This window comes from Shewanella sp. SP1S1-7, from assembly GCF_031932105.1.
Taxonomy (GTDB): Bacteria; Pseudomonadota; Gammaproteobacteria; order Enterobacterales; family Shewanellaceae; genus Shewanella; species Shewanella baltica.
This window is the reverse complement of record NZ_JAUOEU010000008.1, coordinates 1-57,671: the sequence shown is the minus strand read 5'-3', so window position 1 is coordinate 57,671 and position 57,671 is coordinate 1. Positions and strand designations below refer to the sequence as shown.

The 57,671-nt window shown below is 47.6% G+C and carries 52 protein-coding genes and 1 pseudogene (1 of these 53 running past the window's edge); 21 read left to right on the top strand and 32 right to left on the bottom strand.

The genetic code is table 11. The features are described from left to right. Nucleotides 1-1,614, top strand: partial view of a glycerophosphodiester phosphodiesterase gene (locus Q4Q49_RS08710; protein WP_259529361.1) — the 3' portion only. The gene continues 210 nt to the left of window position 1, outside the view; the window shows 1,614 of its 1,824 coding nt (coding positions 211-1,824); the start codon falls outside the window, past its left edge; its stop codon occupies nucleotides 1,612-1,614. A gap of 12 nt (nucleotides 1,615-1,626) precedes the next feature. Here the strand turns inward: Q4Q49_RS08710 and Q4Q49_RS08705 are convergent. Further along, nucleotides 1,627-1,836 (bottom strand): annotated as a pseudogene (locus Q4Q49_RS08705) (hypothetical protein); the annotation flags it as partial. Nucleotides 1,837-2,129: 293 nt separating this feature from the next. After that, nucleotides 2,130-3,143, bottom strand: coding sequence for a DUF3137 domain-containing protein (locus tag Q4Q49_RS08700; RefSeq protein WP_311999152.1), 1,014 nt, complete (start codon nucleotides 3,141-3,143; stop codon nucleotides 2,130-2,132). A 353-nt stretch (nucleotides 3,144-3,496) separates the two neighbouring features. On the opposite strand from Q4Q49_RS08700, the gene Q4Q49_RS08695 reads away from it, so the two are divergent. Beyond that, the gene (locus tag Q4Q49_RS08695) at nucleotides 3,497-5,695 is read left to right on the top strand and encodes a TonB-dependent receptor domain-containing protein (protein WP_081248400.1); all 2,199 of its coding nucleotides are present in this window, start codon (nucleotides 3,497-3,499) and stop codon (nucleotides 5,693-5,695) included. Nucleotides 5,696-5,799: 104 nt separating this feature from the next. Here Q4Q49_RS08695 and Q4Q49_RS08690 read toward each other — a convergent pair whose 3' ends face one another. Both Q4Q49_RS08690 and Q4Q49_RS08685 read right to left on the bottom strand, forming a co-directional pair. Then, complete coding sequence (locus Q4Q49_RS08690; protein WP_311999151.1) at nucleotides 5,800-6,228, bottom strand: hypothetical protein; 429 nt, start codon at nucleotides 6,226-6,228, stop codon at nucleotides 5,800-5,802. A gap of 210 nt (nucleotides 6,229-6,438) precedes the next feature. Continuing rightward, nucleotides 6,439-7,596, bottom strand: a complete 1,158-nt coding sequence (locus Q4Q49_RS08685) for an alpha/beta hydrolase-fold protein (RefSeq protein ID WP_311999150.1) — start codon at nucleotides 7,594-7,596, stop codon at nucleotides 6,439-6,441. A 242-nt stretch (nucleotides 7,597-7,838) separates the two neighbouring features. Here Q4Q49_RS08685 and mtnC point away from each other — a divergent pair, with 242 nt between their 5' ends. Next, nucleotides 7,839-8,519, top strand: coding sequence for an acireductone synthase (gene mtnC, locus Q4Q49_RS08680; protein WP_311990951.1), 681 nt, complete (start codon nucleotides 7,839-7,841; stop codon nucleotides 8,517-8,519). A 95-nt stretch (nucleotides 8,520-8,614) separates the two neighbouring features. Here the strand turns inward: mtnC and Q4Q49_RS08675 are convergent, their stop codons facing one another. From Q4Q49_RS08675 to Q4Q49_RS08660, 4 genes are all read right to left on the bottom strand, one after another. Then, nucleotides 8,615-9,697 carry a hypothetical protein gene (locus tag Q4Q49_RS08675; RefSeq protein WP_311999149.1) on the bottom strand — a complete coding sequence of 361 codons (1,083 nt, stop codon included), beginning with the start codon at nucleotides 9,695-9,697 and terminating at the stop codon, nucleotides 8,615-8,617. A 292-nt stretch (nucleotides 9,698-9,989) separates the two neighbouring features. Continuing rightward, on the bottom strand, nucleotides 9,990-10,376 hold the full coding sequence (locus tag Q4Q49_RS08670; protein WP_311989365.1) for a carboxymuconolactone decarboxylase family protein: 387 nt from the start codon (nucleotides 10,374-10,376) through the stop codon (nucleotides 9,990-9,992). Between the two features lie 195 nt (nucleotides 10,377-10,571). Beyond that, nucleotides 10,572-10,928: a MerR family transcriptional regulator gene (locus Q4Q49_RS08665; RefSeq protein ID WP_311999148.1), complete on the bottom strand. Its 357-nt coding sequence runs from the start codon at nucleotides 10,926-10,928 to the stop codon at nucleotides 10,572-10,574. A 3-nt stretch (nucleotides 10,929-10,931) separates the two neighbouring features. Continuing rightward, nucleotides 10,932-11,327, bottom strand: coding sequence for a GFA family protein (locus Q4Q49_RS08660; protein WP_311999147.1), 396 nt, complete (start codon nucleotides 11,325-11,327; stop codon nucleotides 10,932-10,934). Nucleotides 11,328-11,483: 156 nt separating this feature from the next. On the opposite strand from Q4Q49_RS08660, the gene Q4Q49_RS08655 reads away from it, so the two are divergent. The 3 genes from Q4Q49_RS08655 (at nucleotide 11,484) to Q4Q49_RS08645 (ending at nucleotide 12,979) form a co-directional block, all read left to right on the top strand. After that, on the top strand, nucleotides 11,484-11,912 hold the full coding sequence (locus tag Q4Q49_RS08655; protein WP_012586384.1) for a thioesterase family protein: 429 nt from the start codon (nucleotides 11,484-11,486) through the stop codon (nucleotides 11,910-11,912). A 62-nt stretch (nucleotides 11,913-11,974) separates the two neighbouring features. Beyond that, nucleotides 11,975-12,241 carry a GNAT family N-acetyltransferase gene (locus Q4Q49_RS08650; protein WP_115335933.1) on the top strand — a complete coding sequence of 89 codons (267 nt, stop codon included), beginning with the start codon at nucleotides 11,975-11,977 and terminating at the stop codon, nucleotides 12,239-12,241. Between the two features lie 45 nt (nucleotides 12,242-12,286). Next, nucleotides 12,287-12,979, top strand: a complete 693-nt coding sequence (locus Q4Q49_RS08645) for a hypothetical protein (protein WP_311990948.1) — start codon at nucleotides 12,287-12,289, stop codon at nucleotides 12,977-12,979. A 66-nt stretch (nucleotides 12,980-13,045) separates the two neighbouring features. Here the strand turns inward: Q4Q49_RS08645 and Q4Q49_RS08640 are convergent, their stop codons facing one another. The 7 genes from Q4Q49_RS08640 to Q4Q49_RS08610 form a co-directional block, all read right to left on the bottom strand. Next, nucleotides 13,046-13,594: an HPP family protein gene (locus tag Q4Q49_RS08640; protein WP_006083741.1), complete on the bottom strand. Its 549-nt coding sequence runs from the start codon at nucleotides 13,592-13,594 to the stop codon at nucleotides 13,046-13,048. A gap of 123 nt (nucleotides 13,595-13,717) precedes the next feature. Then, nucleotides 13,718-14,128: a thioesterase family protein gene (locus Q4Q49_RS08635; RefSeq protein WP_311990947.1), complete on the bottom strand. Its 411-nt coding sequence runs from the start codon at nucleotides 14,126-14,128 to the stop codon at nucleotides 13,718-13,720. 128 nt (nucleotides 14,129-14,256) lie between these two features. Beyond that, entirely contained in the window at nucleotides 14,257-16,743 is a 2,487-nt protein-coding gene (locus Q4Q49_RS08630) for a hypothetical protein (RefSeq protein WP_311999146.1), read from the bottom strand. Between the two features lie 141 nt (nucleotides 16,744-16,884). After that, nucleotides 16,885-18,690: a long-chain fatty acid--CoA ligase gene (locus Q4Q49_RS08625; protein ID WP_311999145.1), complete on the bottom strand. Its 1,806-nt coding sequence runs from the start codon at nucleotides 18,688-18,690 to the stop codon at nucleotides 16,885-16,887. Nucleotides 18,691-18,818: 128 nt separating this feature from the next. Continuing rightward, nucleotides 18,819-20,129 carry an ABC transporter permease gene (locus Q4Q49_RS08620; RefSeq protein WP_311999144.1) on the bottom strand — a complete coding sequence of 437 codons (1,311 nt, stop codon included), beginning with the start codon at nucleotides 20,127-20,129 and terminating at the stop codon, nucleotides 18,819-18,821. Continuing rightward, nucleotides 20,126-20,989 (bottom strand): ABC transporter ATP-binding protein, encoded by an 864-nt coding sequence (locus tag Q4Q49_RS08615; protein WP_259544576.1) that lies wholly within the window; start codon nucleotides 20,987-20,989, stop codon nucleotides 20,126-20,128. The genes Q4Q49_RS08620 and Q4Q49_RS08615 overlap by 4 nt, the downstream gene beginning before the upstream one ends. 52 nt (nucleotides 20,990-21,041) lie before the next feature. Next, a complete protein-coding gene (locus Q4Q49_RS08610) occupies nucleotides 21,042-21,413 on the bottom strand; it encodes a GntR family transcriptional regulator (protein ID WP_259544577.1) in 372 nt (123 codons plus the stop codon). Between the two features lie 93 nt (nucleotides 21,414-21,506). On the opposite strand from Q4Q49_RS08610, the gene Q4Q49_RS08605 reads away from it, so the two are divergent. From Q4Q49_RS08605 to Q4Q49_RS08590, 4 genes are all read left to right on the top strand, one after another. Beyond that, on the top strand, nucleotides 21,507-23,165 hold the full coding sequence (locus Q4Q49_RS08605) for an alpha/beta hydrolase (protein ID WP_311999143.1): 1,659 nt from the start codon (nucleotides 21,507-21,509) through the stop codon (nucleotides 23,163-23,165). Between the two features lie 3 nt (nucleotides 23,166-23,168). Beyond that, nucleotides 23,169-23,903: an ATP-binding cassette domain-containing protein gene (locus Q4Q49_RS08600; protein WP_311999142.1), complete on the top strand. Its 735-nt coding sequence runs from the start codon at nucleotides 23,169-23,171 to the stop codon at nucleotides 23,901-23,903. A 94-nt stretch (nucleotides 23,904-23,997) separates the two neighbouring features. After that, complete coding sequence (locus Q4Q49_RS08595; RefSeq protein WP_311999141.1) at nucleotides 23,998-25,137, top strand: ABC transporter permease; 1,140 nt, start codon at nucleotides 23,998-24,000, stop codon at nucleotides 25,135-25,137. Nucleotides 25,138-25,244: 107 nt separating this feature from the next. Next, on the top strand, nucleotides 25,245-25,493 hold the full coding sequence (locus Q4Q49_RS08590) for a hypothetical protein (protein WP_311999140.1): 249 nt from the start codon (nucleotides 25,245-25,247) through the stop codon (nucleotides 25,491-25,493). A gap of 72 nt (nucleotides 25,494-25,565) precedes the next feature. Here Q4Q49_RS08590 and mog read toward each other — a convergent pair whose 3' ends face one another. The 4 genes from mog to Q4Q49_RS08570 all read right to left on the bottom strand — a co-directional run bounded on the left by mog (nucleotide 25,566) and on the right by Q4Q49_RS08570 (nucleotide 31,328). Next, the gene (gene mog, locus Q4Q49_RS08585; RefSeq protein WP_311999139.1) at nucleotides 25,566-26,099 is read right to left on the bottom strand and encodes a molybdopterin adenylyltransferase; all 534 of its coding nucleotides are present in this window, start codon (nucleotides 26,097-26,099) and stop codon (nucleotides 25,566-25,568) included. Between the two features lie 254 nt (nucleotides 26,100-26,353). After that, entirely contained in the window at nucleotides 26,354-27,313 is a 960-nt protein-coding gene (locus Q4Q49_RS08580) for a carbohydrate kinase (RefSeq protein ID WP_311999138.1), read from the bottom strand. 119 nt (nucleotides 27,314-27,432) lie between these two features. Continuing rightward, a complete protein-coding gene (locus Q4Q49_RS08575) occupies nucleotides 27,433-29,829 on the bottom strand; it encodes a TonB-dependent receptor domain-containing protein (RefSeq protein WP_311999137.1) in 2,397 nt (798 codons plus the stop codon). 278 nt (nucleotides 29,830-30,107) lie between these two features. Next, nucleotides 30,108-31,328: a sugar MFS transporter gene (locus Q4Q49_RS08570; protein ID WP_126490868.1), complete on the bottom strand. Its 1,221-nt coding sequence runs from the start codon at nucleotides 31,326-31,328 to the stop codon at nucleotides 30,108-30,110. A 260-nt stretch (nucleotides 31,329-31,588) separates the two neighbouring features. Between Q4Q49_RS08570 and gtfA the strand changes: the two genes are divergently transcribed. Then, on the top strand, nucleotides 31,589-33,067 hold the full coding sequence (gene gtfA / locus Q4Q49_RS08565; RefSeq protein ID WP_311999136.1) for a sucrose phosphorylase: 1,479 nt from the start codon (nucleotides 31,589-31,591) through the stop codon (nucleotides 33,065-33,067). Nucleotides 33,068-33,181: 114 nt separating this feature from the next. Here gtfA and Q4Q49_RS08560 read toward each other — a convergent pair whose 3' ends face one another. The 7 genes from Q4Q49_RS08560 to Q4Q49_RS08530 all read right to left on the bottom strand — a co-directional run bounded on the left by Q4Q49_RS08560 (nucleotide 33,182) and on the right by Q4Q49_RS08530 (nucleotide 41,134). After that, entirely contained in the window at nucleotides 33,182-34,210 is a 1,029-nt protein-coding gene (locus Q4Q49_RS08560; RefSeq protein WP_311999135.1) for a LacI family DNA-binding transcriptional regulator, read from the bottom strand. A 92-nt stretch (nucleotides 34,211-34,302) separates the two neighbouring features. Continuing rightward, nucleotides 34,303-35,766, bottom strand: a complete 1,464-nt coding sequence (locus Q4Q49_RS08555; RefSeq protein WP_311999134.1) for an MFS transporter — start codon at nucleotides 35,764-35,766, stop codon at nucleotides 34,303-34,305. Between the two features lie 59 nt (nucleotides 35,767-35,825). Further along, nucleotides 35,826-36,290, bottom strand: coding sequence for an NlpC/P60 family protein (locus Q4Q49_RS08550; RefSeq protein ID WP_006083761.1), 465 nt, complete (start codon nucleotides 36,288-36,290; stop codon nucleotides 35,826-35,828). Nucleotides 36,291-36,426: 136 nt separating this feature from the next. Then, nucleotides 36,427-37,164: a sulfite exporter TauE/SafE family protein gene (locus Q4Q49_RS08545; protein ID WP_311899379.1), complete on the bottom strand. Its 738-nt coding sequence runs from the start codon at nucleotides 37,162-37,164 to the stop codon at nucleotides 36,427-36,429. Between the two features lie 219 nt (nucleotides 37,165-37,383). Beyond that, nucleotides 37,384-38,628, bottom strand: coding sequence for an MFS transporter (locus tag Q4Q49_RS08540; protein ID WP_311999133.1), 1,245 nt, complete (start codon nucleotides 38,626-38,628; stop codon nucleotides 37,384-37,386). 107 nt (nucleotides 38,629-38,735) lie between these two features. Next, the gene (locus tag Q4Q49_RS08535; RefSeq protein WP_011982017.1) at nucleotides 38,736-39,467 is read right to left on the bottom strand and encodes a LytTR family DNA-binding domain-containing protein; all 732 of its coding nucleotides are present in this window, start codon (nucleotides 39,465-39,467) and stop codon (nucleotides 38,736-38,738) included. Beyond that, nucleotides 39,461-41,134: a sensor histidine kinase gene (locus Q4Q49_RS08530; RefSeq protein WP_311999132.1), complete on the bottom strand. Its 1,674-nt coding sequence runs from the start codon at nucleotides 41,132-41,134 to the stop codon at nucleotides 39,461-39,463. Before Q4Q49_RS08530 ends, Q4Q49_RS08535 begins: the two co-directional genes overlap by 7 nt. 526 nt (nucleotides 41,135-41,660) lie before the next feature. On the opposite strand from Q4Q49_RS08530, the gene Q4Q49_RS08525 reads away from it, so the two are divergent. The 6 genes from Q4Q49_RS08525 to Q4Q49_RS08500 all read left to right on the top strand — a co-directional run bounded on the left by Q4Q49_RS08525 (nucleotide 41,661) and on the right by Q4Q49_RS08500 (nucleotide 47,889). After that, nucleotides 41,661-42,584: a pirin family protein gene (locus Q4Q49_RS08525; RefSeq protein WP_268650044.1), complete on the top strand. Its 924-nt coding sequence runs from the start codon at nucleotides 41,661-41,663 to the stop codon at nucleotides 42,582-42,584. Nucleotides 42,585-42,854: 270 nt separating this feature from the next. Then, nucleotides 42,855-43,901: an ATP-binding protein gene (locus tag Q4Q49_RS08520; RefSeq protein ID WP_311999131.1), complete on the top strand. Its 1,047-nt coding sequence runs from the start codon at nucleotides 42,855-42,857 to the stop codon at nucleotides 43,899-43,901. Next, nucleotides 43,902-44,591 carry a response regulator transcription factor gene (locus tag Q4Q49_RS08515; protein ID WP_311999130.1) on the top strand — a complete coding sequence of 230 codons (690 nt, stop codon included), beginning with the start codon at nucleotides 43,902-43,904 and terminating at the stop codon, nucleotides 44,589-44,591. Nucleotides 44,592-44,635: 44 nt separating this feature from the next. After that, nucleotides 44,636-45,334: a TrkA family potassium uptake protein gene (locus Q4Q49_RS08510; protein WP_311999129.1), complete on the top strand. Its 699-nt coding sequence runs from the start codon at nucleotides 44,636-44,638 to the stop codon at nucleotides 45,332-45,334. Nucleotide 45,335: 1 nt separating this feature from the next. Beyond that, entirely contained in the window at nucleotides 45,336-46,697 is a 1,362-nt protein-coding gene (locus tag Q4Q49_RS08505; RefSeq protein WP_311999128.1) for a TrkH family potassium uptake protein, read from the top strand. A 265-nt stretch (nucleotides 46,698-46,962) separates the two neighbouring features. Then, complete coding sequence (locus Q4Q49_RS08500) at nucleotides 46,963-47,889, top strand: Abi family protein (protein ID WP_311999127.1); 927 nt, start codon at nucleotides 46,963-46,965, stop codon at nucleotides 47,887-47,889. Between the two features lie 35 nt (nucleotides 47,890-47,924). On the opposite strand, the gene Q4Q49_RS08495 is transcribed toward Q4Q49_RS08500, so the two are convergent. The 4 genes from Q4Q49_RS08495 to Q4Q49_RS08480 all read right to left on the bottom strand — a co-directional run bounded on the left by Q4Q49_RS08495 (nucleotide 47,925) and on the right by Q4Q49_RS08480 (nucleotide 51,697). Further along, entirely contained in the window at nucleotides 47,925-49,109 is a 1,185-nt protein-coding gene (locus Q4Q49_RS08495; RefSeq protein WP_311999126.1) for an NAD(P)/FAD-dependent oxidoreductase, read from the bottom strand. Between the two features lie 351 nt (nucleotides 49,110-49,460). Beyond that, nucleotides 49,461-50,477, bottom strand: a complete 1,017-nt coding sequence (gene gpsA, locus Q4Q49_RS08490; RefSeq protein WP_311999125.1) for an NAD(P)H-dependent glycerol-3-phosphate dehydrogenase — start codon at nucleotides 50,475-50,477, stop codon at nucleotides 49,461-49,463. A 4-nt stretch (nucleotides 50,478-50,481) separates the two neighbouring features. After that, complete coding sequence (gene secB, locus Q4Q49_RS08485) at nucleotides 50,482-50,967, bottom strand: protein-export chaperone SecB (RefSeq protein ID WP_006083777.1); 486 nt, start codon at nucleotides 50,965-50,967, stop codon at nucleotides 50,482-50,484. Nucleotides 50,968-51,262: 295 nt separating this feature from the next. Then, nucleotides 51,263-51,697 carry a rhodanese-like domain-containing protein gene (locus tag Q4Q49_RS08480; protein WP_106651729.1) on the bottom strand — a complete coding sequence of 145 codons (435 nt, stop codon included), beginning with the start codon at nucleotides 51,695-51,697 and terminating at the stop codon, nucleotides 51,263-51,265. Between the two features lie 267 nt (nucleotides 51,698-51,964). Here Q4Q49_RS08480 and gpmM point away from each other — a divergent pair, with 267 nt between their 5' ends. Genes gpmM through Q4Q49_RS08460 form a run of 4 tightly spaced genes read left to right on the top strand, consistent with a single transcriptional unit; the run spans nucleotide 51,965 to nucleotide 56,659 of the window. After that, complete coding sequence (gpmM, locus tag Q4Q49_RS08475; protein WP_311999124.1) at nucleotides 51,965-53,509, top strand: 2,3-bisphosphoglycerate-independent phosphoglycerate mutase; 1,545 nt, start codon at nucleotides 51,965-51,967, stop codon at nucleotides 53,507-53,509. 10 nt (nucleotides 53,510-53,519) lie between these two features. Continuing rightward, entirely contained in the window at nucleotides 53,520-54,653 is a 1,134-nt protein-coding gene (locus Q4Q49_RS08470) for a murein hydrolase activator EnvC (protein WP_107403116.1), read from the top strand. 32 nt (nucleotides 54,654-54,685) lie between these two features. After that, nucleotides 54,686-55,891 (top strand): S41 family peptidase, encoded by a 1,206-nt coding sequence (locus Q4Q49_RS08465; RefSeq protein WP_011848272.1) that lies wholly within the window; start codon nucleotides 54,686-54,688, stop codon nucleotides 55,889-55,891. 12 nt (nucleotides 55,892-55,903) lie between these two features. Next, complete coding sequence (locus tag Q4Q49_RS08460; protein ID WP_311999123.1) at nucleotides 55,904-56,659, top strand: divergent polysaccharide deacetylase family protein; 756 nt, start codon at nucleotides 55,904-55,906, stop codon at nucleotides 56,657-56,659. Here the strand turns inward: Q4Q49_RS08460 and Q4Q49_RS08455 are convergent. Continuing rightward, a complete protein-coding gene (locus tag Q4Q49_RS08455) occupies nucleotides 56,634-57,089 on the bottom strand; it encodes an Rrf2 family transcriptional regulator (protein WP_006083784.1) in 456 nt (151 codons plus the stop codon). The two genes, Q4Q49_RS08460 and Q4Q49_RS08455, sit on opposite strands and share 26 nt — an antisense overlap. Nucleotides 57,090-57,111: 22 nt before the next feature. Then, nucleotides 57,112-57,366 (bottom strand): YkgJ family cysteine cluster protein, encoded by a 255-nt coding sequence (locus Q4Q49_RS08450; RefSeq protein WP_006083785.1) that lies wholly within the window; start codon nucleotides 57,364-57,366, stop codon nucleotides 57,112-57,114. Nucleotides 57,367-57,671: the final 305 nt, after the last annotated feature.

Below are 57,671 nucleotides of genomic sequence, written 5' to 3'. Positions count from 1 at the left end.
TATGGCTTGCTATTTATGATCATTACCCTATTCAGCAGCTTTACCGTGTTTTTTACCCAGCGCGCTGGGGTCACGATTCTCGCCGCATCAGGGTTATACGATATTCCCATTGGCCCAGTGCGGGCACTGATTTTCGCCACGGCGCGCTTACCCGTATTCATTCGCCTTGGTTGCATATATGCGGCTTGCTTACTGCTGCTCAGCGTACCTTTTATGGGATTAGGGTATCTCATTTTCAGCGTGTTTCTACAGGGACACGACATCAATTACTACCTGTATTTCAAGCCAGTAGAATGGTATTTAGCCTTATCGAGCATGGCCTTCTTAGCATTACTCTATTTACTTATTAGCTTATATCTGTGGGCCAAAGCGGCCTTTTCCCTGACGATAATTGTCAGTGAAACAACCGATGCATTAACGGCACTCAAACGCAGTTGGCAGTTAAGCGCGGGCAATGAACGCGCGATTATGTGGCACGCGGCGGGATGGTGGTTAAGGATAGGGGCTTTGCTGTACCCCTTAATGCTGTTGATCTCATGGGGGGCCGATAGCTTACTCGACCGGGTTTCACTGACACTTTCGGCAGAATTAGCCATGTTGGCCCTCGTCTCTGCACTGATTTTTATGCTGAGTGCAACCTGGTCCTTACTCGGCATGTTTGGCGAAGCCTTTATCATCTTGTTGTTATACCGCCAACTGGGAGAGAAACCTGCAGGGTTAGAACGCCTTGGACGAGAGACAGTAAAAAAGACTTCAGAGCTGTCGATTTACACTCTAAGTGGCGTCTTGGTTACGACTTTTTTAATCATGCTGGGATTTGGAGTGTACGCCCTAAGCAGTGAGCCACAAAGGGATGAAATCCTCATTTCAGCCCACCGAGCGGGGGCCGCTAGGGCACCAGAAAATACCCTTGCGGCTTTGCGTTTAGCGATTGCAGAAAAGGCCGATTATGCTGAAATAGATGTGCAAACCGCCGCTGACGGCACCTTAATGGTGCTGCACGATGCGGATTTAATGCGTATCGCGGGCGATCCACGGCGAGTAGCCAATCTCAGCGCCAGTGAAATACAACAACTCGATGCGGGTCGCTGGCACAGTGCCGCCTTTGCAGGTGAATCCGTGCCGACACTACTACAAATGCTCAATGAGGCGCGCAATAAGATAGGTTTGAATATTGAGCTTAAATATAATCAAGCCGATCCCACCTTAGCGCAGGCTGTTGTTGCCCTACTGCAACAACAGAAAATGACACAACAAGTAGTGATTACCTCGCTCGAAGCAAGAGCCATTGAAGAAGTGCAACGACTAGACCCTTCAATCCAAACAGGGTTGATTGTCACCCAATCTATCGGCGACCCGATTAAGTCGAATGCGCAATTCCTAGCGATAAATCAGTCGATTACCAATGAGAAGTTTATCGCCAGAGCGCATAAGGGCGGCAAGCAAGTGCATGTATGGACAGTGAACAATCCACGGCAAATGCTACGCATGTTAGCACTGGGAGCCGATGTACTGATCACCGACTATCCACAGGAAGCGGTGGAAATACGAGAACAATGGCTATCACTGTCACCCGTTGAGCAGACGGCACTGCGCCTACGTTATGTACTGTAAATGCCGCAACGATTAGCTGGGCATAGCCTCAAGGCGCTTAGCTCTTCGCTGCAGTAACCAGAAGATGACTAATACTCCAAAGGAAGCGGCGAAGGTAGTCAGCGTCAGCGCAAAACCTTTGAATGACAATAGGTTTAAGCTAACACCATCTAACGCCAGCACAGCTAAACCCAGTGGCATTTGGATGGACACAGCGGTGAACCAATCGAAGGGGAGTTTCGGGATTCATTGTTATGGTGTCTCAAGCCTGTAGAAAGCTTCGACAGGCTATATTGAAGATTGTGATTGATATGATTCAAGCGAAGGAAAAGCTCGGCTAGCATAGACCCAACCCATTAGCGATCAACAGCGTGTTCAGTAGCTTGAGTACCTGCTTCCATGCCTATGCAGTTTGACTCACCGCTCACAGTAGGCGCTGAACATATCTACCGCAGCAAAGTTGTACTGACGCTAAATAGCCCTAGAACACTAGGGCCAATAGATACCATGCACTTATTCGTTAATAACCTAACGCACTAGAGCCCAGTATGCTTATCAAGCTTTAAAGTATTGATTATTGAGAAGGTGTAACCTAACTCGGTAAACATTTGCTCGATATTACGCTTAAAATCGATGGGGCGATCTAAATCGAGTTGATTAATAAAGAAGTGGTGTTTTGTCGGTATCTTAATCAGCAACTGTTTTTGATAGAAACAGGCTTCAACTTCGGCATTTAACTCGCGGCTCAAAGCCAACAGATTTTCCATCATCAAGGGATTGAGTAAGTAGCGCGCCTCGACTTGGTCGCTACTATAAACCTCAAAGCGCCGCTCGAACCTTACGTCCTCAAGCTTGACGCGCGACAGCTTAGTCTTAAAACCCTCAAGGCGATTTTTTAAACTGCCCTTATCAGTGACTAACAGCGTAGTACTATTGAATCTCTTAGGAATATTGCAAACCAGCAGCACACCATTGAAGATGGTCTCCCGCTGAACCGAGCCATTATCGTTCGCTTTAGTGTTGTAAGCATCGACCTCATAAAACTGAAACGGCACCTTGTTATAGGTTCCCTTAAGGCAATTTTGCGCATACTGCTTATCGGTTTTAGGCAGCAGCCCCAACTCAATAAAGGTCGAAAAATCGACCTTAGGCGCCCTCGTTAGCGCAAAGTCATCGCCAAAATACTTAAGGCTAATGGGATAGAGTTTTTCAAAGGCGGCATTATAGAGTTCATCGCTTTCCTTACCCGAGGCAATGACCGCTAACGCTATCACGGGAGCGGGCAGGAACGCGACAATCATCAAAGGCACAAAATAATCCATAGGCACCAGCATAAACTGGACCCCGAGCAGCCCGGCGAATGCACCCAAAATCACCGTGATGCATATGTAGTAGATTGGGGTGGTGAACTTGGCATTTTCACGCCGCCTTTGGTTCACGCCTTCACGCTTTGCTTCAAACGGACCGCATTTAGGGGCGACTTTTTGTTTGTAATACTTCTGAAAGGCAATACGGTGATCTTCGGGAATATCAAATTCAATCGAACTCATTGGCTCCTACTCTTACGATTCAAATCCATTTAGGCCAATGATTTTACATAATTTAGTGACCGAAAAACAGTTAAGCAGCCTGTTGGAAACAGTTACTAGTAATAAACAATAAGTAATACCAATCACATTAAATCTCTAATTTAGTTCAGAGCCTCACAGGCATTTCAATCCTAAAATCCAGCGTCCATTTTCAACTCGGCAATCCCTCATCTTATAAAATATAAAACCATCCATACAAAACACATTTACTTTGTTTGAACAATGTAAATTAAATGAGAATCGTTTGCATTTATGCGTTACAAGCTTAGAATCTCTGCGATTTTTAAAGCCTCTCTATAAAAGGACTTAGTTGTATGAAAGCTCATCCATATTCTCCTCTCTATTATGCTTTACTTCCCTTTTTATCCTTCCACGCAGTTGCAGAAGATATCCATAAGAAGACAGAAGAAGCCACTAAACTAGAGGTCATACAAGTTATTGGAACTAAACTCGATTTAAAACAAAAAGCACTTGAAATTCCTAGGTCTATTACTGTTATTACTGATAAATATATCGAAGATACCCAAGCGTCCGAGCTGACCGATGTATTAATGCAAACCCCAAGCATCAGTGTAAATAATAACGATAGGCCTCTTATGGGGGATATCAGTATTCGCGGTTTTGGAAATGAAAGGATTAACCTCCAAGTTGACGGGGTAAATTACAAACAGTATAGCGATGGAAGCAATACTAATGGTTATATTAGCCCGCTCGATTTAGACCCCAGTGTCGTTAAAGCAGTAGAAGTCACTCGTGGAGCCGACGGCATATCAGCGGGAAGCGGTGCTATAGGGGGACAAATTAAAGTTGTCACTAAAAATGCGTGGGATTATACCGCTGGAAACGCGGGGGCAGGCGTGTTAGTAAGAGCTGGTATGGGTGATGTCGACTCCATGCGGCGCGGTGGAATGACCGCTTACTATGCGACTGAAGATTTAGGTATCGCATTGCATGCCAATAGACGTACCTTTGGCGATGTCGAAGTTAATCCAAGGGATGATGAAGACTCACTTAGAGGTCAAACTGAAATATTAAAAAATGATGGCAAAAATGATGACCTGCGCTTAAAACTCAATTTGGAAACTCCAATAGGCCGTTTCGACTCGGATACCTTTTACACTAATTCCAAAATAGCAGAACTCCCCTTTGGTAATAACACTAATTGGATTGATCAACCCTTAAACGAAAGTGAAACGGGTAAGCGTTTAAGCCAGTCATTGGCCTATCACCTCGATAGCCACTCCCCTTGGATCAATCTGCAAGCACAAGTCTATTATCAAGACTACCAAAGAGTTCGCGAACAGCAAGGCAAGATCATACTCAACCCAACTGAATATCCATTCGATAAAAAAGATACTTTCGAGGATAAGAGCTTCGGCCTTAACTTGAGTAATGGCATAAGTCATGAAGTTAACCATTGGCGTGGTGAAGTTACTCTTTTTACCAATCTCGATTACAGCCAATTTCAAGACGAAGAATTTAATCGACTCACGAATACCAATGGCACTTACTATGGTAAAAGCCAAGGAGAAACCTTCGCTTTTGGCCTAAGACATGAATCTGATTACAGCACTTGGCTGAGCACAGAAGCAGGATTTCGCTTTGACTCCTATCAGAATGAATCCGATAACTACCCACAATTTGGTGAGAATAGGGATAATGCATGGTCAGCTAATGCAGGCTTAACCATTCGACCGACAGACTGGTTACGCCTCTATAGTCGCTATAGTGAAAGCTTTCGTGGGCCAAATTTAAGGGAGCTATACAAGAAAGATGAATGGATTTGTCATAGACCAAGCAAACAATGCTACAGCGAACCACAACCAGACTTAGAGGCCGAAAATAGCCGTAACTATGAAGTTGGATTTGGCTTAGTATTCAACGAACTTGCTTATGCTGATCGGCTCTTATTCAAACTAAACTGGTTTGATACCCAAGTCGAAAATTATATCGACACGGCACCTTATATGTACAAAATTGTTGATGGCCAAAAAGAACCTGCCTCCCCAACAGAAGCCACACACAGAGATTATTCCAGTAAAAATATTGGCATGCTCTATTCAAGCGGTATCGAAGCAGAATTGACCTATCAATATAATAATATTGATATGTTTGCTAATTACAGCAAAGTGAAAATGGATGTCGAGGGCATGCCCAACTTCTACCTAGGCACCATTGAAGATATTCGCCAGCCCTACAACCGCGCCCCCCAAGATAAAATCAATCTAGGGATTAGCTTGCAGCTGATATCACAACTGAGACTGTCATGGACATCGAGTTTTGCTATGGATATGACCCGTCTTCCCGAAGCACAACTCAAAAGAGGGATGGATGCAGAAGGCTATCAACTTCACAGTGTATACCTAACTTATCAAGCGCCTTGGTTAGCGAGCCTAGAACTCAGGGCAGGTATTGAGAATCTTATGGATGAGAATTACTCAGTTTGGCCTGATGATGAGGAAAAAACCTTACCTGGACGTAACTACAAACTGGCACTCAGTTATGAATTCTAGAAAATGCATCAACGAACACTATCTTCTGACTAAATTGTAAATTCACAAAATCAAGGCCATTGAAAACAACTTTAATGGCCTTATTTTTTGGTCTTCTCAATTTTTTAGCTCAACCTCGCCTCGGAGCGCTTAGCTCTGCGTTGGAGCAACCAAAAGAGGCTTAGCACCCCAAATGAAGCGGCTAAGGTGGTCAACGCTAGAGCAAAACCTTTGAATGATAATAGGTTTAAGCTAAAACCATCTAACGCCAGCACAGCTAAACCCAGTGGCATTTGGATAAACACAGCGGTGAACCAATCGAAGGGAAGTTTAGGAAAAATCCTGTGGTAAGCGTAAAGCACTAAACCTGCTAGCAATATCAGCAAACTCGCATCGTGAGCCCCTAACAGCAGGTACTCCACACTGTTCGGCGTAATCTTGGGCACTGCACTTAACATATCCAGCATATAACCCGCGCTAGCAACTAATGAGAAACTGATAAAACTCAATAACGCTAATAAGATACCAAAACCAAATGCGGGTAAATATTTCATTTATCTCTCTCTATTCGCAGCTGAAAATACGCAGTCTCATCTCCCAAAAAACCACTGCATAGAAACCACAGGATAGAAAAGGGACTGTAACTACAATAACAGCCAAAATTTCCCTTAGCTATTAAGACCATAGTCTTATGGCTAGCACAAACCCGTGCGCGATATACGGTGAGCAAACAGGTAAAACGCAAGCGCCAAATGTTAATTCACTTATTTATCCGCCTGATATTCAGCTAACTGTTTACGGTATTTGTCTTGGAAGAATGGATGGTCCGTTAACTCAAGCGCTTGCTTTTCATACTTAATCGCTTCAGTTCGCTGACCTTGGCTCGCATAGACACTTGCCAATGCATGGCTGGCCTCGAATGCTGTTGGGATCGCCTTTAAGGTTTGCAGATAAATGTCGATAGCTTTGGCAGGATCAGTCGTCTCGAAGGAACTTGCCAACGCGATAAGCGAATCGATAGCGGGCACATCAAAACCATATTTGTCGTTCGACAGGGTTTTATAATGCGCCAAAATAGCGGCTACGCCTTGACGTGATATGGTCGAGTCAGGCTTAAGCACTTGGTGTACATCGTTAAAAATAGCTTCAATACCATAAGCCGTCGCCAAAATAGGTTGCGTCATATAGTAAGTGCCATCGAAGCGCTTGATGCGGTAGTCGAGAGAATCCGTGGCGTTCGCTTTGATGATGGCTTCAAGCTTGGCAAAGTCAGCTAACTGATTTTGTTCGAAATCACTGTCGCTAGTGCTCATAAAAAGGAATCTTGGCTTCCCTTTCATCCCTGCGAACTTCTTTGCAGCATCTGCCATTACAAAAGCGTAGTTATCATCCAGTACCGGACTTGCGGCGATGTAAGCATTAAATAAGCTTGGGCGATTCAAAAGCGTGTAGAGGCTAAAAGTGGCATTGCCAGTGAAGCCATTAAGGATCCGAAAACCATTTGTGCGATATTGTTTGTCGATGGCGAGCAGTAGATCTTGTTCCATAAAATCCAAAAACTGCTGATTTTCTTGCTGCTTAATGGCTAAAGTTTTTAACTCACCTAAGCCTGCATGATCATCTGGCGCCGTCACGATAATGGTTTCCAGCCAAGGCCAGCCACCGTTATGACTCATCCAGTCTTCCATTCCAGCGAGATAGCCATGGCTACGAGGATGTAAATCCACCAGCACCACATAGCGTTTATCCGCTTTCGATTGGTAACTCGCTGGTAATGTCACCTTAAAGTCAGCGGGCTCAGTTAACAGGCTCGAACTGACCTTTAACATCTGTGGTTGAGCGGGAAAGGTATTATCGGCATTTGCTGACACACTGAAGAATGCAAAGCAGTAAATCACCAGCAGAATTAATAGCGTACGCATAAATTTCATTCCTTGAAAATCAACTATATAAGTATCAGTCGAAGTTAACACCCGTATTCTTGAAAGTAAATCCGATATCACGGCCTAACCCTTTCGCCAAACACATACCCAATATTAGCCATTCCCATTTTGGTTGTGATGGCGGTGGTAAGACTCGCGAAATAGACTAGCCAATTTCACCAATAACGCTTAGGATCGGAGTTGCATTTTTAAGCCAACATATTGTGGAGTATCAAAACATTATGGGTATCAGAGCCATAGTCGTAGACACAGCAGGCACCACGACAGACCTAAACTTTATCCAAGATGTACTATTCCCCTATTCTGTCAAAGCCTTGCCAGACTTTTTAGAACAGAACCAACACAATGTATTGGTTGAAAACTGTATTTGTGACACTAAAGATATCGCCCTAGAGCCAGATGCGGACTTAGCACGCGTGACTGAAATTTTGCAGCAGTGGGTCAGCGAAGATCGTAAAGCAACACCGCTCAAAACCCTGCAAGGCTTGATCTGGAAGCAAGGCTACGGCCATGGCGAATTTAAGGGCCATATCTTCCCTGACTTTATTGAAGCAGTGAAACGCTTTAGCGCACAAAATCTGCGTATTTATAGCTTTTCATCGGGTTCGGTCGATGCGCAAAAACTGTTGTTCAGCCACAGTGACGGCGGTGATTTAACCGAGATGTTTAACGGTCATTTTGATACCCGTACCGGCAACAAATTAGATAAACAGGCTTACTGCAATATCCTCAACACTATCAGCTTAAGCCCTAAGCAAGTGCTGTTTGTGTCTGATGTGATTGAAGAATTAAAGGCTGCTGAAGCTGCAGGCATGATGACCTGCCAAATGGTACGCGATAGCAAACAGCGCACTGGTGAGTTCCGTAAAATCAGCAGCTTCGATGAGCTGCTGATTGAATAACGTGATTGTTGAAGAACGCAATAGTCGACTAACTCAGCCAAGCTGATTTAGCCAAAAATGAAAGCGACCTTATGGTCGCTTTTTTATGGGGCAGCTTATTTGCCCTTTTCCGTCAGTGGAAACGCGGCCGAGATACACTTTTTCACCTCAAAACGATAACCATAATCCGCTTTCTTATCCGGCGTTATCTGCAAAATCTCATAGTCATTTAACTCGATCACATTCGACTCGGCTGGCTTTTCACAACGCGAACGGCTATTGGCTTCAAGCGCAAAGGCAAACGTCGCTAACCATTGCCGCACGAGATACTGATATTGCGCCCGCACCGACGCATAGGTTTGCTTGCGTTCCGCTTCTTCGCGCTCATCGGCGGTTTGTTTATCAGCCGGTTTGTCGGCTTCAAGCTCGGGCTTAATCTTAGCTAACTCAGCAATCGGTGCCGTCAGCACATCGGTCGTATGCGGCATAAGCCCTAATGCTGGCTCGACGGGATTATGTTCAGAGGCTTCTTGGGTTGTTGTAATAAAGTCCGCAAACGAGGTTTGAAGACGGGTTTCTAAATCAATCAGTAAGCTCAAGTGATATAAAACCACAGTCGCTAGCACGATGCGGATCATAAAGGTCGTTTTACGAAATGAAGTATGCGAGGTAAGCCGTAACGATTTGACACCTAAAGGTTTAAGCAAAAAAATTAAGACTAAATAGATGGGTATAATCAACTGCAATGCCAGCAGCACAATTGCGCTCACCATTAAAAACCAAGCTGGCATATAGAGTAAAATCGCTAAGTTATGGGTGTAATCCAGATGACTTGCCGACACCCCGACCACTTCGTTAACTATAGCGCCAGACCAACCTAAGGCAAAGTTGGCAATAATAGCGTAAAACAGCAACAACACAGCCTTGCCTGCCAAACTGTGCCAGACCCGCTCGAACACGGGCCAAAACTCGATGGCCATAGCAATAACCGCAATCACGGCGACCACACCCATCAAGTCAGTACTAAAGGCCAATATCAAGGCAATAAGATACAGCTTTTGCGCAAAGGATAACTTAGCAAACCCTTGGCTTAGGTAGCGCCACAACTTGCTCAACCCTAGCTGGAGCTCGCTAGGCAAAGGCTTGATGACTTGCCGTAAGTGCTGGCGGGTAGATTCAGTGTAACGACCTAAATTCATTATAATTTTAAATTCCGGTTGCGATTAAGACACGCTTGAGTTGCCGATGTAAGCTGCAAAATCTATGGCGACACTCGCGTCACCTATGCCAGTGTAGCGACTAACTTTGGCAATTCACTAGCAAAATTTGCCGAGTCCTCCCTTACGGCGAAATGAATCTCCCACGAGATTCTATGTCGATGATGCGGAGCAGACATATCGTTTAAAGGGATTTAGAAGTAATAGCTATGAGTAAATCAAAGCGACCTTAAGAACACCCCATAAGGTGTTATGAACCTAACTCAGAATAGATTCAAACGACACTTAACTCCCGCTCGGCAAAGACAGCTTTCGCGACAAACATGCCATTCAGTGCTGCGGGGAAGCCAGCATAAACCGACATTTGCAGTATCACTTCGACGATTTCCTGCGGCGTACAACCGACATTCAACGCGCCGTTGATATGGACGTTAAGCTGCGGCTGGCAATGCCCTAATGCTGTGAGCGCGGCGACAGTGACTAACTCCCGCGTCTTAAGATCGAGTCCTTCACGCTGATAAATATCCCCAAAAGGATATTCGATAATGTACTTGCCCAAGTCGGGGCAAATATTTGCCAGACTGTTGATCACTTTCTCGCCCGCCTCGCCGTCGATTTCTGTCAGCTTAGCTAAGCCCTGCATATACCTTTGATTACCCATTTTTAACTCCTGTTGGATTGGACCACAGAAGTCAGCTTACGCCTTAGAGTTAACTCTAAGTCAACGGCTGATTGATGAATAGCATAGGCAGCCCTTTGATTGAAGTAAAAAGACAACAGAGGCAGATATAAGTTAATACTATTAATAAATTATGACCTAAAAACACAACTTAGCGACTCAGCCGAATCTCTAAGCTTAATCACTGAAATGCGTTTGGTAATAACGGATTTTTTGCTCAAGGGCGATCAGATGCGCCTGCTCTTGGCGAATACGATCGGCCAATTGTGCGGCATGCTGCTCAAGCAATTGCTGCCGCTCGCCTGCGGTTGTATCGCCTTGAGCACGCAGCTCGGCATAGGTCAAAATCTGCTTTAGCGGCATGCCCGTTTCTTTTAAGCGATTGATAAACTCAATCCATTGCGCCTCTTTTTCCGCATAGTCGCGGTGCCCGCTCGCATTTCGCACCACAGACTGCAGCAGGCCAATTTTCTCGTAAAATCTGAGCGTATGCGCCGACAATCCAGTAAGTGCAGCAAACTGACCTATGTTCATAATCTAACGATCCGCAGGATGGTTAACACCATCATTCGTGGGCACATTTTCCAGATCGAATGGATTGACCCCTTCGAGGCAACCAATGTTGTAACCATATTCATGGGGATTGGAACGCCGCTGGTGATGGGTGTAAATGCCGCAGTTGGAGCAGAAGTAATGCTTCGCGGTTTTGGTATTAAATTCATAGCATTTCAGTACATCATCACCCTTGAGGATCTTAATCCCCGCCAGCGGAACCGAGCCGACAATCGCGCCCTTACGGCGGCAGATAGAACAATCGCAGCGGCGAGGATTTTCAATGCCATTAGGCAGCGATAATTGCAACACCACAGCGCCACAGTGACAAGACGCTTGGTGTTCAGCTTGAATATGGGTGTTTCCGACTCGTTTAATCATGCACTGCTCCTTGCTTCGCTTAATGTTATCGCTAAATGCCTATAACGCCATGGCTTGTCGCTTGTTCTTTATGCTGCTAGTCTGACCATCTTAAACGAGCGTTTCAACTCGCATTTTTAGATCGGCAATTCAATGCCAAACACACTGGAAAACACAATGGAAAAGTTTCTCGCACAGCACCCTATAGTGACCGAAATCCCTGTGGCTTGGGGCGAAATGGATGCGTTGCAACACGTCAACAACGTCGTCTATTTCCGTTATTTTGAGACAGCACGTATCGACTTTTTCAATCGCCTATTCCCGCTAGATACCCTGTATAAATCAGGTATTGGCCCGGTGATCAGCGAAAATCAGGCCCGCTATAAACGCCCAGTGACCTTCCCCGATACTCTATTAGTGAGTGTCAGCATTAGCGATATTCACAGCGATAGATTTACCATGCATTATCAGGCTTTTAGTAAACAGCAGCAGGCAGTAACCACCTTAGGTACTTCAGTCGCGGTGATGTTTAACTTTAAAACCGGCAAAAAGGCCGACTTACCGGCAGAACTGCTGGCGATTCTCAAACAGCACGAAGTCGCTTAAGCTAACCAAATCGATAGCTAAATTGCCAGCACACTTTAAGCCACTCCTTGAGGGAAGAATGTATGTCAGATAACGAAAATATTGAGATAGCTATTGAACATCAACAGGATAGACAGCGTTTTATTATCCCTGTCGATGGCTATGAAGCCGTGTTGGAATACCAATTATCAGGCAAGGATATCGATTTTAGCCGCACCTTTGTCCCCAACGAACTGCGCGGTAAAGGACTTGCCGAACGCTTAGTTCGCCACGGGCTTAAATGGGCAAAAAGCCAAGACTTGGCTATCCAAGCCAGCTGCTGGTATGTGCAGAAGTTTTTGAAAAATTAGACTTAAAACATAAGCAAACACATCGCAGCAAAGGAGTGCCGCTAAATGACAGTCGCCCTATGTCGTAAAAGTTTACTGCTTGTAAGCTTACTTATCTTGTCCGCCTGCCAACAACGCCAAGCCATTCTTATTACCCAAGGTATTGAACCCTTTAAGGTAAAAGCCATTGAAACCGCCTTGATCCAATCTGGCTGGCAAGTAAATCAGAGTACCATCGCCATTCCGGCAGAATTCCCTAATACGGCCATTGCCACCAATCCCGCTTATCGCGATTCCCAAGCCATCACTGAGATAGAAAATATCCTCAAAGGCCAAGGTTTTGCCGAACCGACAGAGTATAAATTTGCCGAAGGTAAGCACTTTTTCAGTATGAATAATATCGGTATTTACTTACGTAACAGTGAACAGGCTTTGCAACCTTTACCACCAGACTTTATCAGAACAGATCATTGTACTGCGGGTGATGCAACCCTGAATCTTTCGCCTCAAGGCCAAGCCATGCTCGAATACGAGAGGCCCATTAATGATAATTTTGAATTAGAACAACACACAGGAACTTGGCAATTCGATGGTGCGCAACTCAGTGTCACATTAGACCGAGCCCAGCAGGTGTTTAAGTTAACCCACGAGCAAAGGCCTATTTGGCGTGGTCTCAGCCCTGCGGATATCTACACGCCAATCCAAGATTCTGATTTTAAAGTGCTTAACTGCACCTTTTTGCTTATCTATCTTGAGTAGGTCCTTAAGCCGCATCCGAGCTTAAACCTTTATTTTTACATTTAAAAACACTTGTACTGTACAGAGCTAAATCCAATACACAGGGTAATGGCGCTTGGGATCGGTGGAGAGGTTATTGACTACCAGCGCGACCAGTAAGAGTAATACTGAGCCGAGAAATACTGGCATTAGCGCGTAGAGAAAGCCGAGTTGATGTACGTTCTCACCGCCTATCACGGCAATCAGTGCCGTTGCACCGCCCGGTGGATGCAGAGTGCGAGTCAGGTACATGAATGCGATAGACAGGGATACTGCTAAGGCGCTGGCTAGCACCACATAATCGCCACACACTTGGTACACTGCGACCCCAATTAAGGCCGATAACACACTGCCGCCAATCAAGTTACGCGGCTGAGAAAACTCTGCCAGCGGTGCGCCGTACACCAGTACAGCTGAAGCGCCGAATGAACCAATCACAAACATAGTACCGACGAGGTTTTCGCTCATATAATTTGCGAGACTCGCGACCAAGTAAATGCCACAGAAAGCTCCAACCCATGACCACACAATCTTTTTAAGTGGCTGTCTTGGTGGGCAAATGTCCTTCGAGCGCATGCGGGTAAAATAGAATCTCATGGTTAATCCGAACCGATAAAAATGAGGCGATACAGATAAGTGATCTGCATCACAGTTAACGGGTCGACAAATTAACGCTTCAGCAGCGCAATTGCAATTGCGCTGACCGAGAGACGGAAAAGATTAAGCACTTTCACCATTCAGGTTGGCGAGCATTTCGCGGATATCTTCAGGAATAGGGCGACTCTTTTCGCAGCTGTAGTCGTAATGCACCAGCGTAGTTTTCACCTCAGCGGTTTTATTGCCGACTTGCCAGCAGGTTTGCGTCAGCTCGAAACTGCTATTGCCGATACGGCTGACATAGGTTTTCACCGTAACGCTCTTGCCGTAATAAGTCGGCGCGATAAAGGCCACGGTAAAGCCGGCCACGATAAGATTCCACTGATGTAAATCCAACTCTGGATTAAAAATCTCGAAGATTGGTGTGCGCGCGGCTTCGCACCATACGGGGATCACTGTGTTATTGATATGGCCTAGGCCATCGGTTTCTGTGAATCTTGGGTGGATTTCGAGGCTGTATTCGGTAACTGACATTCGGGCTTCCTTTTTATTGTTATTCTATAAACTGATGAATTTAATGCTTATCGCGATTAAGCTACCCGCACCAAATTCATCCTTTATCCCAAGCCTACCAGACCCTAAAGGCTAAACAAACCTAGACCTTAGAATTGGCAACTGGCAGTTTCTGCCGTTTGCTTGCCATTGGCATCATACTTTTTCATGCATCCTGCCTTACCCATATCATAAATTTTTTCATATTCTAACTTGCCACTATTGTAGGACTTAAACACGCCATGGCTTTTTGGGTTTTCTAAGTGATAAATAGTGCGACCTTTGACCATTTTAGAATGAGCAGCAAACCCTGGGTCTTCCTGATAGATCACCCCCTTGATATAACGCTTATGGACCACATGCTGTTCATCAATGCGCAGCATTTCTTGCGCGATTTGGCCATTAGAGTCGTAACAGACTTTATCCACGGCATAATTGCTATCTAACTCTTCAATACAATTCACGGCACCGTTATCAAAATATTCCCGCTGTATACCACAGCGCGCAATGGCGTTATCCCAGTAGTAAGGTTCACCGTTCCAGGTTTCGCCTTCTTGCTGGCAGTAGTTCCAAAAATGCTTTAACTGGCCATTCGGATAGAAGCTGTAATGGGGGCCAGAGAGACGGTTATTCACCAGCTGACCATATTGAGAGAGTGAGTATCCACCATCTGTGGAATAACTGATACTTGGGCCGTATTCCTTACCCGCTTTAAAGGCCTTCATATACTTTAAACGGCCGTTGGAATCGAACTGATATTCTTTATCAACTGACCCATTAGTGTAATAAGTTAATTCGGATAGTAGACCGCCGCGATACACTCGCTGCTCACCATCTTTAATTGAGCTAGTCTCAGCATTTTTTGAGTTTAACACGCCCTCACAATCGCCTGTGTAAGGCTCTTTTCGCATCATGCATTCATCCTGCGAGGGTTTAAGCTTAACGGCTGCATTAAACTTATACTGACTCAACTCATTGAGATCGCCGTTAGGCTCGAGCCACATTTGTGGGCCATCTAACTCGCCATAACGATAGTTAGCAACATTGCTGACAGCATTTGGGCCTGAATACCATAAGCTTTCACCGTGGAGTCGGCCCTGATCATAATGTTTAAGGGCAAACATAAAATTATCTTTGTTGAATAACTTTGCCTCACCTTGACGTAGGCCATTCTCATAGCTGACTTCAGTCTTGTAGAGATAGGTAACAGATTGCTTAGTGGTAAAAGCATCGTTAGCATCTGGCGTTCGGATATACACCCAAGAGCCTGAACGTTTACCATCGAGGTAGCTGCCTTCACCCGTTTGAAAGCGATAATCCCCTTGGGTGACCTTTTCCACCCAAGCGCCTTGTTTTACGCCCTTTTGGTATTGGCCTTTGCTGCCATCGGACTCAAGCCACTCACCATCTTTTACGCCATTGAGATAAATGCCCTTTTCGGACAACTTCTTCGCGCCTTCGGTGCTCGAATCGTAATCTGGGGTATAGATTTCACTCGGGCCATCGGGCACGCCCTTGTTATAGTGGATAAAGCCGTAGTTATCGGCGTCATCCATCATGGACTGCAACACCCATTTACCCTGCTTTTGGCCGTCGAGGTACTCGCCTTCCCAATAGGTTTCACGGCTGTCGGCTTCAATCCACTTACCCACTTGCTTACCCAGCTTATAGTCACCGGCATACATCACACTGCCATTACGGGCATCGTAGGCGGCAAAGTGACCATCAAGCTCACCTTGCACATAATGAGCTTCACTGGCAACACCTGCCCAAGTACTACCCATGCTCATAAATTCATAAAAAGCGCCGGTACGCGGAATTTTGTCGCTGCCATTTTTAAGCCAATCGATGTCATCGGCCTCGTAACCAATAGCCACCAGCATAAAGCCGCCATCTTCTTCGACATAGGCACTGCGATCAAAAGTCGCGACTAGACTGTATTTTCGTTCACGCCCCTCGGCATCTTTATCGGTGCGAGTCACGGGATAACGCAGCTTGTATTCCACTGCGGTTTTCACATCCGTCGACGTACCTTCAGAGTTTCGATAACCGATTAAGGTTGGTTTGAGCTTAGATGACCCATCAAGAATCGCTTTGATGTCAGGATCTTGGACACCCTCAGCCTCATAGGTCATACGGTATTGCTGTGGCGGAATTTGGCTTAGCACTTTACGGACGCCGCCCACGGTAAATGTGGTAATGGTCGGTGCCACTGCATCGAGCACAACTTGTAGGCGCGGTAGTTTAGTCAGCTCTTCCCCATCAAAACCATAGCCGCGCAGGTGCTGACCATCGGCATCCTTGAGCATGACGATCACTTCTTTGGTGCCACCCTTATCGAAGTCATAGTAAAACACCGCCACAATTTCAGCGCGGCCGTAATCGTCAATGCGCACGCCTGGCGCATCGCCGTAGAGCATTTCGCTCCATACGTGCTGGTCTTTTTGGTAGAAATCGAGCCATTGGCCGTTAGGAAGATCCACGGGACCGTGAACCACTTTGTCGAAATCCGCCGCCACCGCAGCAGGAATGACCGCAAAAGAAGAAAGTAACACAGCACCGACAGCGGCGCATAAATGACGAATCGAAAGTTCCATTTAACTATCCTTTACACCGACACCTTGCGCCTCGTGCGCACCAGTAAACGGGGCGAATTTTAAGCTAAGTTAGGCGCTTCAGGGAAGTAGCAGAAACAAAAAAGGCCGCAATAGCGGCCTTTAGCAACAATGACTTAACAATCAGTTGTTATACATAGCATTTATTTCATGGGCATATTTATGGTAAATCATTTTGCGGCGCAACTTGAGCGTTGGGGTAATTAAACCCGCTTCCATCGAAAACGCTTCAGGCAACAGAGTGAACTTTTTAATCTGTTCAAATCCCGCCAGCTCATGCTGCAACTGCTTTAAGCGCTGCTCAAAATGTTCAACCACATGACTATGGCGCAGCAATTCTAAAGGCGACTCATACTTCAGCCCTTTGTCCTTCGCCCACGCTTCCAGTGACTCAAACGCTGGCACAATTAAGGCGGTCACATAGTTACGCGCATCGGCAATAATCGCCACTTGCTCGATAAAAGGACAACAGCCCACAGCGCCCTCAACCCGTTGCGGCGCAATATATTTGCCGTTAGAGGTTTTCATTAACTCTTTGATACGGTCGGTAATAAATAAGTTACCTTTCGCATCGAAACGCCCTGCATCACCGGTTTTTAACCAACCATCTTCAAATGCAGCAGCGGTATCTTCAGGACGATTGTAATAACCACGCATCACAGTCGCGCCACGAACTAAAATCTCATCGTCCTTACCCAGCTTAATTTCGATTTCAGGTAGGACTTTACCGTTTGATCCGGCAACACGATTGTCCAAGGTGTTACAGGTCACAGTGGCGTTTGTTTCGGTCATGCCGTACCCACAAAGTACAGGAATATTAATCGCATGGAAGAAGCTACCGACATTCACATCTAACGCCGCGCCACCGCAGGGCATAAACTTCAAACGCCCGCCAAGCACGGCTTGCAGCTTGCTATACACAAGTTTGTGGGCCAAACGCCATTGCAGCGATAACCATAATCCGCCCTTAGCACGACCTTGGCCGACTTCGAACTGACGCCCGCCAACGCGCATAGCCCAAGCAAACAGCCTCTTACGGCCATCGGCTGACTTGGCGACTTTATCTTGTACGGCACTGTACACTTTTTCGAGGAAACGCGGCACCACACACAAGGTATGTGGACGTACGGCGCTAATCGCCTCTTTCACTCTTTGGGTATTTTGCAGATAAACGTTATGACCGCCACGGCACAAAACGTAGAAACTCCAACTGCGCTCAAATACATGACTTAATGGCAAAAATGCTAAAGACACATCGCCAGCTTTAAAAGGCAAAATATGATCGTGTTGACGTATAGTCGAGGCCATATTGCGGTAATCCAGCATCACGCCTTTAGGATCGCCCGTGGTGCCAGAGGTATAAATTAAGGTCAGTAAATCATCGAGATTAGCCGCCTGTAAACGCTGGTTAAGCTCAACTTCTTGTGTCATCGCTTTCGCATCGCCCGCTAGCAGGGCATCTAAATGCCAATGCTGGAAAGCTTTGTCGGCTGCGAGTGCCACGCTGGCATCAAAAACAATCACATGCTCTAGGCTTGGGCATAAGGTTTGAAGCTCGCAGGCCATAGCATATTGCTTAGCATCGTCGACAAACATAACCTTCGCCGCGGCATCGTTAACGATAAAGCTCGCCTGCTCGACGGTACTGGTGGGGTAAATCGGCACCACAACGGCGCGACTTTTAAGTGTACCGACATCGGCACAGGTCCACTGTGGGCAGTTTTGCGCCAAAATAACGCAACGGTCTTGCACTTGTACGCCAAGTTCGATCAACACTTGTGCAATTTTACTGCTAATTTGGTCAAAGGCCTGCCAACTCACCTGATGCCAAGGAGCGGCCATTTCAAAACCTTCCAGCGCTATCGCGTCTTTTAAAGACTCGCTCTGCTGCTGTAATAGTCGAATAACATGATATTGATCGAGAGACATAAGAGACTCACCTTTTAGCTTACAAGTGTACCGCTTTTGCGCCATTCTACCTGAAGGCCAGCCAAAAACTAAGAGTTTTTGCTCTAATCTTGTGCAAGCTAAGTCCCAATATCGCAATCTATATCCGTTTAGCCGCTAATGACATCTCCCTTCCAGAGGGTTTTCTTGCCCCAAATCAGTACTATGCTGCCAAGTATCATTAAGAGCATATCCCAGATAATCCAATCGCCTAGATTGCCGCCATCGCGTAACGATGCAAGGCTGATGGACACCCACAGGGAATGCCCCGCGACAACCATCATAGTGAGCGTGACATGCAACACTCGGCGACACATACAGCCAAAACCTAAGGTCAAAGCGCAGGCCCAGTAAGTGCTGAGCACCAGATGACCTACTAACTGCATATTCAGATCATCACTGAGCCAACCCAGCAGCAGACTACACGCCAGCATAATGCCGACGACCACATTCAGTAGTCGTTGCTGGCCACGGCAAAAAGCCGCTATGAGTCCTTTTCGACCATCAAATCCTGGCATCAGCAATAAGGTTTCTGTCGAGCGCGAACGTTGCACTCGGCTCCAGTGCACCAGCGAACACATAATCACGCTGAACTGTGCCAACAGCAGTAACACGGGGAAATTCTGATGGAATTGATGCGATAACACCCCAAGCACTAGGCAGACTGCCGGTATAAGCAGCAATAAAATCGTCAGCATAGGGCCGATAAAAAAATTAGTGGGATGAAGATAACGCTCAAAGCGGCTCAAAATGCGCATCGATTGCAAATTTGGCAGCCAGAACCAGCCCATTTCGAGGCCATTGAGGTACACGGTTCTCGCCTCAGCACGCCAAGGTAAAGCACGGCAGGTACGGACAATAAGCGCACCTAATACCACCAGTGCAATCGCACTTAACCATAGAGAAATATAACCTGTAATCAAGGAGATAAACGGCACTAAAACAAACAATAAAAAGGAAGCGTAAAACCACTGAGTGCTGAGTAAACACAGGTAAATAAAGGCAAAACTCATCACCAAGGCCAACACTAAGGTGGGTAGGCTAGACGTTGAACCCAGAGCTAAACAAAACAATACGCTTATGCCAAATACGCTGGTTAACACCGCTGCACTTTGGATATAAATATGGCGGCGATAATGGGGAATTAAATGGGCACACTCGCTCGCCATCAAACGTATGAGTTGCCACGCCACCGCCGCCGAGCTTGAAACGATTCCCATAGAAAACAACAATTCAGCACTGTCGCTTTTGCCCTGCAACGCTGTAATGCAACCTAAGACCATTCCCAATAAGCCAGTACCCAAAAAGCTCAAACTGCCGACATCAAAGCACCAAAGACGCAACATGCCTTTAAAAGGATTCATCAACCGCGCGCCTTTCATTTTAGCTGTCGGCGTGATGTTTAGTTCTGGCGCACTCATCTGTGTAGCCCCATAAAAAGCTGTTCCAGATTAAGGGCTTCGTTCTTTAACACGCCTGATATTGGCGCGCTGTGCTCGCCTAAATCCACCAGCACAGAATCACCGACACGGCTGAGCACAGTGACCGACTCAGGCAAAACTGTTGCCGGCGCGAGTGTGAGTAAACGCACTTGTTCCCGTAGAGCATCGATTTCTTTAAACAGCACTAATTCGCCACGTTTAATCAGCGCCACATGGCTGGCAACCCGCTCGATATCAGAGGTGATATGGGATGAAAACAGTACAGCTGAACCCGATTCGAGGGCGAGATCGAACAAATCGACCATAAATTTGCGCCGCACAATCGGGTCGAGACTGGCAACCGGCTCATCGAGGATCAATAGCTCAGGACGATAAGCCATCGCCATAATCAAGGCTAGCGATTGTCTTTGCCCCACAGATAAACGTTGCACCTGTTGGGTCACATCTAACTCGAACCGTACTAGCCAATCTTGTTCTAATTGCCTGTCCCAATTGGGATAAAAGCTGCGGTGTAAATCGAGGGCGCGTTCAATGGTAAACCCTTCATAACCAAAAGGTTGCTGCGGCACATAACCTAAGCGCTCCTTTGCTTTTGAGGTTAAGTTTTCGGGCGTTTCGCCTAAGGTAACAATACTGCCTGAATCCGGCGTGAGCACGCCTAAGGCACAGCGGATTAGGGTCGATTTACCCGCCCCATTTTGCCCTAATAGCCCAACCACCATGCCCGCCGACAAGGTTAACGATAAATCCTTAAGCGCCCACTTTTCACCTGCGCCTTTACCGCGAAAGACTTTATTCACTTGGCTAAATTCAAGTATTGGTGTGCACGCTTGGTCCATCGAATTTCATCCTTTTTTATTCTATTTATCGATAATAGACAGTAGGTTAACGCTAGTCTTGCCAGCGTTCATTTATCAATTGCATTAACTCAGACAGGCTGACGCCTAACTGTTTAGCCTGCGATAACAAAGCATCGAGCTGGGGTTCGAGCATGCTAGCCCCCGATGCCATAGTCTCAGTGCGCAGCGCGACTTTTGTCGCTTGGCCGCGGCGGCGTTCGAGCCACCCTTGATCGACAAGCTGCTGAATCGCACGGGAGACAGTCATAGGATTCACTGCAAGATGCTCGGCAATCTGGCGCACAGAGGGCAAGACATCATCCACTTGCAGTTGACCGCCCACAATTAAACGCACGACCTGTTCGTGTAATTGCTTGTAAATTGGTTCGCCACTGCTGGGGTTGACATTTAAAAGTTCTAACATTAGCCTTTACACACTGTATTAATACATTGATACACCGATACACTGGTATTTAAATTAACACACTCGTCCTGAAATGCAAAAAGGAAAGCGCGCATGATAGATAGCATGACACACAGGAAGTTAAGCCAAACCACTCAACGCCCTTCGCCCACTCGGCAACTGCATGGTACGGCTAATACCACGCTTGCCACATGGCGCACGCATATTTTAGGCTCGCGCATATTAAGCATAAGCGCACTTATGCTGGCGATGGCGAGTACGGCGACATGGGCGAGTGATGTAAAAAGCCAACAGACACAAGCGGCTGATATCGCGAGTAACATAGCGAATAACACCGACACTTGTTATGTAGAAGGTGTATCCGATCGCCTAAACTGCGGTTTTGTGACTGTGCCTGAAAACCCCAACAAACCCGATGGCAAGCAGATCCAAGTGCATTACGTGGTCTTGCCTGCGGTGAAAAACGTCAACCATGAAGAAGCCTTACTCGCCATTGCTGGCGGCCCAGGACAATCGGCCATAGACAATGCCGCGGGTTTTGATGCCATGCTGAGCAAAGTCCGCCAACAGCGGGATATCTTGCTGATCGACCAAAGGGGCACAGGCCGCTCGAATCTGCTGACCTGTGATGAAGGCGCGCAATCTCCACTGTCATTCGATGATGACAATGCCGACACTTTAGCCGAAACCCAAAAATGCTTAGCCAAAATCGATGCCGACGTCACCCAATACGGTAGCCTCAATGCGATTAAAGACTTCGAAGCCGTGCGCCAGCATTTGGGCTACAAAAAATTGCATGTTTACGGTATATCCTACGGCACGCGTATGGCGCAGCTTTACATGCGTTTATACCCTGCACACTTAGCCACAGTGACCTTAGACGGCATAGTGCCGATGCAACAAAGCGTGTTAGAAATCGGCGCATCGATTGATCGGGGTTTTGATTTACTCTTTAAAGATTGCCAAGAAACCGCAGCTTGCCATGCCCAGTTCCCTGAGCTGAAAGCCGAATTCGACCAAGTCGCGGCCTCACTCGCCAAAGCGCCTGTGATGGAAAACGTCTACGACCCTGTCACGGGTGAAAAGACCATGTTGACTATGACGCGCGGTAAGTTCTACGGCTCCATCCGCATGGCGCTGTATCAAGCCAATGTGCGCGCCTTAGTGCCCCATGCGATTCATCAAGCCGCGAAACACAACTTCCAACCCATACTCGGTTTGTATTCCCTCACTATCGACAATGCTGGCATGGCGATGGGTATGCACGCATCCGTGGTCTGTGGCGAAGATATGCACCGTATTACGCCCGCCATGCGCGAGCAGGCTCAGCATTCCTTTATGGGCAAAACTATGCTCGAAGGCTTAGAAGCCACGTGTGAAGTATGGAAAGTCCCCGCGGTCGATGACAGCTTTAGCGAGCCCATCAGCAGCGATATTCCGACCTTGTTGTTATCCGGCGAAATCGACCCCGCGACACCACCGAGTTGGGGCGAGCTAGCGATGGAAAAACTCACCAATGCCAAGCACTTTGTCGCCCCCTATGCGACCCACGGCGTGGCCTATCAATCCTGCGCGAATAACCTGATCGCCGATCTCGTTCGCTCGGGTTCCGTTAAGGATCTCGACGGCGAATGTTTAAAGAAAGATGTGCGCCGCAGCTTTTATTTAAATGCCAGCTCGGTAGAACCGCTTGATGCAAACATCAAAAAAACCACCGCAGATGATAACGCCAGCACTGGGGCCAAGGAGTAAGCCATGATCAAAGTATCCAATCTTTCAAAACGCATCGGTGACGTGCAGGCGCTCAATGACTTAAGCTTCGTCGCACAAAACGGCCAAATCACAGGATTACTCGGCCCCAACGGCGCGGGTAAAACTACCTGTTTACGCACGATTTTTGGCTTGCTGAAACCCGATAACGGCAAAGCAGAAATCGAAGGCATAGATGTCGCCATCGACCCTATCGGCGCTAAGCAGCAACTCGGATTATTCCCCGACCCTTTTGGTCTCTACGAACGCTTAACACCACGGGAATACATTCGTTATTTTGCCGAGCTAAGCGGCTTATCCTCTAAGGATGCCAAGGAGGCCACCAACCAAGTGATTGCGAAATTACGTCTAGAAGACATTAGCGATCGCCGCTGCAAAGGCTTCTCCCAAGGACAAAGGATGAAAACCGCCCTCGCACAGGCCATAGTCCACAGCCCGAGCAATATTATCCTCGACGAACCAACCCGTGGACTCGATGTGATGAGCACTCGCCTGCTGCGTGACATTCTTATCGACCTTAAGAATCAAGGGCATTGCGTGTTGTTCTCTAGCCATGTGATGCAAGAAGTCGCCGCACTGTGTGACCAAGTGATCGTCATGGCCCAGGGCAGAGTCGTCGCCATTGGTAGCCCCACTGAACTGTGCACCCAAACGGGCAAAGACACACTCGAAGAAGCCTTTATTCAACTGATCGGCACAGATGAAGGGATAGCGGCATGATGACTCAGCAAAGATTACGCCCGCTGGTTTTAACCTTTAAGAGCTTGATATGTAAAGACGTGGCATTTAAGAACATGGTTAAAGGAATGACAGCATGAATAAAATAATGGCTATGGTTCGTAAAGAACTCATCGACGCCGCCCGCGATAAGCGCTCTGTGATGGCGGGGCTTTATTACGCCATCGGCACGCCGCTGATCATGTGCGGCCTGTTTATGGTGTTAATTGGTCAGCTGACGAGTCCAGACGATCTAAAAATCACTATTACCAATCCCGATAATGCACCGGATTTAGTGCGTTTTTTGTCGAATAAAGGCATTAGCAGCGGTGAAGTGAAGGACAGTGAGCTTAAAGCCATAGAGCTTATCATCAGCCCCGAATATGCCGCGCAGATGAATCAAGGCAAAGGCGCCGAGATCACTATTGTTGCCGATAATTCCGATGAAAAACTGCAAAACTCAATTCGAAGACTCGAGAAGCAACTGCAGTCCTACAGCACAGAAATGGGCAGCCTACGGTTGATTGCCCGCGGTATAGATCCCCGCGTGATGCAGCCACTGAAGGTCAGTGTCCACGACCAAGCGACCACAGATTCGAAGGGCGGGATGATCTTAGGTATCGCGATTTTCACTATGATTTACTCGGTATTTATCTCGGGCATGAACCTCGCCATAGATACCAGCGCGGGTGAACGCGAACGTAACTCGCTGGCTCTGTTACTTAGTCATCCACTGACGACGCGCCAATTAGTGCTGTCGAAAATCATCGCTGTGAGTCTGTTCGCTTTGCTCGGTTTAGTGCTGATTTTGCTGGTGTCTAAAATCGCTTACACCTTTGTGCCTTGGCAAGAACTCGGTTTTAGCGTCAACATCACCACGGAATTTATGGCGCTGATGTTAGTGGTCGGCATCCCAGTCGCGTTAATGGCCGCTTGCCTGCAACTGTTTGTGTCTTTCATGGCGAAAACCTTTAAGGAAGCCCAGTCCTATCTGACTATGGTGCTGTTTGTGCCCTTAGCCTTGTCGATGGCCGCCAGCTACAACATAGCGCCAGACATGCTGCAGTGGCTGCCAGTCTCGGGTCAGCAACAGGCATTAATGGACTTTATCAAAGGTAAAGACTTGCCCATGTTGCAGTTACTGGTTTCGACCTTAGGCACACTCGCCATTGCGGTATTGCTGGCGTTTGGCATGGAAAGGTCGCTCAAGAGTGAAAAAGTGATCTTCGGTTTGTAGGATGCTTCGATTGATAAACTTGGGGCAATAAACTTTAACCGACAAACTTGGGAACGATAACCCTGTCGTTCCCAAGTTGAAAACCTCAATAGCTACGGGAGTTTGTTATGGAAAACGAATATGTCTTAATGGTGATTATGGTCACCTTCATCATAGGAATCAGTGCCACTGAGATGTTTAAGCACTATCTAAAGGCGCGCCAATCTGGAGTCGGCGCCGCAGACGATAGCCACCTTAAGGATAAAGTGACTCAACTCAGCCTACAAAACCAAGCGCTAATCGAGCGAGTGCAAGTGCTTGAAAAAATCGTGACAGAGCCAGAGTACGAGCTAAAGCAGCAGATTAATCAGTTATGAGCCCTAAACGAACAAAACAATAAAGCCATTGAATTTCAGTGGCTTTATTGTTTTTACAAGCTAGATAGAAGCTTACTTAGCCTTAGGCCTGAATGGTTTGATAACCGACTCATTGCACTCTAAATACGGGCCTTCCATCAAATCGATACAGTAAGGAATAGCGGGGAACACGGCATCTAAACATTCGCGAATAGATTTTGGCTTGCCGGGCAAGTTCACAATCAAAGAATCGCCCCGTAACCCTGCGGTTTGGCGCGATAAAATGGCGGTAGGAACAAACTTTAAAGACTCAGCACGCATCAACTCGCCAAAGCCTGGCATCATGCGATCGCAGACGACTTCGGTGGCTTCTGGGGTGACATCGCGTTTCGCAGGTCCAGTGCCGCCCGTGGTGACAATCAAGCAGCAATCCTGCTCGTCGGCCATTTTGATCAAGGTCGCTTCAATCACATCCTGCTCATCGGGGATCACTTGATAAATCGGCTCCCACTCGCTGGTGAGGTAGTCGTTGAGCGTGTCGATAATCGCCTTGCCTGAGATATCTTCATAAATCCCCGCGCTGGCGCGATCGCTTACCGTCACAATACCGATTTTTGCTTTGCTCATAGGAAATCCCCAGTGATGTTGAAATGAAACATGCCGAAATAAAAAATATCGACATCAAGCATGGAAGAAGCCGCTACAGCTTCGACCTTAAGTCGCAGCTAAAATAGCATAAATGCTCAGGAAAAGGGGCGACTAAAACGTGATGGGGTTCGCGCTCTGCCATTGAAAAATGGCGAGCGGAAAATCTAAAAGACAAAAAATCCAAGGCAAACTCAACAAGCCCACCTTGGATGTTATCGTTAATGCAGTCAGCTTTAGCTCACCTGCGAAAGTGTGGGCAAAGAAGGAAACGCGCCCTTTTGCCCGCAGGTAATCGCGCCGCAGCGAGTGGCAAATACCACCGCCGCCTCTAAGTGTTCTTTGCTTTCGAGCCTCTGTTTCAAGGTTAAATTGCCTAAATCGTATTGCAGATCTAAACCTAAGGCGAACAGAAAACCTGAGATAAAACTGTCACCCGCGGCCGTGGTATCGACGGCAGAGATTCTGGGGACGGGAACGCTAAACCTTTGCTGCGCTGTGATGCATTGCACTGGGTTGGCGCCATCGGTGACCAAAATCACCTCAACCCCTTGGGCGAGGCAGAACTGCAGATAATCTTCAAAGCTCTTATCCCGCGCCAGCGCTAAATAGTCCGCTTCTTCGCGGCTCATTTTCAGCACTTGGGTGTAACGGAAACACTGCTCAACCCGCTCGGCCAGTAAAGACGTATCCTGCCACAGGGATAAACGCAGGTTCACATCGAAACTCACTAAAGTCGCGAATGCATTGGCACAACGCGCGCCATAAAGGCTAGTGTTAAAGATGGCGGTTTCAGTAAAGGTATTCGAGCAAAGGTGAAAGATATCAATCCCCTGCCATGGGATATTGTCAAAATGCTGATTGCTGTAGCGCATATCGGCAGTGCCAGTGCGGTTAAACTCAAAGGTGCGCTCACCCTGCTCATCTAAATTCACCAACACAGTCGCGGTAGCGGCGCCCGGTACTTCGGCCAAATAATCGGTCGCCACACCCTGCTCCGCTAAGGCTTGCTTTAACATGACGCCGTAATGGTCGGCGCTGATGCCGCCAGCAAAGTAACTCTGACCGCCGAGTTTCGCGTAACCCACGGCCACATTGGCGGGCGCGCCACCGGCAATCGGCTGGTGATGTTTGCCCGTGGCATCGGTCGGCAGCAAGTCTACTAACACCTCACCGAAACTGAGTAATACCGTCATTTTCACTCCAACTTTGTATTCTATATTCTGCATTTTGTAGCAGGCAAAAAGCCCACTTTCATGGGCTGTTTTGGGCTTAGCATTTTTTCTGTAAAAACAGTTGCTGTAGCAAGATCCGCTTAGAACTCGTATTTAAGCGTCGCACTCGTGGTGCGGCCATTAATGGTACGGGCACGGATGATATTGTTATCAGGGATTGAGCCTTCTTCCGCTTCAGTAATACCCGTGACATTAAACAAGTTGTTGACGTTTAAAGACACACTCATGGCTTCGGTCAGATTGTAAGTCGCAAAGGCATTTACTTGGTTGTAGCCATCGAAACTTAAGTCATTATTATCTTGAGCATAAGAATCCGTAGTGCCGATTAAGTTAACGCCCACTGAACCTTGGTCAAAGTTGTAACGGCCCATCAAGGAGTAGATAAAATCAGCCTGTCTTCTTGGGGTGTTACCCACCACTTCTGGCGTCAATGCATCTTTAGCAATCTCAGCATCGGTCCAGGTCAGGTTGCCTCTAAAGTCGAAGTCACCGATGAAATAGGCCGACTCGATTTCGATACCTTTGGCTTTGTACTTACGGTCGAAGAAACGTTGGCTGGTAGCTTCAAAGTTTTGCTCTTCGGTTTCAGAGTAGAACGCTGTCGCAAACACAGACAAATCATCGTAACGGTACTTAACACCTAACTCATATTGGTCAACGATATCAACCGCATCTTCCTTCGCCACTGAACCATCGGCGCGCACCTTACCAAATAACAGACGGTCAGCATTGGCGCGGCCACCGTGGCTCAAGCGTGCAAAAGCAGCTAAGTCACTGGCAAACTGATAGTTAGCACCTAATGAGTACGAGGTGTAGCTCCAATCGTAATTTACTGGCTGAGGATTCGCATTATCAATAGAAGACACGCTCTGCTCAGGGATTGAAATCACCCCATCTAGATTCATATCCACTTGCGACTGCACGCTACCGGCGTAGTTACCGCTGGCATCACCACTGTCATAACGCACACTGGCATCGAGCGACAAGTCACCAAAACTCGAGGCTAACGCGAGATAAGGCGCTTTAATGGTGTAGTCGGTATCGTAATTACGTTGGCAACAATTTCCCCAGTAAGGTACGCCATAACCATAGAGGCCATTGTCAGAATACGCAGTACCATCGGCGGCAACCACATCTAATAGCGCGGCATTATCGCCTTTTACTTCCATCAGATATGAGTTCCACATCCAACTCATGCTGATGTTTTGGGTGGCGTTGTAATAACCTAAGGTCACGCTGGTGTCGTCGAAGCTTTTGGTTAATTTAAAATCGTTTACGATTGAGCCAAAATCATTCATCTGCACATCAAAGGTATTGATCCGCATGGCTAAACCGTCCATTTGACTACCAGCATTAGGGCCATTGGCGTAAATCAACTTAGCGCCAGTGCCTGCAATACTGGTGGCTATGTCGCTGCCGTTGGCCACTTCGGCTGGGAATGGCGCGATGAAGTTACCGCTCACGTCGGAGAAACGGAAACGGTTTTCCACCTGCCAATCGTTACCTAAATCGAATGAGGCTTCTAAGCCGACAGAATTAACCACAGGATTCATGCCATCGCGCATATCGCCACGGCGACGTTCGCCATCGGCACCTAAGCTCAAGGTTGATTGGAAATACGCAGATTGAATCGCATCGGATTTCGCATCAAAACCTGGGATTGAACTACCATCCGAGTACATAGGCATAGGTAAATAGCCTATGCTTTTATCATCTAAATGTTTGAAATACAGGCGAACATAACCCTTATCGAATTCTTTGGTTAAGTTAGCTTTGATCTGGCCGCCTTTGTTAGCGTTATAGCCAGCGTCGCGTGGACCTTCGCCCGTGCGCACAAAACCGCCCACATGGAAACGCAGGCTGTCGTTGATGCTAGTGCCGTATTCAAAGTCGGTACGGAAAGTGTCGTAATCTAGCCCAAGAGTGGTAGCCACACTGCCCGAATCCGAGGTGCCCGTTTTACTGATCACGTTGATAATGCCGCCGGGCGCATTACTGGCGGCAGTCGATGCCGAGCCGCCACGGATAGATTCAATGGTTTGCACTGTTGAATCTAAGCGTAAAAAGATGTCTGCGTTACCAAAGGCGATATCGCCAAACTGTAGGATTGGCAATCCATCTTCTTGAATTTGTAGGAACTTAGCACCACCAGACGCCACAGGTAAACCACGCACGGCAATGTTAGCGTTACCTTCGCCACCAGTAGACTCCACCTTCATCCCCGGAATAATACGAAATGCCTCGGCCGATGAACGTGGCGAGCTCACTTCCAGCTCAGCCAGTGACACGCTGCTGACTGACACACTCGAGTCCATAACACGAGTGCCGCGGGCAACCCCAGTCACGGTAATTCTTTCTAAACCTAACGCGTCTTTCTTGGCTTCTTCCTGTTGTGGTGCTTCGGCTGCCCAAAGGTGAGAACTCACCAACACGGCCAATGTACTTAACAAGAATTTCTGTGATGTGCTTTTTATCATTTTTATGTCCCCACCCATATTTGAGATGCAGCCCTATCTCCCCATGGCTGCATCTACCGAATTGTGATTAATCGAAGAACCATCTTAGTGATTGCTCAAGGCCATATCGAACTTAACCTCGAATCAACTTAATCGATTAAGTTAACAAGTTAGCAACTTGGCAACAAAAAGCAAGTGCGTTTTTTGCACAGTTTTGGTTCGCACTCTAGGTGTACTAGGTCAAAGTATTGATTAATTGAAGAAATGTGACAGAAAAATATTTTCTGTCACAACCCAAATTAGTGCGCTTCAGCCGTTAACAAATGACGGGCAGGATCTTTAACGAGATTAAATCCGCTCAGGAGGCATAACAAAATGGCAAAACCAGTGGCGAGGTAGAAGCCATATTTAACATGGCCGAAGATATCGCCCACTAACCCCATCAACAAGGGACCAACGGCGGCGGACACGGCAGTAAAAAACAGAATCACCCCAGCCACAGAGCCATGCTGATCCACAGGGAAACAGCTAATCCCCTTAGAATTAAGCGTGGGATACATCATGGACATAAACAGCCCGGACAAGGGCAACAAGATAACAGCTGCCTCAATGCCGTAGATCATAGACCCAAGATAACAAGCACTTATCGCGAAGCTAAACCAAAACATCACTTGCTGCCACGGGAAGCGATCGAGCACCCAGCCACCTAAAAAGCGGCCACCCGCACGCAGGGTAAAAAAGATCGTCAAGGCATAGGCGGCCAAGGTGGTGTAATCGCCTTGATAGCTTTGCAGCAAGGTCGGCATCCACACATAAATCGCCACTTCGGTGGCAACATATAAACCTATCGCGAGTGAAAACCCTAATGCATAAGGGTTTTTCATCATCTTAAAAGTGCTGGCAAGGTTAATGGCATCCGTCGAAGAACGTTTGATTTGCGGATAATCCGCCCGATAAGCTAACCAACACAGCACTAAACAGAAGCAACCCGCCCCAAAATACAGATACTTCCAAGAGACGCCGCTTATCAGTAAATAACTAACAATGGCTGGCCCTATCATGGCACCAACACCAAAGTAGCCCTCTACCGTATTCATAGTGCTCGAATGCTGTTTTGAGGAAGTCGAGATATCGCCAATAAGCCCGAGTGCGCCGGTTTTAAAGACGCCAATCGCCGTGCCGACAAAGGCGAGTAGGAACAGGAAATAGTAAAACGATTCCCCCAGCGCGAACATGAAGCAGGCGAGCGCAAATAACAATAACCCCAATAAAATGGTTAACTTACGCCCTATCTTATCCGCCAAGAAGCCTAAAAACAGTCCACTCATCGCGATAAAAATCATCGGCATATAGTGGAAAGCACTGGCCTGCGACATGGACAAACCAAACTGAGATATCAGCTCTGGAATAATGACGCCCACGGCATCTGAGGTCATAGCGAACATGAAAAACATTAAATATGTGAGCACCCGAATACGGGTATGATTGCGGTTATCGCAACCTTTTGAATCACTTACCATACCATTTCACCTTATCGTTATTATACCTACTCGCTCTCAGCAGCTCAGTAACAGCATGCTGAAAGGGTTTCGGCTTTTGTGTACAGCAGTGAGCCAGCCTCCCCCAAAACTTGAGACTAACTCAAAAATCCAACAAACCACTTGAATAATGTTTCATATTGGTTAAATATACAACTTAATCGATTAAGTTTAGTTGTGCAATCAATTAAAGATTGCCATAAACCTTCACTCTAAAAAGACAACTCAAGCGTGGGCAAAGTATGAAAAACCAAGTGCAGCTGATCACCTATGTCGACAGAATTACCAATGCAGGGCTCAAGGAGCTCAAAGCGCTGCTCGATGACGAGTTGCAAGGTCTATTCGGCGGCGTACATCTTTTGCCTTTCTATTTCCCCATTGACGGCAGCGATGCGGGCTTCGATCCGATAGACCATGTGCAAGTCGATTCACGCTTAGGCAATTGGGATGACGTTAAACGCATTGGTGATGACTACGACATCATGGCCGACCTTATCGTTAACCACATGTCCGCCGAATCGCCAGAATTTAAAGACGTACTCAAGCACGGCAAGCAATCGGCTTACTGGGATTTGTTTTTAACCAAAGACAAGGTATTTCCTGAGGGGTTAAGCGAGCAAGATCAAGCCGCTATCTATCGTCCGCGTCCGGGCAGTTGTTTTAGCACTTACACCTTAGCCGATGGCTCGACCGAAGAGTTTTGGACCACCTTTACCCGCAATCAAATCGATATCGACGTTCATTCCGTCGCAGGTAAAGATTATTTAAACCGAGTGCTGGCGCGTTTCGACCACAGTAAAGTGAATCTGATCCGCTTAGATGCGGCGGGCTATGCAATTAAAAAGCCCGGCACTAGCTGCTTTATGATTGAAGAATCCTTCGAGTTCGTGGATAAATTAGCTAAGCAAGCCAATGAGTTAGGCATGACAACCCTGGCCGAAATCCATTCGCACCACATGACTCAGGTCGAGATCGCCAAACGGGTCGACATGGTGTACGACTTCGCCCTGCCACCGCTCATCCTGCACACGCTGTTTAGCCAAGATTGCCAAGCCTTGACCCATTGGCTCGAAATGGCGCCGCGCAACTGCATTACCGTACTCGACACCCACGACGGCATCGGCATTATCGACGTCGGCCCTATGGATGGCTTGCGCGGATTATTAACCGAAGATCAAATCGATAATCTGGTTGAAACCATACATGGCAACAGTAAGGGCGAGAGCCTTCAAGCCACAGGCGCGGCCGCCAGCAACGTCGATTTGTATCAAATCAACTGCACCTATTACGATGCCCTCGGTCAGAATGACCTAGATTATTTGATGGCGCGGGCGATTCAGTTTTTCGCACCCGGTATTCCGCAGGTGTATTACGCGGGTCTGCTGGCGATTCCAAACGATATGGATCTGCTCAACAACACCCATGTCGGTCGCGATATCAATCGCCCTTACTTGAACCGTGAAAAAGTGCAGCAAGCCATGCAGAAACCTGTCGTTAAGGCGCTGACTCAGCTGATTAAACTGCGTAATAGCAGCCCTGCCTTCGATGGCCGCTTTACGATGGCATCAGCAGAACGCACGTTAACTTTATCTTGGACAGCGGCCGAGGCTCAGGCGAGTCTCACCCTCGACTTTGCCAATAAAGATGGCCAAATCATCCTTTTAGATAAGCAAGGTAAAGAGACACAAGTGTCGTTATCAAGACTGCTGGCTCAAGCATAAGCTTGCGTTCCTGTTCGGGCTTGAGCTTAGGTTTAAGTTCAAGCTAAGCGGCATAGTTTTGAGATAGCAAAAAGGCGCATTCATTGCGCCTTTTTTAGTTAAAAGATGTAGCGATTAGCAGCTCTTACCGAGACGTAATTCATAGCCCAAGACTTCCGCATGCACGGCGTCACTAACAAACATTTGCGCCGCTTTGCGGCCCTTCTGCTCAGAGTATTGATAGACGGTCGTTAACGGCGGATTTGAACGTGTGCCTTCATCTATACCATCAAAGCCCACTACTCGCACATCTTCAGGAACACTCAGCCCCATGGCCTGCGCCTCACCGAGCACACTCAAGGCGATTAAGTCACTCATGCATAAAAATACATTCGGCCGTGGAGTCGAATTCAACGCTTCTTTTGCCGCTATCGCCGCATAGTCGGCATTGCTCTCGGGGATATTCCAAATGCGGTCCTGCCCCAGTACAACGCCCACTTCTTCAATCGCTTGCAAGTAACCCTGTAATCTTTGATGGGCAACAGAGGTGTCGATTTCTAACAAATTCAAATCATACACACGGCAAGTTAAGTGGGTATCGAGCAAACGTAGCCCCAAAATGGCCACATTGTCCGCGGGCGACTGCAATGCCAGTTTCGCTACTTCATAGGCAGCTAACTTATTGTCTATGCTCACAGATGCATTGCGGTGGATATCAAAATCGACCGTGACGACCTTTTTCTTTACCTGCTTTAATTGCTCGGCCAACAGGGCATTGCGCGGGCGACCATAACAAATAAAACCATCCACAAAGTCAGCCACCGCATTCACACTGTCTGAGCTGCCCGAAAACAGCAGCAAATTGAGCTTTTCTTGCTCCAAGACAGAGGCCACGCCCTTCATAAATTTACTGGCGACGGGATCGGACACCATGTATTCCACGCTGTCCGACAATACCAAGGCGACAGTATCGAACTTGCCCTTACGTAAGGATTGAGCCGCTTTATTTGGCCCGAAATATCCCAACTTAGTGCAGGCAGCTAAAATGTCGTTACGACGTTTTTCCGATAATTGGTCGGGGCGATTAAACGCGTTAGAAACAGTGGCATTAGAGACACCCAACTCGTTGGCTATGCTCTTTAGGGTCCAGTGTTTTGTTGTCATGCTTATGTCCTGGAATCGAATAAGGCCACAAAAATACGGCTCAGCGCAAATAGTACACGGCTTAAATGGGTCGCGCACCTGCAAATCTTGGCTTAATGCGCAGTTTCGCTATCGTGATCTTTTAATGCCGTTGCAGGGGATAAAAAACCGACTATCGCGGCACACAATGCCACACCCGCAGCGGCCATAAATCCATATTGGAAGGCGTGATGCACTACCTCTGTCGGCAATGTTTTAATCGCAGCGATGCCAAGCTCTGAACCCGTGAGTGGCAACAGACTATAAAGCAGCACGCTAAACAGCGCAGTACCAATAGCAGCGCCCATAGAACGACACAGTGACACCATAGCCGTGATCTGGCTGAGTCGCGCCTTGCCCGACACGCTCTGCACCACGAGCTGCACACTCGGCATAACAGTGCCTAGCCCAATCCCGACCAACACACCTAAACCGCCGATTACATTGGCATTAGGCGGCACAAAGCTAATCAATAACAAGCCGATGAAAGCTAAGCCCATGCCAAAGGTCGGCAACCACTTAGGCGCGACATCTTTACTTAACAGTCGGCCCGCAATCGTCGAGCCAGTGACAATACCGAAGGTCATAGGCAAGAGCAGCAAACCGGTTTTGGCGGGATTGGTGTGTAAACCCACTTGCAGATAAATCGGCAGGAAGAAAATCATCGCAAACAAACAGGCCGCAAACAGCGCCGCCGTTAGTAGTGGCATATACACGGCCTTCTTCGCCAGTAAATCTAACGGCAGAAACGGGCTAGCCAATCGCCGCTCCCACAATAACAAGCCTAAAATCCCAACCACCACAAAGACGGCAAAGCCTAAGCTGGTCGCAGAAAGCCAAGCAAACTCTTGCCCAGCCACAGATAACCAATATAACAGTGCGGTGATAATGGTCGGAAACAAGACCACGCCCACTAAATCAAACTTGCCTTGGCGCACGGGTTTAACGCTGCGCTTATGCAGCCCATTGAGTCGCCATACCGCCAGCATGGCCAGTGGAATATTCGCCCAAAATAGCCAATGCCACGAATAAGCGTGCACCACAATACCGCCAATGACAGGGCCGCCAACACTCGCAAGGGTAAACATAGCAGCAAAATAGCCTTGGAAACGCGCCCGCTGCCGAATGGGAACTAACTCACCAATCAAAGATTGAGACAAACTCATCAAGCCGCCACCGCCCATGCCCTGCAAGATACGTCCGGCTATCATGTGGTTCATAGTGCCAGCACTCGCCGAAACGATGGATCCCAGTGCAAAAATCACTATGGCGATCATCAGGATTTTCGCGCGACCGAAGTTATCCCCTAACCAGCCATAAATCGGCACAGAAGCGGCCATCGCCAGCATATAACCGATAGTGATCCACGAGGCTTGGCGCAGGCCGCCAAGATCTTCAACTATGGCTGGCGTCGCCGTTGCGAGTAAGGTTTGATCGACCGCCGCCAAAAACATGGGCAAGAATACGGCCGAGAAAATGGCGAGAAAAACAGAAGTCGGTAAAGGGTCACTCTGGGATAACGCAGGCTCTAAGGACATATTGTCTCCGCTAACTCATCAGCCCAAGTGCATAAAAGAAAGTGCATAAAGAAGATGTGCTAAATTCGCCGTGCATTCCAATACTTAGACGCCCAATAGCTGTTATGCAGGCTCGAGATCTTCACCCCTTGGCTAGTGGAAACATGGAGAAAATTATCGTCTCCCACATAAATGCCGACATGGTGCGTGCTCCAACCTGTCTTGAAAAATACTAAGTCGCCCTTGCGCAGTTGATTTCTCGGCACGGGTTTCCCTAGGGCTTGCTGTTCTTCAACCGTGCGCGGCAAGGTCATACCCAACATCTTCTGATAGGCGACCGACACAAAGGCCGAGCAATCTATGCCCCGCTTAGTGCCACCCCCTAAACGATAGGGCACACCGCGCCACTCAGAATGCAGTTCGGAGATATTGCTATCGTTCCAAACCGTGGCGGGTTCAACTTGCTTTACCACAGGCTTAGGTTCTGGCGCGCTAGCACAAGCGCCAAGGCCTAAGGCTAAGATAACTATCAGTAATCGTTTCATAGCTTCAAACTCATTGCAGGCAGATTTCACAGTAACGTAATTTTGAGTTTTTATCAGGTAAATTCAGGGCGGCTGGGGATCAAAACGCCCAAACACCCGCGCACTCTAGCAGACTAATGTAACCCAAAGCTTAAAACTATAACGCCGTCCATAATAAACGCACGCCCACCAGCACCATTAAAATCAATATGATGCGCTTAAATAGCCTGTCGTTAATTTTATTTTGAATAAACAAACCTAGCTTTACCCCTAGCCATGCCAGCGGCACCAGTAACAGAGAAACTAAAATATTCTCTTGGTTAATCTGCCCAAGCAAACTGTAGGGGATCAGCTTGACCAGATTTACCACAGCAAAAAATACCACAGCCGTGGCTAAAAATTCTGCCTTAGCCAAACGCAGCGGCAACAAATAAGCGTTGAGTGGCGGCCCGCCCGCATGGGCAACAAAGCTAGTAAATCCCGCAGTTAAGCCACACAAGCGTCCAACCAGAGGTGAAGGTGATGCTTGGGTTTTATCCCCAAGAATCAAACCATACAAACCAAAACCGAGGGACACACAACCTAAAATCGCCCGTAAATATTCTTCATTCAACCTATCAAACAACAGATAAGCGATAAAAATACCCACTATCGCCGCGGGCAATAATATCCATAAATGACACGGATTATGTTGCCCCCACCAAGAACGTACGCTTAAAAAATCCATATAAATCAGCAGCGGCAACATGAGCGCCGCCGCTGTGGTAGGGCTAATGGCAAGCGCCAATAGCGGGACAGTTAAGCCGCCCACACCACCCGCAAAACCGGATTTAGAAATCCCCGTAATCAAGACTGCGGGTATCGCCACCAACCAAAAAAGAGGGTCCGTTAACATCAACACATCCTGAATAACGCTTTAAGGCTATCAAGTTACCTGTTGTTGAGGTGATAAAAAAGAGGCTTATCAAGAAAGGTTAGGATTGAAAATGTAACAACATAGCTAAAACACGTGAAATGCTATCCGTTGAGCGCAGTACTGAATCGAGATGTAAAAATCCGAAGCCAGATGGCTTCGGACTTTTGCGTTAACTGATTGCAGTAAAGAGATTAATGCCTAGGCAGACTCTGCAGTCATATTGACTAAACGAGGAGAGCCCTTAGATGCCGCTTTAGCCGATGCGGGAGTTTTAGGGTCAGGCAAACGAATCGTTAATGATATGACCAACGCCACCACCAGCAGCACTAAAATCACGTTGAAGGTCGCAATAAAGCCACCGAATAACGAGGCGACAATCGAACCGATAATGCTGCCGACACCAAAACCTAAGTAGATAACTCCATAGTTTTTAGTCAGGTTATTCAGGCCGAAGAAGTCGCTCACCAGTGAGGGATAAACAGTAATTGTGCCGCCAAAACTAAAGGCAACGCAGGCAACGGCAACGAAGAACAGGTTAGCATTCAAAGGTACAAACAGTAGTAACACCATACCGACTAAAGTGATGATCTGCGCCAGCGAAATAACGCGAATGCGGGGGATTTTGTCCGACAGGATACCCAGCACCAAACGACCACTGAGGTTCGCCATGGCAATTACCGCAACCGCATTAGCGGCGACCAATACCGGCAAGTCGACCATCTTCTCGCCGATATCTTTCGCTACACCAATCACATACAAACCACTCATACAGGCGGACAGGAACATCAATGCCAGCATCCAATATTGCGGTTTACGCATGGCTTCTGCGAGGGTGAAGTCGCGGCTTTCGGCTTGCTGACTTGCGGCTGATTGTGCAGGTGCATCTTTCATCAACATGCCGCCACACAACACCAGCGCCATGGCGATTAAGCCCCACAGTTGGAAGGTGGTTTCAAGGCCAGTATTTTCGAGTAACAGCACGTTGATGTACTTAAATCCAAGGCTACCTAAACCATAAGCGCCAATCGCTAACGCCGAAATCAGCCCTTTGCGTTCGGGGAACCACTTCACGCAGTTAGATAAAGTCATTAAGTAGCCAGTGCCATCGGCAAAGCCCACTAAAATCCCGGCACACAGGTAAAGCATCATCAAGTTACTGGCTTGGGCTGTGAGTAAGAATCCCAGCCCGAGTAATAGGCCTGCGCCTAAGGTGACATTACGCACACCGAAGCGTTCCTGTAATTTGCCCGCCATGGAAGATGCCACGGCCAAAGACAAACTCAGCAAACCAAATACAAACGCCACTTGGCTGACAGGCTCGTCGAGCTTAGCAGCCAACTGCGCATTGAACAGGCTCCAAGTGTAAACTGAGCCGAGTGCAAACTGGGTGATAATAGTACCAACTAAGGTCAGGTACCGAGTACGGTTCATCTCTTTAGTCATGATGCATCTCGCTTTAGGGGATCAGGAATTGAGTCCACTATAAGAGAGATGCCATTCGCGCCGATCAATTAAGGCATGAAATACAGATCTGCAGGAATGAATGACAATTACAGCCTCATCAGCTGTCGAAAAGCCTTAATATTACTACGGCTAACGGGCACCTCGAACGACAAATCATGCAATCGGATCAGGTAAGTACTATTGAACCAAGGCACGATTTCGCGGATCTTGTTGATATTGACGCAATAGGAACGGTGGCAGCGGAAAAAGCCTTCGGCGGGCAAGCGGCTGACAAACTCGCTAATGGTCATCTGCATCACATAACGGTCGGTGCGGGTATACACATAGGTCAGTTTTTCATCAGCCTCGGCGTAATAAATTTGCTCGCAGGGCGTAACGATAATCCGCTCCCCTTTGACTAAATTTACGGTACGACTGGCATTACTCGTCGCTTCATGTTGCGGCCTTGGTGCTTGTCGCCCCGCCTGTTCAATCTTCTGCAATAAGCTGATGATCCGCGGCTCATTGTAGGGCTTGAGAATATAATCAAAAGCTTCGAGCTCGAACGCTTCTACCGCAAATTCTTTATAGGCAGTGACAAACACCACATGGGGTGGATGGGTCGATTTATGCAGATTCTTCGCCAACAACAGACCATCGATGGACGGAATTTGGATATCCAAAAACACGACATCAACCTCATGATCCTGCAGATATTTAAAGGCCTCCAAGCCATCCTCAAAGCTTGCCACTATGTCTATCTCACTGTGGCTCTTTACTAAATACTCCAGCTCCTCACGGGCCAGATATTCATCTTCAACTATGATGGCTTTTAACATACTTGCGCCTCATTTTCCGGTAAATAAAAGCTGACTTCAGTCCCCGGCTCCAGCCGTTTAAGCTGTAGCCCTTCGCCGTACAATAACTTCACCCTCTGGTGCACATTCATTAGCCCAATACTGCTGCTTTCTATGCGACCCGCGGCGACGCCATCTATCACCTCTTGGCTGATGCCATAACCTGTGTCACGCACGGCCACGCGAATGCCAGAATCAAGTTTTTTCACTTCTATGGTCACTCTGCCCGGCGCACTGCGCGGCTGAATGCCGTGCAAAATGGCGTTTTCCACCAGCGGCTGCAACAAGAGGCAAGGTACACAAAAATGCACATCGTCGACATCGAACACCACTTCAAGCTTATCGCCAAAGCGCGCCTGCTCGATCGCCACATAATCGCGTACTTGTTTGACTTCCTCTTGGATATCAATCAGCTCATCGCCCTTGGCTAGGTTATAGCGCAGATAATCGGCCAGATTGGCAATCAACTCCCGCGCCTGTTGCGGCCGAATGCGGATCAGTGAAGAAATAGCATTGAGGGCATTAAACAAAAAGTGCGGGTTAATCTTGCTCTGCAGCGCAGTAAACTCCGCCTTGCGGGTCATCTCCTGCAGTTGCTCGATACGCGACACTTCCATCTGGGTCGAAATCAGCTGCGACAAGCCCACCGCCATCTCTCGCAGCGAGCTGGTAATCCGATAGTTATTGCGATAATAAATCTTCAGCGTACCGCTTACCGTGCCGTTTTCACGCAGCGGGATTATGATGACCGAATGAAAATCCGATAAATGATATTGGCGTAAGTCGTTGTTAATAATGTTTTGATCTAGCTCTATCGCCCTTTGAGTCATCTCGCTAATCGCTTGATGACCATCGACCTCGTAGTAATCTTTGCCAACGCCCATATAGGCTAATACATCGCGAGTATCGGTAATCGCCACGGCATCTGCATGGATTTCATTGCGGATCACGGCGCACACTTGCTCTAAGGCGTGACGATCAATTTTGCGGAAGAAAGGTAAGGTTTTGTTGGCAATATCCAGCGCGAGCTTGGCCTGCTTGGCGGCAATGAGCTCTTTCTCATCGTCGAGGTCTTGCACTAGCTTGATAATCAGTCCGATACACACAGTGCCCGCAATCATGGGATAGGCAATATGGCTCACAATCTCTACACCCACTTGGTGCGGCTCTGTCAGTAGCCAAATCAACAACATGGTCAGTGTTTCACACAACATGCCCGCCACAATGCCATAAATCCATAACTTAGATTTGGGGCATTTGTAGTAAATCCACGTCGCCATTAGACCAGCAATTATGCTGGCGATTAAACACGGAATAGAAGTATCACCATCCATATCAATCAAATATCTATGCAGCCCCGACAACACGCCCGCGGGAATGCCGACCCAAGGGCCAAATAAAATCCCGCCGGAAATAATCGCGATAATACGCACGTTAACCAGCGCGCCTTCAACCTCAATACCGGTATAAGTACTGAACACCGCAAATAAGCAAAATATCGCCGCCACAGAGACCAGCTCTGCGGGGGTGTGATTACGCTTTTGGAATAAACGCTGGAACGGTCGAGTGCGGGTTAAAAAGAACAAGGTCATCAGCATCAAGGCCGCCCGTTCAAATACCGCCAGTAACATCATTTGATTTTCGAGCACGCTTTCCCCTTAATCAATCACGCTGAGTGACAGCCTAATTCTATATGTGAATTCTATCTGTGTTAGTGTTAAGCAGTATGCTGAATGGATTCCGGCTTAGGCTGGCAATGTCGCCGCCAACACCTGTACCGATAAAAGATAGACTCGATTTTGCAGATCTGACTTAACGCGTGAAGGATAAAAATCACCGAGACTAACCCAGAACTCGTCCGCTATTACGGCTCGAGTAAAACATCAAACGCTAATGCCCCACATAAATACAGGCTTGCTAAAGTAAAGGACAGCAAAAACTCCCATACACGCGGGCTCAGTCACAGATTCACGTTTGAATTGGGTTAACAGAGTTATCGAAGGGCGATTTTAACAGCTCAAATGCCCAGTCATATGACAGCGCCGATTTGCAAAATCCACGGGAATACCCGAAGCTAAAACCTTCGGCTCGAATACAAGATGAAATCTAAAACCAGTTCAGCATGCCAGATAAACACTAACTAAGTGTGTCCTCACCAAGGAATAAGGAGCGAACATGAGTGAAGTTCAAGCACAGTTTTATGGTGGCCCTAAGGAATGCCCTATTGAAAATGGCCGCATTCAAGTTCAACGAATTTCCCCCAAAATCAGTGATGTTGGCGGTATTCCCGTCGCACGGGCTATTCCACAAAAAGAGCGTCGTCTTATCGGCCCTTGGTGTTTCCTCGACCATATTGGCCCAGTCACCGACGGCCCAGAGCTAAACGTTGGTCAGCATCCACATATTGGGCTACAAACTTTTACTTGGATGCTCGAAGGCGAAATCATGCACAAGGACAGTCTCGGCAGCGCCCAAGTGATCCGCCCCAAACAAGTTAACTTGATGACCGCCGGACACGGTATCGCCCACACCGAAGAGTCCGTAGCAGGCCATAGCACTCTGCACGCGGCGCAGCTGTGGATTGCCCTACCGCTTGAGCATAAAGACACAAGCCCGAGGTTCGATCACTATCCCGAACTCCCTACGTGGCACAATGCGGGCGTTGATTTCACTCTGCTGATTGGCCGTTGGCAGCAGCAACAGGCGCCCACATTGCACTTCTCGCCGATAGTGGCGATGGATTTATTTGCCGCCGAAAACACTGAGCTTACCCTGACTCTCGACCCGAGTTTTGAATACGCCCTCATGCCACTCGAAGGCTTTTTCCGTATCGATGACCAAAGTTTCAATAATAATGATCTCGCCTATCTGGGCATGTTACGTGAAAGCGTCACAGTCGAACTCGACGCGGGTTGTCGCATACTCTTGATTGGCGGCGCACCACTGGCCGACCCTGTCAGTATTTGGTGGAATTTTGTCGGCCACAGCAAAGACGAAATCGCTAAAGCCCAAGCTGATTGGGAGGCCCACTCGACACGTTTTGATACTGTGCCCGGCTATAACGGCAAGCGCTTAGTGCCACCGCCGATACCTTGGTGATCTTCAGCTAAATAATGGCAGGCAAATACTTGATAGCTAGCCCATTAGCGTCAATCCGATAACTGCCCACGCCTAGGATGGCTTACCCCATGAGTCTATGTGGTAAGCCTGATTATTAGCTCGCAGCTTGATATGAGTGTGCGAGAACATCCCGAGTAAACTGCACGCTAAGCTACTCACTGGGCTATAAATTTTACGGATTTTTTACGCGCTATCTTAAAATGGCTTTGTTAGAGTACAGACACTTTCTTTATATGCGTCTTTCTATCCATGACTTCATCCATAGCGGCTCCCATGACTCAATACTGGCGTTCGCACCCAACATTTTTTACTGGCACAGTGCTAGTTATCGCGATTTTTAGCAGTGCATTTATCGATTATTTTGCTGGTTCCACCATAGCCGTGCTGCTGATCTTACAATTGGCCGTGGTGGCTATCGCCCTACAATGCAACACCAACTTTGCCTATTTTGCGGCAGTATTTGAGGCGACCAGTTTTAATTTTCTGTTTACCACACCGCGTTATTCGCTACAGATGTTCAATCTTGAGGACATTCTCAATTTAACTGTGTTTCTACTTGTCGCCCTCACCACCAGCAAATTGGCCGAACTTTATCGCCGCCAGCAGGCGGCACTCGAACAGGCTCAGTTACGCAACAGCATCTTATTGTCGGTTTCCCATGACTTACGCACCCCGCTCTCGACCATTATCGGCACCTTAACGACCCTGAAGGAATACATGCCTAAGCTCAGTGCGTCGCAAAAGACTGAGCTGATTGATAGCGCGGCCGCCGAGAGTCATCGTCTGCATCAATATATCGAAAACCTGTTACAGGCCACTAAGTTACAACACGGCGCACTCAAATTTAACCTAGACGAAGCCAATCTGCGCGAAGTGTTACAGCGCACTATCGCCCGCTTTCAAACCGCGCAACCTAGGATCAAAATTCACAGTGAGCCAGAGCTACCACCATTAATGATTTGCAGCTCTTTGATTGAACAGGCGATTTTTAATGTGCTCGACAATGCCCTGTACTATTCACCCACCAGCCAACCTGTAACAGTCAATCTCTATCGCCACCAAGATATGCTGCGCATCGATATTCAAGACTTAGGACAAGGCATAGCCCCATCTCAAAAGGAGGCGATTTTCGAACTGTTTTACCGCCAACATCCTTCTACCGATGGCGGCGCAGGATTGGGCCTTCCTGTCGCCAAAGGCATTATTATTGCCCATAACGGGAGTCTCAGTGCCGAAAATGTTGCTCAAGGCAGTCTGATCCGCATCGCGTTACCGATAACGAAGGAAAATGTATAAATGGCTTACAAGGTGTTAGTCGTGGATGATGAGCCGCAAATTCATACCTTTATGCGGATCTCACTCGAGGCGGAAGGCTTTGAATACATAAGCGCCACCAGCATAGCCACGGCGCTCAAACAGTACCGCAGCCATCAACCGCACCTTATCGTGCTCGACCTGGGCCTGCCCGATGGTGATGGCATCGAGTTACTCCATGCGCTGCGCCAGCAGGATAAGACCCCTGTGCTAGTACTCACCGCCCGCGATCAGGAGGAAGAAAAAATCCGCCTACTCGAGGCCGGTGCTAACGATTACCTGAGTAAGCCCTTTGGGATCAGGGAATTAATCGTGCGTATCAAGGTGTTGGTTCGCGACCTTGTGGATACCTCAAGCGGCGCCGATATGCTGCAATTTGGCCCGCTCACTCTACAAAAGAGCAGCCATCAATGCTGGCTTAACCAGCAGGAAATCGCCCTCACCAAAAAGGAGTTTGCCCTACTCGTTCAGTTAATGTCCCACCCTGGGAAATTGCTGAAACAGAGCGACCTGCTGCGCAATATCTGGGGCGAAACTCACCAGGAAGATGGCCATTATCTACGGATTTTAGTCAGCCAACTGCGCAAAAAACTTAACGATAGTGACGAACAACAACTGATCAAAACCGAGCCCGGCTTAGGGTATCGACTAACAGACCTCGGCCCGCCCTAGGCCAGCTCGCCTCACTCTTTAGCTCAACCATACAAGGATATGAAATGGCACATTTTACTGTCATCGGATTAGGCCGCTTCGGCGTCGCAGTGAGCCGAGAACTGATCCACTTAGGTCATACGGTCACTGGTGTCGATAATGACCATAAAGCTGTTGAAAAATATGTAGAAGTTCTTACCGAAGCCGTAATTTGCGATTGCGCAGATGAGGCGTCACTAAGGGAACTCGATCTTGCCAGTAGCGAAGTTGTGATTGTCGCTATCGGTTTTGATATGCAATCGAGCCTGCTGTGCACACTGGCACTGAAAAATCTCGGCGTGCAAAATATTTGGGTTAAAGCCAGCAATAAGGCGCACCACACCATATTGTCTAAACTCGATGTTACTCGGATTATCCACCCTGAAGAGGATATGGGGGTCCGCGTCGCCCAGTCGCTAAACCACCCTATGGTTAATAACTTTCTCGCTATCGGCGATGGGCTCTATATTGTTGAAATCCATATTAAAGCCCATTTGCATCAAGCCACTGTTGGCCAACTACTGGGGAACTTGCAAGAGAAAAACACTGATGAGCAAACTAACGTGCAACGCAGCCCTAAGGGCAAAGTCGCACCGTTAATGGTCAAACGTGAGCAGAGCGTATTTAGCAAGATTGATAGCGATTTTACCTTGCACACAGAGGATGCCTTATTCCTTTGCGGTAGCCGTGCCGAGTTAAAACAGCTCGCGCCAAGGTTGGTGTAAGGTGGTTCAATGGCATCCTTCGCTCACCCTAGAGCACGCTCCTAAAACCGGCAAAAAACTCTTTGGCGCGCCGCCCTTTATCTTAAGTGCAAGCTTTGCTCTGTTAATCCTCGTCGGCACATGTTTACTTAAACTGCCCATCGCCACTGTGTCGCCCATTACTTGGCTGCAAAGCCTGTTTACCGTCACCTCGGCGGTGACAGTAACCGGGCTTGTGGTCGTCGATACTGGAAGTGTGTTCACGCCCTTTGGCCAAGTGATAATCGCGCTGTTAATTCAATGCGGGGGTTTAGGCTTGATGACCTTTGCGATTGTCACCCTTATCGCCCTTGGCGGTAAGATTGGCTTCTTGCAGCAAACCGTCGCAAAAGAGGCGTTTAATCAAACCGATACATCGACATTAGTCTCGACCGCAAAAGCCGTGCTAGCGTTTTCGCTATTGGTTGAAGCCGTCGGCATGCTGATTTTATCTGTCTACTGGAGCGGCGAGCTGGGCTGGCAAACTAGCTTATTCCACGGCTTTTTCTATACCATTAGCGCCTTTAATAACGCGGGTTTTGCCCTAAGCCCAGATAGCTTAATGCCCTATGTGGCCGATCCCGTGATCAACCTGACCATCACAGCTTTGTTTATTATTGGTGGTTTAGGATTTTCGGTGTGGATAGATCTGCGTAGGAACAAACGTTGGTCAAAACTCACCGTTTACAGCCGCATGATGATTACTGGCACTATTGTCATCAACACGGTCGCCGTGATTGCGATTTACTTTATTGAGTACAACAACCCCAACACCTTGGCGCCCTTAAGCGAACTCGGCAAATGGTTGGCCTCTTGGTTTCAAGCCGTAACCCCGCGCACCGCAGGCTTTAATACCCTAGCGATTGACCAACTCGAAGACGCCAGTACCTTGCTCATACTCGTGCTGATGTTTATCGGCGGCGGCTCATTAAGTACCGCCAGCGGCATTAAAGTCGTCACCTTTATGGTGCTGATTTTGGCCACTTATGGTTATTTACGCCGCGACGAAGCCATCTATGTGTTTAAACGGGAAATCCCCAAAGATACCGTCAGCAAAGCCTTAGCGCTGACCATCATCTCTCTGGTCGTATCTTGGCTGGCCATCTTCATACTGGTATTAAGCGAGAAAGCGCCGTTAATCGATATCGTTTTCGAGGCCATATCCGCACTGGGCACTGTCGGTTTATCCCGCGGTTTAACAGGCAACCTCACCAATCTAGGCCAAGCCATCATCATCTTTATGATGTTCATGGGTCGCCTCGGCCCACTCATGCTCGCCTACTTTCTTGCCAATCCAAGGGTGAAAAAACTGCGCTACGCAGAAACCAAACTGGCAATTGGTTAAATTAATTAGTTGGACGGCTGGCACTGAAAAATAGTCAGTGCCGCTATTCGAGCATGTTCACATGCTAAACACATCGTCCGTTTCTTTTACCACGTATCCACAATAATAAGCGGAAGCTAAATGACGCAAGAGCTGTTTATAATTGACGATCTTGTCATCATCGGCCATAATATCCACAACATAACCGCCACGCTTAGTACCCGAAAGGGTGTCGCGCAACCTTGGCGGTTTTTCTTTGCCAGCTATAGTTGGCTAAGCTGATATTATGTCCGATATATTCTATCAAAAGCCTGCACTGCTTTTTTCTGAGCAACTTGAGCATCTTAAGGGTAAGGGGATGATCTTTGTAGATCCCACTCGCGCCTTAAATCAGCTTGCATGCATCAGCTATTATCGATTAAGCGGCTATTGGTATCCTTTTCGAGCTCGAAACGAACACGGTATTGTAACAAGCCGATTCGAACCAGAAACTCATTTCGATTCAGCAATTGCACTGTATGAATTTGACCGAAAACTCCGCGCTCTGGTATTGGATGCTATTGAGCGAGTTGAGGTGGTGATTAGAACCCAGTTTACCTACCATATAGGTCACACATACGGTGCCTTTGGACATGCCAACGCACAAAACTTTCACTCTGGCTTTAATCATCAGAACTGGCTGAAAAAGCTAGAAGACGAAGCGTCACGCTCAAGTGATGAGTTTATCAATCACTACCAAAGGAAGTATAAAGGCTTTCCAACGATTCCAATATGGATGCTAACTGAAGTCATGTCTTTAGGTGCTTTATCTTTTGGCTATATGGGACTAATCAATGACCAGAAAAATGGTGTTGAGGATAAAAAAGCCATCGCACAACAATTTAATTTACACTACAAACGTTTAGGTGACTGGCTACACACCCTAACTTATGTGCGTAATATTTGTGCTCACCACAGTCGCCTTTGGAATCGAGAATTAGCCATAAGACCAGATAAAGTTAAAGAACATACTTGGCGCCCCCCAATTACCCCTACAAATAATCGCATATTCTATATCTTGTTGATGCTAAAACATTTACTACGTGTAACTGACAATGGTGACATCTGGGCAAACTCAATAAGTGAACTCCTCACACCATTTGCAGAACAAAAACGCTGGCGAGTTGCAATGGGTTTACCTGAAAATTGGCAAGATCACCCATTATGGAAGTAGTTGATCACAAACAAGCTAACAAGCAGGATATACCTCTAAACCGCTTGTCCTGCAGCCACGCCAGATGCCCAGGCCCATTGAAAATTAAACCCGCCTAACCAACCACTTACGTCCATGACTTCACCGATAAAGTAGAGTCCTGCGACTTTGCTGGCTTCCATGGTTTTAGATGACAGCTCATTACTATCAATACCACCTAAGGTCACTTCGGCGGTGCGGTAGCCTTCGGTGCCGTTCATCAATACTGTCCAGCGGTGGAGATCATCCACCAGCTTAGCGCGCTCGGCGTGCACTAGCTGATTTAAGGCTTTGTTTAACAAGGCTTCATCGAATAGCACTTCGACCAAACGTTTAGGCAACCATTGGCTGAGAGTGTTGCGCAGGCTTTGCTTAGGATGGGCAGTGAGCTGCTGCTCTAGCAATTGCGCCAAATCCATATTAGGCAAGAGATCGATTTCTATGGTTTCGCCCGCTTTCCAATAGTTGGAAATCTGCAACACTGCAGGGCCAGATAAGCCGCGGTGAGTGAATAACAGCGCTTCGCTAAACGCAGTGCCATCTTTGGCGGTAATGCGGCTCGGCACGGCTATGCCCGACAAAGGTTCGAAGCGAATTTTATCTTCACTGTGCCATGTAAAAGGCACTAAACCCGCGTGAGTTGGCAATACTTTGAGGCCAAACTGCTCGGCCAGTTGATAACCGTAAGGCGTGGCGCCGAGTTTAGGCATGGATAAGCCACCCGTGGCGATAACCAGTGAGTCGCAGCTCAGTTCGCCGTTAGAGGTGTTGAGCTCAAAGCGCCCTGCCTCGGTTTTTTTAACGGCAAGAATATCGGTGCGCAGCTTAATGGTAACGCCCGCCCATTCGCACTCGGTCAATAGCATAGTGACTATCTCTTTGGCCGAGTCATTGCAAAACAGTTGGCCGTGATCGCGCTCGTGGTATTCAATGCCGTGGCGCTCGACCAGTTCAATAAACTGCTGCGACGGATAACGCGCGAGTGCCGACTTAACAAAGTGGGGATTACCACAAAGGAAATTAGCGGGCTCGACTTTAAGGTTGGTGAAGTTACAACGCCCACCACCGCTGATGAGGATTTTACGCCCCGCTTGCTTGGCATTGTCGAGAACGAGAACATCACGGCCTCGGTAACCTGCGGTCGCTGCACACATCAATCCCGCGGCGCCGGCTCCGATAATAATGACATCATGATGTTTCACGCTCTTACTCCACACAGATAAGTTGATTGGTATTGGCTGCCAACGGGCAGTTTGCTGATTCGCGAACCTTTAGCAAGCAAGTCAGCAACCGCTAAACGGAGCAAAGATAGGCTCAAACGTTAGGCACAAATCCCCTCTTTCACCATCCCTGGCGACCGGGGATAAATACTTCCTTGTATAAATCCTCTCTTTCACCATCTGACCTCCAGGGATGGAAGAAATGCCCTTGATGTCGCGAACATCAAGGGCCCTAGCGACCGGGGATACATCTTGCACACCAGAAGTCCATGCACAAAAAAGGGCGCTATTTTAGCACCCTTTCTTTTATTCAGCATCATCACGGCTCGCGGTTTATTGCGCGGGCGTTTCTGATTTCTTTTCTCTGCTGAGCAATTCTTTCGCAGCATCAACCGGAGCTTTACCTTGATACAAAACTTGGTAGATTTGCTCGGTGATTGGCATTTCAACCCCAAGGCGTTTCGCAAGCGTAAAGACTTCTTTAGTATTGCGATAACCTTCAACCACTTGGCCGATTTCAGCCTGTGCTGTCATCACATCACAGCCTTTACCTAAGGCTAATCCAAAACGACGGTTACGGGATTGATTGTCGGTACAAGTCAACACTAAGTCGCCTAACCCCGCCATGCCCATAAAGGTGGCCGCATTGGCTCCTAAGGCTTCGCCTAAACGCGTCAATTCGACTAAACCACGGGTGATCAAGGCTGTTCTGGCATTGGCACCAAAGCCGATACCGTCAGACATGCCCGCACCAATCGCGATCACGTTCTTTACCGCGCCGCCAAGTTGCAGTCCGGTAAAGTCGTCGTTGGCGTAAACCCGCAAACGTTTAGGGCTGTGTAACAGCTCGACGAGATCGTTGGTGAACGTAGGACAAGTCCCCGCGACTGAAATGGCCGTAGGTAAACCCATGGCTAATTCTTTCGCGAAGGTCGGCCCAGATAACACCGCCAGCGGATATTGCTCACCTAACACATCACGGGCCACATCTTGCAGCAAACGTCCGGTTTCAGGTTCGAGCCCTTTCGTTGCCCATACGATGCGCGCATCGCTACGGAGTAACGGTTTAGCTTGCTCAAGCACAGTACCAAACACATGGCTTGGTACTACCACTAACACATTGTTACTGGCAGCTAAGGCTTTGGCTAAATCGGCTTCGATCTGTAAACAATCAGGAAACGCAATACCAGGCAAAAACGCTTGGTTGCACTTGTCTTGAGCGAGCGTTTGCATGTGGACAGGATCGTGTCCCCATAACAAGGTCTTATGACCATTGCTAGCTAAAGAAATGGCAAGGGCGGTGCCATAAGAGCCCGCCCCTAATACCGTGATATCGGCAGAGTTTTTCATGAAATTAAGCGTTAGCTTCTTCGGCAGCTGGTGCAGTCGCAGCAGCTTGACGTTGTTGCACGTATTGGGCAAACAGCGCGTCGAAGTTAACTGGTGCTAAGTTCAGTTGTGGGAAAGTACCACGACCGACTAAGCTGCCCACGGTTTCGCGAGCATATGGGAATAGGATGTTAGGGCAGTATGCACCTAATGAATGTGCCAGTTGTGGCTCAGTCAGACCAGTGATAGAGAAGATACCAGCTTGTTGTACTTCACATAGGAAAGCAGTATCGCCACCGTTTTGTGCCGTTACCGTTAAAGACAGGACAACTTCATATACATCGTCAGCTAATTTAGCACTGCGCGTGTCTAAATCTAACTTAACTTCTGGGTTCCATTCTTTTTGGAATACAGCTGGGCTGTTAGGCGTTTCGAAAGACACATCTTTAGTGTAAACACGTTGGATGTTGAATTGTGGGGCTTGTTGTTCGTTGTTTGCTACTTCAGCCATAATTTCCTACCTATCCTATCAATGTTGTATCGGCTTTTCGTTGAAAGCCAATTATTATTTGAAAGCCAATTCATCTTTGAACGTAAATTGGCTCGGGGCTTATGTTACTCAAGGCCTGTATCAGATCTCGGTATCATCCCAACTTTCACCCATATTCGGGTATCGATCGAACCAGTCTAAAAACTTACATTAAGCCCTTAGCGACCGCAGGATCAGTATGCCAAACAATGATGACTTTATTACTGCACTATCCGGTGGATTGAGTACAGCTTAAATCATAACTGCCGCCGACAACTTATCTTTTGCTTTTTGAAACAGGCATATTTGCTGCCTGCCATTCACCCATACCACCTTTCAAGTTGTACAGGTTTTCAAAACCTTGCTTACTCAAAAGCTGAGCGGCTTGAGACGAGGTCATGCCAGCATTGCATACCAATATAATGGGACTCGCTTTATACTTTTCAAGGGCAGATATCTGATTATTTTTAATATCTGCTAGCGTAACGTTAATTGCATCAACAATATGCCCCTTGCGGAACTCATCACTTGAGCGCACATCAACCACTTTAGCGTCCTGTCTGTTCACCATAATCGTCAGTTCTTGGTGAGAAATACTTTTGATCTTTGACATGCTCGATTTGATGAGACTCGCAACAAGCACAACAAATAATCCCACCCAGGCCAGACTGAGCATTGAGTGAGCTTTAAAAAATTCGATATATTCTTGCATGATGATTGCCCGCATAAATGGCGAAAATTCGATAAGGGCACAGAGTATACCGATTGCCTTGGCAGATTGCAGCAGTTTAGTCACAGTTCGAGATCGCACTTTTAGCGCAATTGGTCCAGCACTTGTCACAAGCCACTCACAGAATCGGGCGAATTAGTGATTCGATGACCTTAATCGGGGTAAAGCGCTTTTTCATACCCCGCTAACGTAGTAATATTTGACCAATTTCAGATTTCTATCGCTTCTATAAAACTTAAAGGTATCACTATGACGACAGCTAAACGTCCGCTCGCGTTGTTGATCCTCGATGGCTGGGGCTACCGTGAAAACACGCATAACAATGCGATTTTCCACGCCAATACTCCGGTACTCGACCGTCTCAACGCTCAATATCCCCATAGTTTAATTTCAGGTTCTGGCTTAGATGTAGGCTTACCTGATGGCCAGATGGGAAATTCTGAAGTTGGCCACATTAACTTAGGCTCTGGCCGTGTGGTGTATCAAGAACTCACTCGCATCAGTAAAGCCATTGCAGATCATGAGTTTGAGCAAAATCCAACCCTGTGTGATGCGGTTGACTCGGCCATTAAAGCCGGCGGCGCAGTGCACATTATGGGTCTGCTTTCTGCCGGTGGTGTTCACAGCCATGAAGAGCATATCGAAGCTATGTGCCGTATGGCCGTTGCCCGTGGCGCAACTAAGGTTTACTTGCACGCTTTCCTCGACGGCCGCGATACACCACCGCGTAGCGCTAAGGGCAGCTTGAGCCATTTTGATGATCTGTTTACTACATTAGGCCATGGCCGTATCGCCTCGATTATTGGTCGTTACTTTGCAATGGACAGGGATAATCGTTGGGATCGCGTCTCGCAAGCCTACGATTTGATCACCCAAGGCAAGTCAAAATTCCAATACGACAATGCTGTTACTGCATTGGAAGCGGCTTACGAGCGTAACGAGAACGACGAGTTCGTCTCTTCATCGGCAATTACAGATGCTGACGGCCAAGTTGCCACCTTGCAAGATGGCGATGCACTGATATTTATGAACTTCCGTGCCGACCGTGCCCGCCAAATCACCCGTAGCTTTATCAATCCAGACTTCGATGGTTTTGAACGCGCTGTCGTGCCGAAAATGCACTTTGTCACTCTGACTGAGTACGCCGGCGACATCAAAGCCCCTATCGCGTATCCATCTGAAAACTTGGTGAATACCTTAGGTGAAGTGCTGCAAAAACAAGGTCGTACTCAACTGCGTATCTCTGAAACTGAGAAATACGCCCATGTGACTTTCTTCTTCAACGGCGGCAAAGAAGAGCCATTCGAAGGTGAAGATCGCATCCTAATCAACTCACCTAAAGTGGCGACTTACGATCTACAGCCTGAGATGAGTTCAGCCGAGCTGACCGACAAGTTAGTGGCGGCGATTGAGTCGACCAAGTACGACGTGATCATCTGTAACTATCCGAATGGCGACATGGTTGGCCACACGGGTAATTTCGATGCCGCCGTTAAAGCCTGTGAAGCGGTTGACGCTTGTATCGGCCGTGTAGTTGATGCGCTGGCGAAAGTGGGTGGTGAATGCATTATTACCGCCGACCACGGCAACGCCGAGCAAATGACGGACGAAACCACAGGTCAGGCGCACACAGCCCACACCAGTGAACTGGTACCTTTCATCTTTGTTGGCCGCGATGCGACCATAGATGAAGGTGGTAAACTCAGCGATGTCGCACCGACTATCTTGACCTTGATTGGCGAAGCCATTCCAACAGAGATGACGGGCAAGCCCTTAATCCACATTAAAGAGTAACCGTTACCTAGTGAGCACTCGACTCCTTGTTAAAGCCAGCATTATTGCTGGCTTTATGATGTTATCTTTCTCGGCCAACGCTTCTGATTTGGAGAAGCGTCAGTCCGAGTTGAAATCAATCCAATCGCAAATAAATCAACAACAAAGCGCGTTAAAAACCACCAGTAAACAAAGAGAAAAATTGCTGTCATTGCTGCGTAGCGATGAAGAAGCGATTGCGTCAGCGGCCAAAAAAGTCAACAGCACCAAAAATAGCTTAGCGCAAATCGACACTAAACTGACCGAGCTGAAACAACGTCAAGATGAGTTAGAAACGCTTAAAGTGAGTCAGCAACAAACACTGTCGAAACAGCTGTCGAGCGCCTATCTTGCCGGTAATCACGATTACACTAAGATGATGCTCAATCAGCAAAGTCCTGCCACTATCGAGCGTATGTTGGCCTATTACCAATACCTCAATAAAGCGCGGATGAAGTCGATCAACGAATTAAAGCAAACCTTGACCGAGCTAGATGAGATCAAGGTGTCGCAAACGAGTAAGCAAAAGCAATTAACCAAACTCGTCGCCGAACAACAGGTCCAAGCCAAACGTTTGAGCCAAGAGCAAGATCAGCGACAACTGACCATTAAAGAGCTACAACGCACCTTAAATTCTAAGGGTGCTGAGCTGGAACAGTTGCAAATTGAAGAGGCCAGCTTGAAGCGCGTGGTCGAACAAGCGCTGCGAGCCATGAAAGACAATCCTTCGATGGAAGGTTTTGGTAAACAAAGTGGCAAACTCAAATGGCCAACTAAAGGTCGCGTCAGTGCCAGCTTTGGCAGCCAACGTTCCGGCCAAGTGGTGTGGAAAGGCACTATGTTATCCGCGCCAGAAGGGCAAAATATTCGAGCCGTTTCAGGTGGTAAGGTTATTTATGCCGACTGGTTACGTGGTTTTGGTCTGGTGATGGTCATCGATCATGGCAAAGGTTATATGAGCCTTTACGGCCATGCTCAAACCCTATTAAAAAGCCCTGGCGACATGGTAAAAAGCGGCGAAGCGATAGCTTTAGTCGGACGTTCGGGTGGACAGAGCGAGGCTGGCCTATACTTTGAAATAAGGCACAAGGGGCAAGCCGTCGATCCAGCGAAATACTGTCGCTAATCATAACGGTCCCCTCATCACAGGGGACGGCTATGAAACACATGATCCGCTATATTAGTTGCGTTGGATTAGGCCTAACTTTGGGCCTATCCATCAGCCTCTCTAGTCAAGAGAACGCTAAGTCCTATCGCAGTGATTTTGACTATCCGTTACTGCAAGATGTGCTTGAAACCGTTGAAACTTATTACGTAAAAACCGTTTCGAAAGAAGAGTTAGTGCAAGCGGCAATCAAAGGTATTTTTGAGCACTTAGATCCCTATTCCAGCTTTTTGAATCACCAAGAATTACTCGATCTCAAAGACTCCAATCGCGGCGAATATTTTGGTTTCGGTTTCGAAGTCGCAACCCAAAATGACCACATCAACATCATCGCCCCCTTCGCCCATTCCCCTGCAGAACAAGCGGGAATACGCGCAGGCGACATTATCGTTAAGCTCAACGACACACTGGCGACCGAGACTAACCTCGCCAATATCCTTGCCGAGATAAAAAAACATAGCCTCAGCAATCAAAGCATTAAGTTAGTGCTTAAACACAGCAATGACGATGCGACCTTCGAAGTGTCACTCAAGCCGAGCACTATCACTATCGAATCTGTCACCACTCAACTGCTTGATGGCAATATTGGTTATGTCAGATTAAGTAGCTTCCAAGAAAACTCGACCGAAGATATGGTGCGCTCACTCAGCCAATGGCAAAACAAACCGCTCGCCGGGCTCATCTTAGATTTACGTAATAATCCCGGCGGCCTGCTCGACCAAGCCGTTAAAATTGCTGACCTATTCCTCGCCAAGGGCCGAATAGTCTCAACCTCTGGCCGCTTCTTCGATGCCAACTCCGACTACTACGCCTCACCACAAACCATGCTGACTAACGTGCCCATGCTAGTGTTGATCAACAAAGGCTCGGCCTCTGCATCCGAAGTGCTCGCCGCCGCACTGCAGGAAAATGGTCGGGCTAAGCTGTTAGGTGAGACCAGTTTCGGTAAAGGCACAGTACAAAGCCTGATCCCCATCTTAGAAGATGGTAACGCGATAAAACTCACCATTGCTCAGTACAATACCCCCAGAGGTGAAAACATTCACAATATAGGAATCGTCCCAGACATAAAAATTGCCGCAGAAACTGGTTCCGGCGCGGGTAATTTGGCTATAATCGACGCCCTATCCGCCCATGCATCTCTGGCCCAAGATCATCAAGTGACCTCAGCCATTGCATGGATACAGCATCATGACTAATAAGAAGAAACTGTGCGCTTACTTTATTCCTTGGCCCTATTGGCCCTAAGCATTTCTCAAAGTCATGCTGCTCAAATTGCCCTCATTATTGATGACATAGGTTATCGTCATACCGATCAAGCCGTGCTGGCACTGCCCAGCACTGTCACATTATCAGTGTTGCCTCATACACCTCTTGGCAAAGAACTCGCCAATGCCGGCCATAAAAAGGGCCACGAAATCATGCTGCATCTGCCTATGCAAGCGCTTAATGGTAAGGCGTTAGGGCTGGGTGGATTGACCAATACTATGACTGAGGCGCAAATACGCGCCAGTGTTGTCGATGCAATTAACAGCGTTCCGTTTGCTAAAGGTGCCAATAACCACATGGGGAGCTTACTGACTCAACTCGATGATCCTATGCTGTGGGTGATGGAAACCCTCAAACAAAAGCATCTGTATTTTATCGATAGTATGACAACAAGGTTCACTAAGGCGGGAGAAACAGCGGATCAGTTGGGCGTGCCGTTATTAAAACGCCAACTGTTTCTAGACAATGATACCAGTACCAAAGCACTCGAAAGACAATTTAGCTTAATGATAAGTCAGGCACATACTCAAGGTAACCTAGTGGCGATTGCCCATCCTTATCCAGAAACCATGCGCTTCTTAAAGGCCAATCTACAAAGACTAAAAACCGAGGGGATTGATCTAGTACCTGCATCAAGCTTGCTCGCCATCGGCATTGCACACAAAAATGGAACTAATCCAGCTGTAACACTGAGATAGACATGTCAGGCAACAAGGCAAGTAACTCATCACGATTACTCACAATGTCCAGCAGAGTATATTGATCGAGCACATTCAAATACGCTTCAACTGCTTGTGCTAATACGCCTTTCAGCTTACAGGCAGGCGTGAATCGGCAGTAAGGTTTGCTGCAATCAATCGGCGCCAACGAGTTTTCTAATACCCGAACTAACTGACCTAAGTTAATCTCACTCGCAGGCTTACCCAAACGGAAACCGCCCATCTTACCGCGAATGGTTTCGAGGTAACCCATCTTGCCTAAATGATGCACTATCTTAGAGACATGATTTGGAGACAGATCAAATACCTGAGTAATTTCAGCAATTCTAAATAAAGTGGTTCTGTCTGGCTGAACCGCCAAATACATCAAGGTACGAACGCCAAAATCGGTATAACGAGTTAACTGCATATTTCACCTGTCAGCGATAAACTTAATGAGAGGTTTGAGCTTCGAGTTGGGTAATCAACCAAAGCGCCTCTTCGTTCGAATGACCACATACATCTTCCGATGCATCAAAATCACTACAAACCGCGGGACGATCGGGCGAGCCGAAGATCAAACATAAATTGGCATCACTCAGCTGCACACAACGCTCACCCGCAGCCTTACCATTTGGCATACCAGGAATACCGCTGCTAATTGAAGGCGCAATACAGCAAGCACCACACCCAAGACGACAATTCATTTTCGTTACTCATGAAAGACATAAGGCATTATACCGTTAAATTTGTCCGAGATCAGTGTCACAGGTCAATACTGCCAAGTCGCGCACAAGCGCCATTCTGTGCGAGAAAGGCATAATATGAAATAAGTGGGACAAACTTAGACAAAAAGTAGGCTGAGATTTAAATTTTACGCCGACGAATGTGAGGTAGCGATGCCGAGCTGGACTGTTAAGCAGGGATGCTGTTGGACTGGACGGCCGCGACAATAGAAATAGATAAATTCCAGATACGAAAAAGCCCTAACATTGCTGTTAGGGCTTATCGA

Excerpts from the sequence above, each read along its gene's own strand:
- Q4Q49_RS08550 (WP_006083761.1), bottom strand. The coding sequence starts at position 36,290 with ATGAAACGATTACTGATAGTTATCTTAGCCTTAGGCCTTGGCGCTTGT.
- Q4Q49_RS08515 (WP_311999130.1), top strand. The coding sequence starts at position 43,902 with ATGGCTTACAAGGTGTTAGTCGTGGATGATGAGCCGCAAATTCATACC.
- gpsA (WP_311999125.1), bottom strand. The coding sequence starts at position 50,477 with ATGAAAAACTCTGCCGATATCACGGTATTAGGGGCGGGCTCTTATGGC.
- Q4Q49_RS08555 (WP_311999134.1), bottom strand. The coding sequence starts at position 35,766 with ATGTCCTTAGAGCCTGCGTTATCCCAGAGTGACCCTTTACCGACTTCT.
- Q4Q49_RS08625 (WP_311999145.1), bottom strand. The coding sequence starts at position 18,690 with ATGTCTCTCGATCAATATCATGTTATTCGACTATTACAGCAGCAGAGC.
- Q4Q49_RS08500 (WP_311999127.1), top strand. The coding sequence starts at position 46,963 with ATGTCCGATATATTCTATCAAAAGCCTGCACTGCTTTTTTCTGAGCAA.
- Q4Q49_RS08510 (WP_311999129.1), top strand. The coding sequence starts at position 44,636 with ATGGCACATTTTACTGTCATCGGATTAGGCCGCTTCGGCGTCGCAGTG.
- Q4Q49_RS08520 (WP_311999131.1), top strand. The coding sequence starts at position 42,855 with ATGACTTCATCCATAGCGGCTCCCATGACTCAATACTGGCGTTCGCAC.
- Q4Q49_RS08595 (WP_311999141.1), top strand. The coding sequence starts at position 23,998 with ATGAATAAAATAATGGCTATGGTTCGTAAAGAACTCATCGACGCCGCC.
- Q4Q49_RS08590 (WP_311999140.1), top strand. The coding sequence starts at position 25,245 with ATGGAAAACGAATATGTCTTAATGGTGATTATGGTCACCTTCATCATA.
- Q4Q49_RS08645 (WP_311990948.1), top strand. The coding sequence starts at position 12,287 with ATGACAGTCGCCCTATGTCGTAAAAGTTTACTGCTTGTAAGCTTACTT.
- Q4Q49_RS08450 (WP_006083785.1), bottom strand. The coding sequence starts at position 57,366 with ATGAATTGTCGTCTTGGGTGTGGTGCTTGCTGTATTGCGCCTTCAATT.
- Q4Q49_RS08700 (WP_311999152.1), bottom strand. The coding sequence starts at position 3,143 with ATGAGTTCGATTGAATTTGATATTCCCGAAGATCACCGTATTGCCTTT.
- Q4Q49_RS08600 (WP_311999142.1), top strand. The coding sequence starts at position 23,169 with ATGATCAAAGTATCCAATCTTTCAAAACGCATCGGTGACGTGCAGGCG.
- gpmM (WP_311999124.1), top strand. The coding sequence starts at position 51,965 with ATGACGACAGCTAAACGTCCGCTCGCGTTGTTGATCCTCGATGGCTGG.
- Q4Q49_RS08635 (WP_311990947.1), bottom strand. The coding sequence starts at position 14,128 with ATGTCAGTTACCGAATACAGCCTCGAAATCCACCCAAGATTCACAGAA.
- mtnC (WP_311990951.1), top strand. The coding sequence starts at position 7,839 with ATGGGTATCAGAGCCATAGTCGTAGACACAGCAGGCACCACGACAGAC.
- Q4Q49_RS08665 (WP_311999148.1), bottom strand. The coding sequence starts at position 10,928 with ATGAACATAGGTCAGTTTGCTGCACTTACTGGATTGTCGGCGCATACG.
- Q4Q49_RS08640 (WP_006083741.1), bottom strand. The coding sequence starts at position 13,594 with ATGAGATTCTATTTTACCCGCATGCGCTCGAAGGACATTTGCCCACCA.
- Q4Q49_RS08660 (WP_311999147.1), bottom strand. The coding sequence starts at position 11,327 with ATGATTAAACGAGTCGGAAACACCCATATTCAAGCTGAACACCAAGCG.
- Q4Q49_RS08615 (WP_259544576.1), bottom strand. The coding sequence starts at position 20,989 with ATGGACCAAGCGTGCACACCAATACTTGAATTTAGCCAAGTGAATAAA.
- Q4Q49_RS08605 (WP_311999143.1), top strand. The coding sequence starts at position 21,507 with ATGATAGATAGCATGACACACAGGAAGTTAAGCCAAACCACTCAACGC.
- Q4Q49_RS08455 (WP_006083784.1), bottom strand. The coding sequence starts at position 57,089 with ATGCAGTTAACTCGTTATACCGATTTTGGCGTTCGTACCTTGATGTAT.
- mog (WP_311999139.1), bottom strand. The coding sequence starts at position 26,099 with ATGAGCAAAGCAAAAATCGGTATTGTGACGGTAAGCGATCGCGCCAGC.
- Q4Q49_RS08465 (WP_011848272.1), top strand. The coding sequence starts at position 54,686 with ATGAAACACATGATCCGCTATATTAGTTGCGTTGGATTAGGCCTAACT.
- Q4Q49_RS08525 (WP_268650044.1), top strand. The coding sequence starts at position 41,661 with ATGAGTGAAGTTCAAGCACAGTTTTATGGTGGCCCTAAGGAATGCCCT.
- Q4Q49_RS08630 (WP_311999146.1), bottom strand. The coding sequence starts at position 16,743 with ATGGAACTTTCGATTCGTCATTTATGCGCCGCTGTCGGTGCTGTGTTA.
- Q4Q49_RS08570 (WP_126490868.1), bottom strand. The coding sequence starts at position 31,328 with ATGGTAAGTGATTCAAAAGGTTGCGATAACCGCAATCATACCCGTATT.
- Q4Q49_RS08535 (WP_011982017.1), bottom strand. The coding sequence starts at position 39,467 with ATGTTAAAAGCCATCATAGTTGAAGATGAATATCTGGCCCGTGAGGAG.
- Q4Q49_RS08560 (WP_311999135.1), bottom strand. The coding sequence starts at position 34,210 with ATGACAACAAAACACTGGACCCTAAAGAGCATAGCCAACGAGTTGGGT.
- Q4Q49_RS08545 (WP_311899379.1), bottom strand. The coding sequence starts at position 37,164 with ATGTTAACGGACCCTCTTTTTTGGTTGGTGGCGATACCCGCAGTCTTG.
- Q4Q49_RS08670 (WP_311989365.1), bottom strand. The coding sequence starts at position 10,376 with ATGGGTAATCAAAGGTATATGCAGGGCTTAGCTAAGCTGACAGAAATC.
- Q4Q49_RS08480 (WP_106651729.1), bottom strand. The coding sequence starts at position 51,697 with ATGCAAGAATATATCGAATTTTTTAAAGCTCACTCAATGCTCAGTCTG.
- Q4Q49_RS08675 (WP_311999149.1), bottom strand. The coding sequence starts at position 9,697 with ATGAATTTAGGTCGTTACACTGAATCTACCCGCCAGCACTTACGGCAA.
- Q4Q49_RS08620 (WP_311999144.1), bottom strand. The coding sequence starts at position 20,129 with ATGAGTGCGCCAGAACTAAACATCACGCCGACAGCTAAAATGAAAGGC.
- Q4Q49_RS08685 (WP_311999150.1), bottom strand. The coding sequence starts at position 7,596 with ATGCGTACGCTATTAATTCTGCTGGTGATTTACTGCTTTGCATTCTTC.
- secB (WP_006083777.1), bottom strand. The coding sequence starts at position 50,967 with ATGGCTGAAGTAGCAAACAACGAACAACAAGCCCCACAATTCAACATC.
- Q4Q49_RS08690 (WP_311999151.1), bottom strand. The coding sequence starts at position 6,228 with ATGAAATATTTACCCGCATTTGGTTTTGGTATCTTATTAGCGTTATTG.
- Q4Q49_RS08540 (WP_311999133.1), bottom strand. The coding sequence starts at position 38,628 with ATGACTAAAGAGATGAACCGTACTCGGTACCTGACCTTAGTTGGTACT.
- Q4Q49_RS08650 (WP_115335933.1), top strand. The coding sequence starts at position 11,975 with ATGTCAGATAACGAAAATATTGAGATAGCTATTGAACATCAACAGGAT.
- Q4Q49_RS08580 (WP_311999138.1), bottom strand. The coding sequence starts at position 27,313 with ATGACGGTATTACTCAGTTTCGGTGAGGTGTTAGTAGACTTGCTGCCG.
- Q4Q49_RS08610 (WP_259544577.1), bottom strand. The coding sequence starts at position 21,413 with ATGTTAGAACTTTTAAATGTCAACCCCAGCAGTGGCGAACCAATTTAC.
- Q4Q49_RS08655 (WP_012586384.1), top strand. The coding sequence starts at position 11,484 with ATGGAAAAGTTTCTCGCACAGCACCCTATAGTGACCGAAATCCCTGTG.
- gtfA (WP_311999136.1), top strand. The coding sequence starts at position 31,589 with ATGAAAAACCAAGTGCAGCTGATCACCTATGTCGACAGAATTACCAAT.
- Q4Q49_RS08695 (WP_081248400.1), top strand. The coding sequence starts at position 3,497 with ATGAAAGCTCATCCATATTCTCCTCTCTATTATGCTTTACTTCCCTTT.
- Q4Q49_RS08575 (WP_311999137.1), bottom strand. The coding sequence starts at position 29,829 with ATGATAAAAAGCACATCACAGAAATTCTTGTTAAGTACATTGGCCGTG.